The 51,081-nt window shown below is 39.7% G+C and carries 28 protein-coding genes and 4 pseudogenes; 17 read left to right on the top strand and 15 right to left on the bottom strand.

The window, feature by feature from the left end:
* The 6 genes from H6G48_RS08835 to H6G48_RS08820 form a co-directional block, all read right to left on the bottom strand.
* Nucleotides 1-587: transposase (locus H6G48_RS08835; protein WP_190721103.1), on the bottom strand; the 587-nt coding region annotated here is incomplete at its 3' end.
* A gap of 2 nt (nucleotides 588-589) precedes the next feature.
* Complete coding sequence (locus tag H6G48_RS08830) at nucleotides 590-1,165, bottom strand: IS607 family transposase (protein ID WP_423202538.1); 576 nt, start codon at nucleotides 1,163-1,165, stop codon at nucleotides 590-592.
* Nucleotides 1,166-1,698: 533 nt separating this feature from the next.
* Nucleotides 1,699-2,022 carry a transposase gene (locus tag H6G48_RS26235; protein ID WP_287738709.1) on the bottom strand — a complete coding sequence of 108 codons (324 nt, stop codon included), beginning with the start codon at nucleotides 2,020-2,022 and terminating at the stop codon, nucleotides 1,699-1,701.
* 48 nt (nucleotides 2,023-2,070) lie between these two features.
* The gene (locus H6G48_RS26230) at nucleotides 2,071-2,289 is read right to left on the bottom strand and encodes a hypothetical protein (RefSeq protein WP_242034590.1); all 219 of its coding nucleotides are present in this window, start codon (nucleotides 2,287-2,289) and stop codon (nucleotides 2,071-2,073) included.
* Between the two features lie 50 nt (nucleotides 2,290-2,339).
* Nucleotides 2,340-2,495 (bottom strand): helix-turn-helix domain-containing protein, encoded by a 156-nt coding sequence (locus H6G48_RS26225; protein WP_287738708.1) that lies wholly within the window; start codon nucleotides 2,493-2,495, stop codon nucleotides 2,340-2,342.
* Between the two features lie 389 nt (nucleotides 2,496-2,884).
* Nucleotides 2,885-5,983, bottom strand: a complete 3,099-nt coding sequence (locus H6G48_RS08820) for an efflux RND transporter permease subunit (protein ID WP_190721097.1) — start codon at nucleotides 5,981-5,983, stop codon at nucleotides 2,885-2,887.
* A 59-nt stretch (nucleotides 5,984-6,042) separates the two neighbouring features.
* Here H6G48_RS08820 and H6G48_RS27440 point away from each other — a divergent pair.
* Nucleotides 6,043-6,222: pseudogene (locus H6G48_RS27440) on the top strand (hypothetical protein).
* Between the two features lie 154 nt (nucleotides 6,223-6,376).
* Here H6G48_RS27440 and H6G48_RS08815 read toward each other — a convergent pair.
* From H6G48_RS08815 to H6G48_RS08805, 3 genes are all read right to left on the bottom strand, one after another.
* Entirely contained in the window at nucleotides 6,377-7,903 is a 1,527-nt protein-coding gene (locus H6G48_RS08815; protein ID WP_242034588.1) for an efflux RND transporter periplasmic adaptor subunit, read from the bottom strand.
* Between the two features lie 68 nt (nucleotides 7,904-7,971).
* Complete coding sequence (locus H6G48_RS08810; protein ID WP_190721091.1) at nucleotides 7,972-8,946, bottom strand: PEP-CTERM sorting domain-containing protein; 975 nt, start codon at nucleotides 8,944-8,946, stop codon at nucleotides 7,972-7,974.
* Nucleotides 8,947-9,311: 365 nt separating this feature from the next.
* A complete protein-coding gene (locus tag H6G48_RS08805; RefSeq protein WP_190721088.1) occupies nucleotides 9,312-9,596 on the bottom strand; it encodes a transposase in 285 nt (94 codons plus the stop codon).
* 1,016 nt (nucleotides 9,597-10,612) lie between these two features.
* Between H6G48_RS08805 and H6G48_RS08800 the strand changes: the two genes are divergently transcribed.
* Nucleotides 10,613-11,515, top strand: a complete 903-nt coding sequence (locus tag H6G48_RS08800) for a helix-turn-helix domain-containing protein (protein ID WP_190721085.1) — start codon at nucleotides 10,613-10,615, stop codon at nucleotides 11,513-11,515.
* Between the two features lie 100 nt (nucleotides 11,516-11,615).
* Here H6G48_RS08800 and H6G48_RS08795 read toward each other — a convergent pair whose 3' ends face one another.
* A complete protein-coding gene (locus H6G48_RS08795; RefSeq protein ID WP_190721081.1) occupies nucleotides 11,616-12,134 on the bottom strand; it encodes a hypothetical protein in 519 nt (172 codons plus the stop codon).
* A 285-nt stretch (nucleotides 12,135-12,419) separates the two neighbouring features.
* On the opposite strand from H6G48_RS08795, the gene H6G48_RS08790 reads away from it, so the two are divergent.
* From H6G48_RS08790 to H6G48_RS08725, 14 genes and pseudogenes are all read left to right on the top strand, one after another.
* On the top strand, nucleotides 12,420-12,683 hold the full coding sequence (locus H6G48_RS08790; RefSeq protein ID WP_002761907.1) for an acyl carrier protein: 264 nt from the start codon (nucleotides 12,420-12,422) through the stop codon (nucleotides 12,681-12,683).
* Between the two features lie 62 nt (nucleotides 12,684-12,745).
* Nucleotides 12,746-14,545: pseudogene (locus tag H6G48_RS08785) on the top strand (NAD(P)/FAD-dependent oxidoreductase).
* Nucleotides 14,546-14,682: 137 nt separating this feature from the next.
* A complete protein-coding gene (locus H6G48_RS08780; RefSeq protein WP_190721077.1) occupies nucleotides 14,683-19,416 on the top strand; it encodes a type I polyketide synthase in 4,734 nt (1,577 codons plus the stop codon).
* Nucleotides 19,417-19,613: 197 nt separating this feature from the next.
* Entirely contained in the window at nucleotides 19,614-24,437 is a 4,824-nt protein-coding gene (locus tag H6G48_RS08775) for a type I polyketide synthase (RefSeq protein ID WP_190721072.1), read from the top strand.
* Nucleotides 24,438-24,655: 218 nt separating this feature from the next.
* On the top strand, nucleotides 24,656-27,589 hold the full coding sequence (locus tag H6G48_RS08770) for an amino acid adenylation domain-containing protein (RefSeq protein ID WP_190721070.1): 2,934 nt from the start codon (nucleotides 24,656-24,658) through the stop codon (nucleotides 27,587-27,589).
* A 395-nt stretch (nucleotides 27,590-27,984) separates the two neighbouring features.
* On the top strand, nucleotides 27,985-31,806 hold the full coding sequence (locus tag H6G48_RS08765; RefSeq protein WP_190721067.1) for a type I polyketide synthase: 3,822 nt from the start codon (nucleotides 27,985-27,987) through the stop codon (nucleotides 31,804-31,806).
* Between the two features lie 56 nt (nucleotides 31,807-31,862).
* On the top strand, nucleotides 31,863-32,582 hold the full coding sequence (locus tag H6G48_RS08760) for a Rossmann-fold NAD(P)-binding domain-containing protein (RefSeq protein ID WP_190721064.1): 720 nt from the start codon (nucleotides 31,863-31,865) through the stop codon (nucleotides 32,580-32,582).
* Nucleotides 32,583-32,752: 170 nt separating this feature from the next.
* Entirely contained in the window at nucleotides 32,753-34,510 is a 1,758-nt protein-coding gene (locus H6G48_RS08755; RefSeq protein ID WP_190721061.1) for an SDR family NAD(P)-dependent oxidoreductase, read from the top strand.
* A 45-nt stretch (nucleotides 34,511-34,555) separates the two neighbouring features.
* Complete coding sequence (locus H6G48_RS08750) at nucleotides 34,556-39,559, top strand: short-chain dehydrogenase (protein ID WP_190721058.1); 5,004 nt, start codon at nucleotides 34,556-34,558, stop codon at nucleotides 39,557-39,559.
* 138 nt (nucleotides 39,560-39,697) lie between these two features.
* Nucleotides 39,698-41,272: a PfaD family polyunsaturated fatty acid/polyketide biosynthesis protein gene (locus tag H6G48_RS08745; RefSeq protein WP_190721054.1), complete on the top strand. Its 1,575-nt coding sequence runs from the start codon at nucleotides 39,698-39,700 to the stop codon at nucleotides 41,270-41,272.
* Nucleotides 41,273-41,307: 35 nt separating this feature from the next.
* A complete protein-coding gene (locus H6G48_RS08740) occupies nucleotides 41,308-42,480 on the top strand; it encodes an MFS transporter (RefSeq protein WP_190721051.1) in 1,173 nt (390 codons plus the stop codon).
* Nucleotides 42,481-42,544: 64 nt separating this feature from the next.
* Entirely contained in the window at nucleotides 42,545-43,822 is a 1,278-nt protein-coding gene (locus H6G48_RS08735) for an NAD(P)/FAD-dependent oxidoreductase (RefSeq protein ID WP_190721048.1), read from the top strand.
* A 619-nt stretch (nucleotides 43,823-44,441) separates the two neighbouring features.
* Nucleotides 44,442-45,278 (top strand): PEP-CTERM sorting domain-containing protein, encoded by an 837-nt coding sequence (locus tag H6G48_RS08730; protein WP_190721045.1) that lies wholly within the window; start codon nucleotides 44,442-44,444, stop codon nucleotides 45,276-45,278.
* Between the two features lie 141 nt (nucleotides 45,279-45,419).
* A complete protein-coding gene (locus H6G48_RS08725; protein ID WP_190721042.1) occupies nucleotides 45,420-46,361 on the top strand; it encodes a PEP-CTERM sorting domain-containing protein in 942 nt (313 codons plus the stop codon).
* A gap of 506 nt (nucleotides 46,362-46,867) precedes the next feature.
* Here the strand turns inward: H6G48_RS08725 and H6G48_RS08720 are convergent.
* From H6G48_RS08720 to H6G48_RS08700, 5 genes and pseudogenes are all read right to left on the bottom strand, one after another.
* Nucleotides 46,868-47,048 (bottom strand): annotated as a pseudogene (locus H6G48_RS08720) (DUF4277 domain-containing protein); the annotation flags it as partial.
* A gap of 140 nt (nucleotides 47,049-47,188) precedes the next feature.
* Entirely contained in the window at nucleotides 47,189-48,082 is an 894-nt protein-coding gene (locus tag H6G48_RS08715; protein WP_002761936.1) for an ABC transporter ATP-binding protein, read from the bottom strand.
* Nucleotides 48,083-48,303: 221 nt separating this feature from the next.
* Nucleotides 48,304-49,077, bottom strand: coding sequence for an ABC transporter permease (locus tag H6G48_RS08710; protein WP_002761938.1), 774 nt, complete (start codon nucleotides 49,075-49,077; stop codon nucleotides 48,304-48,306).
* A 63-nt stretch (nucleotides 49,078-49,140) separates the two neighbouring features.
* Nucleotides 49,141-49,764 (bottom strand): HEAT repeat domain-containing protein, encoded by a 624-nt coding sequence (locus H6G48_RS08705; RefSeq protein ID WP_190721039.1) that lies wholly within the window; start codon nucleotides 49,762-49,764, stop codon nucleotides 49,141-49,143.
* A 183-nt stretch (nucleotides 49,765-49,947) separates the two neighbouring features.
* Nucleotides 49,948-50,211, bottom strand: a pseudogene (locus H6G48_RS08700) (DUF29 family protein); the annotation flags it as partial.
* Nucleotides 50,212-50,615: 404 nt separating this feature from the next.
* Between H6G48_RS08700 and H6G48_RS26220 the strand changes: the two are divergent.
* The gene (locus H6G48_RS26220) at nucleotides 50,616-51,023 is read left to right on the top strand and encodes a hypothetical protein (protein WP_242034587.1); all 408 of its coding nucleotides are present in this window, start codon (nucleotides 50,616-50,618) and stop codon (nucleotides 51,021-51,023) included.
* Nucleotides 51,024-51,081: the final 58 nt, after the last annotated feature.

The raw sequence follows: 51,081 nt of genomic DNA, 5'->3' as shown, positions 1-51,081 counted from the left end.
ACAGCCATCAAATTATCTATGCCTAAATCTATCGCAGCTATCTTTTCATTAGGAGCTAAGAACTGTTCGGTTTTCTCATAAATTACCTCGATTACATAACAATCACATTTAGGGACTATTCTAACTTCTGCTATGCGCTCCGCTACTCTCGTCGCCAACGCAATTGAAGTCCCTGATAGCTTGACTAATCCTTGCCTAAGACCTACTTTGCTTATAGCTTGAATCGTGTAAACTAAGAGATTTCTTCCTTTTTTTGGCTCCTTATAGCTAGGGATTTTGGGTTTGACCAGAAATTGATCGGGGTGACTTTTAAACTCCGATGAAGCGGCAAAAAATGATTTCCAGTTCCGGTCTAATCCTCTTAAAACTTGTTGGGAAACTTTAGCAGGTAAAGCTTTATACTGTTCTGTCCCTTTTATCAGAGAGGCCATCTGATTATAGGTCAAATAGCCATGACCATAAATGAAGTTTTGTCGGATTAAATAATTGGCTGAGTTGTAGAGATTTTTAGACTGCCAAGATAAATTATCTATCTCAGCCCAAAATCTATGTCCTTTCTTGATAATGTGTCTTTCTGCTACTAACATTATTATCCGTTGTCTTTTAACTCAGCTATAATCTTTTCTGTCTTTCTTTTCGACCTTCTTAATCCGTAAATTCGAGAACAAAAAGAGGTAATAATGGCTATTAAATCTGACATTAACTCATCTTGCTTATCCTCACTTTCATTGACAATCTCCAGTTTTTTATCTAGTTCTTTTAACAAGATTTCTAGATAATTAGTCCCAAATCTGGCTAGACGGTCTTTGTGTTCAACAATTAAAACATTATAATTGGGGTCAACTAGAATTTTGGCTAATTGTTGGCGATTATCGTTTAATCCACTGCCTACTTCTTTGACAACTTTGTAGATTTTGTAGCCTCTGGCAACAGCATAATCTTTTAATCGGTCAGCTTGTCTATCTAGATTGTCTTTATTTTCGGCACTGGAAACTCTTGCATAAATGCAAGCTATCAAGTCGGGTTTTGAATGGTTGTCATCCGTTATGATAATTGTACCAGAAGGCAATTGATAACCTGTTAAATTTCCTTGTTTCCACCATCTCCAAGCCGTTCGATAACTTATTCCTGCTTTTTTTGCATAGTCTGATAGTTTCATGTCTATATATTACCATGCCTGACTATATCTGACTATATTTGTATTGAAACTTTACAATACCAATTCTCTAAATGCCAACTACAGATAGAGCCTCCAGGATATAACCTGGGAGCATCTCACCTTTGTAACCCCTAAATCAGGTTTTTATGTCAAGCTATTTTGAAAGCCTTGCTAGAAACCAGTTTTATGGATAAGTATAATTACTCACTTGCATAAATGAGATGCTCCCTATAACCTCGTCCAACAATTGAAGCGATTACCTCTTTGTTCATTAGACATCTCCAAAAATTATAACCCAGTCACAGCTTACTTTTAGCCTATGTACTAATTAAGTAGTTCGATAACTGAAATGTATATCTATCGTTGCTAATTCAGTTTCACTGAAAAAATATGAGGCGATTAAAATAATTTTTATTCGGGTAGATTCCTTAACTAGAAAGACTTTTGGTCTTAAGATAATATTAGGTCGAGGTCTATTTCTTCGAGTCGTTGACCAATTAACAAACGTAATTCCTCTAAGTCTCTAGGTAGTTTCCATCTCAATCCTTTTTTAGATATTGCCAAATCTGTTCAATTGGATTAGATTCTGGGCAATGTGGTGGCTGAAACCTGAGAATAATGTTCTCAGGTATTTTTAGTTTTTTTGCCTTATGAAACCTGCCATTATCTAACTGTATTATCAAAATACCATCGGCAAAATATTCAGAAAATAATTCTAAAAATATTTGAAAACATTGACTGTTTAAATGAGTAAATTCATAAAAGAAATGCTCTCCTGTCTTCGGCTCTACCACCCCATAGATATACGTTGCTTGAAATTGACCCTGCACTTTCCCGTAAGGTTTTACCCCTTTTGCTGTTATTTTTCTCCCGCTGATTGTTTTTAGTCCCAGACGAGTTTCATTTTGACATCAAAAGCGAATTTTCCCTATATTACTCATAATTGTTATCGCTACAAAACTCAGTATTGCCAAATTTTCTAGGAGTTTTTTTAAAAAATCTTCTAACCTTTCTTCTGATTGTTCTAGGCTTTTTGTTCTAGCTATTTTTGAGACGCTTTTAGCCGATAATATACTAATTTGTGTACGGTTTTGTACTTGGCTTCTCTCCCTAATTTTTCCTCTAACCATTCACAAATCTCGACCTGAATATCAAACCCTTCCTTTTCTTTTAATCTTTTTTATAAGGCTTTTTCTGCCCACAGGGGAACTTTTCTTGGTCTTCCTGTACTGACTTTTTTAGACAATAATTTTTCCAGTCCCCCTTGACGATATTTTCCTAACCAATCTTGTACGGTGACTCTATTTCTTCCTAGCATTTCGGCGGCTTCTGTCACCGTTTTTGCCTTTTTTGTCTTTAATAAGTACAATACTTGTATTCTTTCTTTTCCTGAACCGGTTTTTTCTTGTCTAAGCAGTTCCTTGAGTTCTGCTTCACTTTCAGATATTTCTATCTTATAAACTCCTGCTATATTTTTCCTTTAACTCTACTAATATGATATTCTACCCTATCTGTAGTCAGATTTTGGAGAATTGGGATAACTTTACCTCATTATCTCTTGATTTTCCCCTCCCCCCGTAGTCCCCCTCTCAGTGGACTAGACTGTACGGTATGATTGGGGGGAGTTAGTCTAAACTCCCGTTATGGGTTGACAGGGATTTTCCGAGAGTGATAGAAGAGCGATACTCTTGATGGCAAGACAAAATGACTGCGATAATCATACCGTTACTGCGGTTTAGCACTCTGTGCAAGATTTTTACGACATAAGAGTACATATACGGAAGGAACAAAATATAACGCCATTAAAGTGGCGCCACCTAACCCACCGACAATACTAATCGCAAGAGGTGGCCAAAAACCACTGGGATCAAATAATAAAGGGATAAACCCGATAATCGTGGTTAAGGTGGTCGCTACCACATGACGAGTTGCACGAATCACCACATTTCGAGTTGCTCGACGTGAACCAAGGCTGGCTTGAGCATCATGACGCAAAGCGTCAAGAATTACGATTGAATCATTAACACAGATTCCTAACAGTCCAACGATCCCTAAAATCGCTGTAAACCCAAAAGGATAATTAAACAAGGCCAATGATCCTAAGCCTAGTCCTAAGGATAAAATCGCAACAAGAATAATAATACTTGCCATACGGAAAGAATTAAAAGTGAGGACTAAACTGGCCACCATAACGATCGCTAAAACCCCAAGAGTTGCAATCAAATTACTTAAAGCATCCTGACGTTCTCCTTGTTCTCCGCCAAAATCCCATGAATAACCATAGGGTAACTGAAAATTACTCATTTCTAATCGTTTTTCAAACTCAGAGAGTACCTGTTCCGGTAATACACCAGCCGGAATAAAACCCTGTATGGTATTCATCCGTTGGCCATTACGACGTGAAATAGCAACAATATCTGGCAAAATTTCCACCGTCCCCACAGTAGATAGGGGAACAATTGTCGATGAAGTTGCAGAATTTCCCGAAGATAAGAGGTTTAATGAGCTAATTTCAGCTAGATTGCTCCGTTGACTATTAGAAGTCCGAACTCTCACAGGTAGTTCTTTTGTTCCTTCTAAAATCGAGCCTCCGACTGTTCCCTCTAAACTGGTGTCTAATTGACGAGCAACGGCTCTTTTATCTAACCCTGCTAAACGTAGCTTTTCTTCATTAAGATTGACAGCTAATTTGGGCAAACTTTCGCTTAAAGTGGCGCGAGTATGGATGACATTGGGTGTTTTGGCTAACTCAGTGCGGATTTGATCGCCTAAAGCCTGTAATTGGGCTAAATCTGAGCCATATAAGCGTAATTCAATGGGTGCATCAAAAGGAGGACCCTGTTCTAATTGTCGGACAATAATTTGCCCATGGGGAAAGGCTTGATCTAATTCTTGCTGTAAGGTGCGAATTAACGCACCCGACTTGACGTTTTTCTGAAGTTGAACAATTCCTTGCGCGTAATTAGGAGATTGTTCTCGATTTTGTAAGACATTGTAGTAAAAAGAGGGCGCACTTTTCCCAATAAACCATTGAACGTCTTGAATTTCAGGATGCTGTAAGATTAACTTTCGGGCTTGCATCACTTGAGACTGGGTTTCGGGTAAAGACACACTGATGGGTAATTCAAAGGTTAAATGAAATTGTTCGCGATCGGTGGGGGGGAAAAACTGTTGTTGTAGGGTAGGAAAGCTAATAAAACCCCATAAGGGAAGAATAAGAATAAGGGCGATCGCTAATAAGGGACGTTGAAAAGTGCGATCTAAACTCCACTTATAAAGATAGGTTAAACGAGAATGGGTAAATCCGCTTTGCCACCAATATCCATTTGTGGGGGTTGGTTGCCAATGATGTAATCTTCCCGCTAAGGCGGGAATCACGGTGACAGATAGAATAAACGAGCTAATTAGGGCTAAAATTACGGTTACTCCAATCGTTCCGGTAAATTCTCCAGTTGCTCCTGAAGCGGTAGCAATGGGCAAAAAAGCGATAACACTGGTAAAGGTAGAAGCGAGTAAGGGAATAAAAATATGATGTACGGTAGTAGCAACGGCTTTGAGCGGTGATATACCTTCTTCTTCTTTTAAAGCCATTTGCACCTCATCAACCACAATAATCGCATTATCAATTAATAACCCCAAAGCAATGATTAGTCCTGTTACCGAAATTTGATGTAGGGGAATGCCTAACACCTTCATACTGCCAAAAACCATCAAAACTGATAAGGGAAGGGATGTTCCCACGATTAAAGATGACTTCCAGCCCATGATCACAAAGGTGATCCCAAAAACCAAGATAGCACCAATAATCAGGTTTGATAAAACCGAGTCCAGTTGTTGCTGCACATAACGACTTTGATTAAAGATAATGTGTAGGCCAATTCCTTGAGGAAGGTTTTTTTCAAATCTTTCTAACTTAGCCTTGGCGACTGTCATCCAAGAATCTAAGCGTCTATCAGATTCCACAAAAGCAGCAATTGCGATCGCCCGTTTTCCCTTAATCATCGAGACTTCTCTGGGGGGATCTTCAATTCCTTTACTAATATTTGCAATATCACCTAATCGCACTACTTGACTAGAAGCACCTGATTTAATTGATAAACGATTTAAACGGTCTAAAGAATCTAATTCTCCTTCAATTTCCAGCAATAAGTTACTTTGTTCGCTTCGTAATTGGCCGGCAGCAACTTTGGCATCACTTTCTAAGATTTGTTGAGAAAGGGACTGTATAGTTAACCCTAAATTGGTTAATTTTTGAGGATCAACTTCCACTCGAATTTCTTCCGTAGGATTGCCAAATAATTCAACTTTTTCTGTTCCTTCAATTGACCGTAAATCATCTTCTAATTCTTGCGCCCAACGGCTCAAAATGCCATAATTCGGAGGGCTTGATAATTGCCAAGTTAAAGCAACAATTAAGGCGTTGGCTTTGGGTTTTGATTCTTCAAATTCAGGGAGAGAAGTTCCCGATGGTAATTGAGAAACAGCATCATTGACTTTATCACGAATTTGTGACCAAACGGGATCAACATCGGTAATTTGGTCATTTAATTGAATGGTAATGCTGGAGAAGCCAAGCTGAGAGGTAGAATCAATATTTTGAATTTCTTCGACTTCTAGTAAAGCTTGTTCTAATTTATCAGTAACTAGCGTTTCTACTCGTTCAGGGGTTGCGCCAGGAAATTGGGTGTTAATGACCGCAAAACGAGGGGTTAACTCGGGATCTTCCATACGAGGTAAACTGAAAAAGGAAGATAGTCCCCAAACGGCGATCGCCAGAATGGTTAAAATTAATAATCGGACGTTTTTATAAAAGATAGAAGACATAGGAGAATGATGAATTAAGAACTGAGAATTATGAATTTCGGGGGAGAAAGTAATAAGTAATAAGTAGGGTTTGCGGCAAAAAGTTTTTCGGTGGGGGCAGGGTGTGGGGTGTAGGGTGTGGGGTGTAGGGTTTTACCCATTTTCAGGTGGTCAATTACCTAATTTTCAGGGAAAAAGTCCCGGAATTTTCTCCGCGATCACTCCCAGATCTGGTACTTTTTGATTTCCCAAAAGTCTAAAAGTCTTACCCAACAAGGTTTTTAGATTTATTCAGCAAACCCTAAGTAGGGAGGCACAATTATTTGTCGGATGGGTTAGCGGTAGCGTAACATAATCGGGCGTTGGGTTTCATGCTTCAACCCAACCTACGTTCTGCTGATAACTGCTCACTGTTTACTGTTTACTGATTTTTACCTTTTGCCCCGAAATAATGCGATTTGTGCCATTAGTAATCACTTTTTCGGTTCCGTCTAATGTTCCTCGCACGAGAACTCGCTCCCCATCGGTGTATAAAACCTCCACATCCCGACGTTCTACGACAAATCCTTGGGCTGCATTCCCATCTCCTAAGACATAAATTGACCATAATCCTCGAATTCCCTTAACAAGAGCGGTACTAGGTAGCCAATAACCTGAAGTATTAATGTTTTGTTGCCATTGCCAGGTGACAATTTGTCCAGTGGTTAGTAGGGGCGAGGTAACCTCGCCGCTACTTCCTGCTCCTTTAACTTGAAAAACCACCGTCACGGTACGACTAGCACCATCTAGTTCAGGTAAAATTGCCTTAACGGTCGCTGAATAAGATTTTTGGTCAATTTTTAGGGTTTGTGATTGTCCGATCTTAATCTCAGAAGTCAGGGACGTAGGAACACCAATATGGGCTTTAACGCCGTCTAATTGTACCAAACGCACCACCCCTTGACCTGCTTGTACCGCCGTTCCTTGATCGAGATAACGTTTTTGAATTTTGCCCGAAAAAGGGGCTTTAAGAACGGTCTTTTCTAAATCAAGTTCAATACCAGCTAAACGACTATCTAGCTGTTTAATAGCTGCTTTTTGGGCTTCAATCACTTCCCTGCGAGTCCCTGCTAACAACTCATCCAGTTGACTTTGAGCCTGTTTAACCCTTGCTTGCTGTTGAGTTAAGATTTCAGGGCGTGTTCCTGCTAATAGCTCATCTAATTGGCTCTGGGCTTCATTAACCCTTGCCTGTTGACTATCCATATCTGTGACCACTTCGTCAAACTGTTCAAGAGAAATAGCACCTTGCGTATAAAGATTCTGTCGTCGCTCCCGTTTACTACGAGCCAAAGCTAATTGTGCTTGGAGGGTTTTCAAACGCGCTTGGGCTGCCGCAATGGTTTCAGTGCGAGGTCCCACTTCCATCTCTTGTAGTTGAGCTTTTTCTTGAGCCAAATTTGCCTGGGCTGCGGCAATGGTTTCAGCACGAGAACCCGCCTCCATTTCTTTTAATTGTGCTAAAGCCTGTTGTTTTTGGGCTAATAAGTCTTGTGTTTGGGCGATTAATTGACGGTCATCTAAACGAGCAAGGGGCGTTCCTTGATTCACCCATTGTCCTTCTGTCACCAGCAGTTGAGTCATTGTTCCTCCTCGTTCAAACCCTAAATCACTGGTATTTTGAGCGACAATTTCCCCAGTGTAAGTTCGAGACTGTTGATAAGCATTGACCTGTACTAGCCGGTCAATTTCAACGGGGAGAAGATGTTCATTTTCGGCAACAGAAGGGGCGATTGGTTGAGTTGGTTGACTCATTGACCCAATCCCATAACCAACTCCTAACAATAAAAGTCCCCCAAGATACCATCGCCGAACCCCTTGGAAACGGCGTTTTGATTGTTTTTGAGGTTCAGAAGAGGTGGCAGTGATTTTTAGGGGATATTCCGACATAGGAGGTGACATAGGATGGTTATCTGACATAAGTTAACGTGAAGACTGGGATGGGTCTGAGCTTATCTACAACTGCTATCTTATTCTTTCCGAATTTTATTTTTCAAACGACACCCCACTGCCATAATGCCTAAACTCATTAAGCCAAGAGTAACAGAAGGTTCAGGAGTCGAAACAATTCTCAGTTGCAGGGGAAATTGAATAGAAACCACGGGATTTAATGGGCCAATTGAGGGCTCGATAAAAACGTCATCTGGAACAACGGCGGCATCTTCACTGACTAATTGTACTTTATTAGAACCCACATCGGCTAAGAAAGCATTGGCTAATCCGTCAAATTCTCCCAGCAGGCCAGCTACCTTAGAAACACTAAAGGGATCACTAATAATCGCTTCAGAGTCATCATCAGGAGCAGTGGTTGCGCCATATTCTAAGAATGAATAAATATCGCTATAACCAAAGCTAATAATTTTAGTGGTATCTAACAATAAAAAGCTTTCCACTTCCTTAGAATTAGCAGCATAAATGCGTTCTTCTAGAGAAGACGTAGGAGAGGAAAAATAGTTCTGTCCATTGATATCATCTCCTAAATTCCAACTCTTGGTAAAATCCCCGTTTTTAGGACCAAAACTAAACCCAATACGATCGACATCAATACTGTTATTGGTCAGGAAAGTAGAAAAGTTAGAGAATCCGGTGATATTATTTAACAAGGTGGCTGCCCGTGTTGCACCTAGAGGATTAACCAAGTTTTCGGGACTAAAATCAATCCCCGCAGCATAATAGGGGGCTGGATTTCCTGGTGAATTTAAACTGGTTTCAGTGTGACCGGCGCCATAGCCCACAAATCCTTGAGGAGTCGAGTCTGTTCGCTTTCCAAATAACCGCAAACAGTTATTAGAAGCAATGGGACGAGTTGCAAGAAATTGGATGGAACTAAAATCAAATAAATCACCTGTTTCACAACTAGCAGCACGAGTGGGAAGGGGAGCTAATAAAGTGGCTGTTCCAGTGGTGGTTAACCCAAGCAATAAAGCAAAATGACGCATAGACATGAGTTTTTTCCTAATTCAAAATAGAGAGATTCTGAAAAACCTTTTGTAGTTTTTGCTGATGAGCATATTTCTAAATTGCTGAAGATTAGAGATTTAGATAGATTAATTTTAGATTTGATGATTAAGTTTTTTTAAGTTCAATCTATCTAGACATCATCTAAGTAGGGAGGCACAATTATTTGTAGGATGGGTTAGCGGTAGCGTAACATGAGCAGGCGTTGGGTTTCATGCTTCAACCGTTCGGACCTCGGCGTGAGACTTCGGCGTGAGCTTTTGTCGAACGCTCGGTCGAACGCTGAGATCACGGCCGAAGCCCAACCTACGTTCATCTTATATTTAATTCCACCCACCCACTTATATCTAGTTTAAAATAGGAAAGTCCTCAGCAAAATGGAGAATCTTTGGCAGAAGACGACTTTGACTGCGATTAACAGCCCGAAAGTATCGACTAATGTGAATCTCTTTCTTCCTTTAATCCGCTTCCCCGCATCATAACCCACCTCTTGATTAATCATCGTGGCGGTTTTGACCGATTGGCTGTCTAAAACTCCCGCGCTCGCCGCCGTTAGATGACCTTCCATCGTCCTGACGTAATCCCGGAGACAGTCATGGATTTTCAGCCATGTTCCGTCTTGAGTCCACTTTCTCAAGTAGTAGTAAGCTAAGACGCATCTTAACCGCCTATCCTTAAATTAGCTAAATCTCCCCTAAGGGACTTGCGTGGGAATAATATCCCAGCCAGAAAATCGCTCTGTAGAAGAATCAGACCAGCCAGATGGCGTATGATCAAAGCGCCAGTCCCTTAGCTGCGGGGGCTCTCGAAGGCTCTCCTCCTACTTAGAGTGATCAGCAAACCTGAGCGAGCGGAGGGCGCAGGTTCCTGGCACCCCGACAGCAACGGATTTTGTCCAGAATGTAGGGGCGAACTGCGTTCGCCCAAAAGGTACATTATCAAAGCGCAAGTCCCTAATCCCTTTATTTTTGCCTCTTGCAAGAGTGCAAGAGTGCCTCATCTCAACAGGCAATTTAAATGCGCGGGCAGCTTATACTGTCTCGTCAGGCGGGTAGTCCTGGGGCAGCCGCCGCCACACGCATTGCCTACAGAGGACGTAAAATAGGGCGTTGATGACACCGATGCAAAAGTTAGTTCGGGTCTAGGTTTTAAGAAATTCCGCCAAAGAAGATTGGCTCTCCTCTTATTTGTGTGATAAGTTTAACTGAGTATAGGAGCGATCAATCTTTGTGTCTTTGTGATTCGTTCCACTCACTCGCCAGGAGGATTGTATCTTAGAATACATTTTACCCACCAAACCTAAGAGAGCCGAAGATTCATATCTCAAATCAGCAACGCCTTGCATGACTACTTACTATAATTTGAAGTGCGGAATGTGGGTTTTAAAAATTTGCGGAAAGACGCATCTCCGCTTGTAGAGGAAAGACAAGCTCAATACAGCGCTTTCCGAGACGGAACATCCCATGCAATCACCGAAAGGCTTACTGTATAAGGACTTCAACCCTAGTAGTTGTACTTGAGCGATCAGCCAAGTGCTGTAATTTCCTGATCAAGAATTAAGAAGATCCGGAAATCAGTTTTGTTTGTGATGGAGTGAAAACTATCTTTTGGGGTCAAAAAATTATCTATTTTGAAAATTATAGGAACAGTCTCATGCTTTTAACTCCAAACTGTAACCCTCTTAACTCCCTTAACTTCTCTCATTCTACGGCTAACTTTCTTAATGCCGTCCCTCAGCAAGAAATAGCTGAATCCATATCTGTTATTCAATATTTAATCAATCAAATCCCTGAATCTGTATTGTGGATCGATTCCCAAGGACGGATTAAGCATTACAATGATGCGGCTTGTGCTTTATTGGGATATTCCAGAGAACAGTTATCTAATTTGACTATAGAAGAAGCTGCTCAAGATTTTTTAAACTCAGATTGGTCTAGATACTGGAAATTAATTCAACGTCGAGGTTTTGGACGTTTGATCACACAACATCCTTATTATGAGGATCATCAATCCCTCGATATTACGGTTAACCTTCTCAAATATGGAGATCAAGATTATATAAGCATAGTAGCTCGTTCCTTAAATTTTCTAGAACCTGAAAAAGATGGCTATGCTTGCAGAATTCATCCTTCTGTTAACTCAAAACAAGCTCCTCAATCGTTGATACAGCGTTCTTCTACCCCGCAACCGAATTTCTTTGATTCTTTGGCTTCTTTCTACCCTAATAGTTCTCAATTAAAACCAGTTTTTGAGTTTATTGAGGCAAATTATAGTCAACCCATTACCCTCAATGATGTGGCTGGAGCGGCTGGTTATTCTCCTGCTTATTTAACCAATTTAGTTAAGCGTCGCACCGGCAAAACGATTATTCATTGGATTGTGGAACGAAGAATGCTAGAAGCCCAATCCTTGTTACTGAAAACCCATGAGTCAATTACCAAAATTGCCGCCACCGTTGGGTTTACTGACCCCTATTATTTTTCCCGTCGCTTTAGTCAGTTACATAAAGTATCTCCTAAACGTTGGCGAGAAAAATATCAAACTCAAGTAGCTTAAATGATGGCTGAGTTTTAGGTTTTAGGTTCTAAGTATTTAAACTTTACACCTTACATAATCATGATTGAGGTGGGCAATGCCCACCTTAGTAGTGCTTAAATTATCCCTGTTTGATGGCAGGAAGAGACGGAGATTGACGAGAGAGTGAAAGGGTAATACCTAGTTGGGATAAATCAACCGTTTTATAGTTTAGGATAAACCCTAAGCCATATTTTTCTACCACAGGAATCGGTAATTTGGCGGCATGACTATAAACCACTCTAACGGTATCTTGGCTTCCTTTATTGGGTGAGTTATTAGGTTTTTGTTCAACAAATTGACCCAAAAACTGTAGAGAACTATAGGTTTTATTTGCTTGTTGGGCAATTTGGAGAAATTCAGAAACTGCTTGTTCTAATTCCTGCGTCAAGCTATTAATATTCTCCCCAATTTTTAACAATTGATACTCCTGTTTAGATAGCAGTTTTTCTAGCTTATCTTGCAATTCTGTTTCAAGCTGTACAACGGCTGAAGTTAATAATTCTTGCAGCATTTGCGAAGATTTATGAGCGGTTTCAATCGGTTGAGTAGTAGAAGAAATCTCTGTAACAGATGGGTTAAGAACATGAGTATCTATCATAATTTTTACCTAGTAACTAGCAACTTAATTTTGTTACCTTTTATTGTAATAAAAAAGGAGTTGAAATTTAATGGATAATATTTTGTATTGTCTGCTAGGTTTTTCGATTATATTTATATGGTAAAAATGTACTAAATTTGACCATAAAAAATAGGAATAAAAAAAATCCAGTTTTGGCGAAAAATAAAACATGGCTGATCAATGGGTAGAGGAATAAACTAGGAATATAAGTTAAGCAATCTTAGTTTGCTAAAACACTTTTTTCACCTTAAAGGAACTTAACCCATGATGACAACTGTTCAATCTCCTTCTACCGTTGAAGACATTCAAAACTGGCTCGTTGATCAGTTTGCTCAACAACTCGATGTTGACCTTGATGACATTGATATTGAAGAACCTTTTGATAATTATGAACTCGACTCACGAAAAGCGTTAGTTTTATTAGGACGCTTAGAAAAATGGCTCGGAAAGGAATTAAATCCTGTGGTCATTTTTAACTATCCCACCATTGCTGAATTAGCAACCCGACTAGGAGAATTATATCTTTAACTTTTTCTTGTATTCTTTCTTATTCACTCTCTTCCTCATCACATTTTAGGAGAATTTCACCAATGGTTACGACTGACACAAAAGTTTATGATGTTGTGATTATGGGAGCAGGTTTCGCCGGGGTCTGTCAAGCAAGACACTTGCTTCTAAATGTTCCCAACATTAGAATTGCACTGATCGATCCTCGTCCCGAAGAAAGAACTAATAAAGACCTCAAAATTGGCGAATCAATGGTGGAAATTGCCACCCTATTTGTCTGCAAAGAATTGGGTTTATACGAATATATGATCGAAAATCATCCCCCTAAATATGCTCTTAATTTTCATTGGGCAAAAGATGCAGATAAAACTGACACCATTGATGATTATTATCATATTTGGGCGAATCGACAATTTCCCCTTGGCACGTTTCAAATGAACCGGGCAAAATTTGAACGGGATTTGCTCAAAATGAATAAGAAAATGGGAGCAAGTTTCTATCAAGGCCGTGTGGTTGATGTGGACATTACTCCTACTGATGAGATGCACACCGTCAAAGTTAAAATGATTGACGGAAATTATCACGAACTGAGAGCAAAACACCTTGTTGATGCAGCAGGACGTAAGTTTATTATTGGCCATAAAACTGATAACGTTATTGTAGGTGCAGATAATTTATTTGGAGTTGATACGGGATCGGCTTGGGTACGGGTTAAAAATATAGATCGCACCATTTTTCATGATGGTTATGACCCTTATGGAGCAACTTGTAGCCATTATTAGGCTACCAATCATTGGTTTGGTCATGGTCATTGGTTATGGATGATTCCCACAGAAAAAGACTCCCAAGAAATCTCTATTGGAATTGCTCAACATCGCAGTGTTATTGCCAACGGTCAAATTAACACTCAAGAGAAGTTTTATGCTTTCCTAAAAGCCAATCACAATCTACTTTATCGCTTAGTTACCTCTGGAGAAAATGTCGATTTTCATTATCTTCCTAGAGTTTCCCATACTAGCAAAACGATGTTTTCTCAAGATAATTGGTATGTAGTTGGAGATGCTGCTTGTATTTTTGATCCCTTTTACTCTTTGGGAACAAGTATGATTGCTTTTGCGATTGAAAGTATCACGGAAATTATTCGTTCTCAACTTGCAGGAGAAGCGGATACAGAAGAAAAACGGGCTGCTTACAATGACTTTAACCTTACCTATACTCGACTCAATAATCATCTCATTGAACACCATGATAAACAATTAGGTCATGCTAGTATCATGAGTTGGCGTATTTATGCCGAATATATGTGGTGGTTTGGGATTCAAATTCCCCTTTATGTCGGCAAATGGCATTTAGATACCGGCTTTATTTCCCGTTATGTGCCAAAAGTTCAAGCGGATATTAAAGGATATTGGCATCATCTCTATGAACAGTTTAATCAATTAGTTGAGCAGAATAAAAACATTGGTTTTATGGATGCTCATCGCACTGATCAATTAATCTGGGGTTATCATACCCTCAAACACTTCGATGACTTTATCGAAAACACTAAATTTGAACCACGACGGTGCAATGTTTTCGCTGGAATTAAAGCGACCAGTTTTTATACAGCAGTTTGGTATGCAAAGTTCCTCTGGAAAGGATTTGGTTTTTCAGCTTTTCTCAATCGCAAAAATCTGTCCTATCTGTTTGGACATCTTAATGGTGCCCTTCAATCTGCCATTACGGAAATGGTTTATAAGTATTTGACTTGTAAGCTTCCTGATAATAGTCAAATTGAACAAACTCGCCAAGAATTTACCAACTATCGTTATCGCCCTCAACTAAATACTTGGCTAACAGAAACTGCCACAAACTCACCTAAGAAAGTTCCTGTCAATGTTTAATCAAAATAGAGGAAAGGGTGGGTTCTCATTAAATCATCGCCAGGGGGTAACATCGAGCTATCCTATCCATTTGAGGGAATTAATTTTATTTCTCTAGTTAAGTAAATTGCTGTCTATTAATTAAGGATATCTCAACCATGAAACCTATTGCAATTATTGGGATTGGCTGTCGTTTTCCTCAAGCCAATAATCCTCAGGAATTCTGGCAATTATTATCAAAGGGAATTGACGGCATCACCGAAATTCCTAAGGAGCGCTGGAATATTGATGAATATTATGATGAGAATCCCGAAACACAGGGGAAAATGAATTCTCGTCATGGGGGATTTTTATCGCAAGTTGATGGGTTTGATCCTAATTTTTTCGGGATTTCTCCTAGAGAAGCCTTATTAATGGACCCTCAGCAACGCTTACTCTTAGAAGTAGCTTGGGAAACCATTGAAGATGCAGGAATAACACGGGAACAATTGGCAGGATCGAAAACAGGTGTATTTGTGGGAATTGCCACAAACGATTATAGTCGCATTCATGCAGGATATAGCCACCAACCTCAAGGCTATGATTTAACAGGAAACTGCACAAATATCGCAGCCGGTCGTCTTTCCTATCTTTTTAACTTAAAAGGTCCTAGTTTAGCGGTAGATACGGCTTGTTCTTCCTCTTTGGTTGCAGTGCATCTCGCTTGTCAAAGTTTATGGAATGATGAGTCTTCAATGGCGATCGCAGCAGGGGTTAACCTGATTTTATCTCCTATTGGTCATATTGCGTTAAGCAAATTGAAAGCCTTGTCTCCTGATGGACGTTGCAAAACCTTTGATGAAAGCGCCAATGGATATGTGCGAAGTGAGGGAGTCGGTTGTATTATTCTTAAACCGTTGGCTCAAGCGATCGCAGACAATGATTCCATTTATGCGTTAATTAGAGGAACTGCTATTAATCATGACGGACGCAGCAAGGGGTTAACGGTTCCCTATGGACCGGCACAAGAAAGCTTGATTCGATCAGCCTTGAAAAATGCCGAAATTGAGCCAAAAGAGCTTAATTATGTGGAATTGCACGGGACGGGAACATCTTTAGGCGATCCCATCGAAGCGATAGCCTTGGGATCTGTGTTAGAAGAAGGACGAGACAAGGATAATCCTTGTTTGGTGGGCTCGGTAAAAAGTAATATAGGACATCTCGAAGCAGCGGCAGGAATTGCCAGTGTGATTAAGATGGCACTTTCCCTGAAAAACAAGCAAATTCCGCCCAGTCTGCATTTTAACAAGCCGAATCCTTATATTCCCTTTGATAAGTTACCCCTTAAGCTTCAATCATCTTTAATTACCTGGCCACAACAGGAAACAACCGCCAAGGTGGGAATTAGTTCTTTTGGATTTTCGGGAACAAACGCTCATCTTATCTTGGAAGAAGCTAATTTATCTCACCAAGAACCAATTTCCTTAACTTTCCCTCATTTACTTCCTTTATCTGCCCATAGTCAAGAAGCGGTTAGAGATTTAGCTCAAAATTATGAAGATTTCCTGAAAGATCAAGCTTTAACCGCTGAATTTGTCCAGAATCTTTGCTATAGTGCTGGTTTAAGACGGACTCATCATGCTCATCGTCAGGCAGTTCTGGTTCATTCTCCTGAAGAATTATTGAAGGGTTTAAAAGAGTTAGAAACGATTGATTTATCGACTCAATCTAAGCCTTCAAAACGTAAAACAAACATTGCTTTTGTCTTTTCTGGCCAAGGACCTCAATGGTGGGCAATGGGACGGGAATTATTAGCAACAGAACCCGTTTTTCGCTCTGTTATTAAACAATGTGATACTTTGATTCAAAAGTATGCTAACTGGTCATTATTAGCGGAATTTAATGCGTCTGAAGCTCAATCTCGTTTACAAGAAACAGAAGTTTCTCAACCTGCTTTATTCGCTTTACAAGTTGGATTAGCTAAATTATGGCAATCTTGGGGGATTAATCCTAAATCTGTGGTTGGTCACAGCTTGGGAGAAGTTGCAGCCGCCCATTTTGCGGGAATTCTCACTCTTGAGGAAGCCATTCATTTGATTTGTCAGCGCGGACAATTGATGCAGCAAGCAACAGGAAATGGAAAAATGCTTGCGATTGAATTACCTGTTAATGAGGTAGAAAATTTAATAGCTGCTTGGGAAAATAAATTAGAAATTGCTGCCATTAATAGTCCCTATTCAACGGTTGTATCTGGGGAGTCTCAATCGATTGATCAATTAATTGCTGAATTGTCCCAAAACCGTCCCGATATTTTCTCCAAAGAACTACCTGTTAATTATGCTTTTCATAGTCAACAAATGACTACTTTTGCGGATAATTTAGTTAAAAAATTAGGAGAGCTTCAGCCTCAAAAAAGCACCATATCAATTTTCTCAACCGTAACAGGTGATCAACAAGAGGGGACATTATTTAATGCCGCTTATTGGGGACAAAATATGCGTCAGACGGTACGTTTTAACCCTGCGATTGAAGCAATGATTAAATCTCGTCATACTATCTTTGTTGAAATCAGCCCCCATCCTGTTTTATTGGGATATATTAAAAGTACCTTACGAGAACAAGATACTGAGGGATTTGTTTTACCCTCTCTAAGACGAGAACATTCTGAACGGGGAACGCTATTAAATTCTTTAGGAAAGCTCTACACTTGGGGACATTCGATTAATTGGGAAAAATTATATCCCGAAAATTGTCAGTTTGTTAAGTTACCGCTTTATCCTTGGCAACATGAATCTTATTGGGTAAGTGATGCTAAACCTCAATTTAAGTCTGTTTCGTCTGCTTCTAGTTTACTTAATTTATTAGTTGAAGGCAAAACTGAACAACTAACGGAACAGTTAAATAAAAGTGATCAATTATCACCTGAGGTCAAGCAGTTTTTACCCCAATTATTACAGTTATTGGTTGGGGAAGATGCAATAATAGCAGGCCAGATGCCTATCCTACAGGATGTGAGTAAAAACTGTTACAAAGTGGAATGGCAACTCAGTCCTTTAAACTTAAAAAATAAGCCTTCTCAAGGAGAACGGTGGTTAATTTTTAATGATAATCAAGTAGTCGGTAAAGCCTTAGCAACAACCCTAAATGATGCTTATGTTTTGGTGTCTTCTGGTCAAACTTATCAGAAGTTGGTGTCAGGTCATTATCAAATTAATCCTAATAATGTTAAGGATTTTCAACGGTTGTTACAAGATCTAACTGAACCGATCACCAAAGTGGTCTATTTATGGGGGTTAGACAGCGATATTAACTCCCAACCCTGTCAAACTCGTTCTTATGCCAGTTTATTGTATCTAACACAAGCTTTAGCTCAATGTAAAACTAAAGAACCCCCTAAACTTTGGGTCATAACACAACAAGCACAACCGGTGAATGATGCTGTTAAACCGCTTAAAATAGCGCAAACGTCCTTATGGGGAATGGGTCAAGTCATTGCCCTTGAATATCCCAATTTATGGGGAGGATTGATTGATTTAGAAGAAAAACAACCGTCGTCTCAAGCAATTATTGCTGAAATAACAGAAAATCTAGGAGAAGATCGCATCGCTTTTCGGGATCATCAACGATATGTTGCCCGTTTAGTACCTAATAAAGCAATAAAAAGCTCAAACATCAATTTTAAAAAGACAGAAGCCAGTTATCTCATTACTGGTGGCTTAGGCTCTTTAGGATTAAGTTTAGCAGATTGGTTAATTGAAAAAGGTGCAAATCATTTAATCTTAACCAGTCGGCGAGCCTTAGCTGACCATTCAACGGATAAACAGGTAAAAATCAAAGCTTTAGAGGATAAAGGGGCTACTATTCAAGTAATTGCCGCTGATGTCAGTGATCATCAACAAACCCGTCAACTTTTTCACCAAATTCAAGAAAATTGTCCTCCCTTACAGGGTATTATTCACGCGGCAGGGGTTTTAAGCGATCGCACCATTGACAAGATGGATTTCCATTGTTTTGAGAGCGTATTTAATCCTAAAGCAGCAGGGGCGTGGAATTTACACCAACTTTCTCAAGATTTATCCTTAGATTTCTTTGTTTGTTTCTCTTCCATGTCTGCTTTAATCGGATCACGAGGTCAAATTCACTATGCCGCTGCCAACCATTTCTTAGATGGTTTAATGCACTACCGTCGAGAGTCTGGACTCACAGGGTTAAGCATTAACTGGGGACCTTGGGCTAAAGGGGGAATGGCCACGCAAGGCTATGAAGAAGGCTTAAAACGCCTGGGAATCAATCCATTACAACCTAATTTAGCCTTGGATACTTTAGATGCTCTAATCAATGGTAATGTTACTCAAACAATGGTAGCAGAGATTGATTGGTCTAAGTTTAAAACGATTGTTGCAGCAAAAGGACGGGTGGCTTTCTTAGAAGCGTTATTCAAGCAAGATCAGGATAATTTTGGGCAAACGGTCGAGAATTTCCCTCAAACTATCCAAAAAAACCCTCCTCACCGACGAGTCACCCTCTTAACCACTCGTTTACAGCAAGAAGTAGCGCAAGTCTTAGGAATTCACGGAGATACTTTACCAGATACTGATAAAGGGTTCTTTGAGATGGGAATGGATTCTTTAATGTCCGTAGAACTGAAACATCGTCTAGAAGGCTTATTTTCTGTCTCTTTACCTTCTACCTTTGCTTTTGAGTATCCCACTATTGGTGATGTGGTGCAGTATTTTGTCCAAGAAGTATTTGCTTGGCAAGATAATTCAGAAAATTCTCATATTTCTTCGGAAACCGAGTCAACGGATGTTGTAGTACTCCACCAAGCCCTTGCTGAATTGGAGTTGCTGTCAGAAGTAGAAACAGAAGCCCTAGTGGAGCGAGAATTGGCGGAATTAGAGGCATTACTTTAACAGTGAACAGCTATCAGTTAAGTAGGTGGGTGGAATTAAATATAAAATGAACGTAGGTTGGGTTGAAGCATGAAACCCAACGCCCGCATGGGTTACGCTACCGCTAACCCATCCTACAAATAATTGTGCCTACCTACTTATCAGTTATCCGAATAACTAACACCTCACACCTAATATCTAAGGAGCATTTTAATATCATGGATTCTCATCATCAGAAAACAGAATTAACGCCGTTACAAAAAGCAGTTATTGCGCTTAAAGAAGCTCGTAACAAGATTGAAGCCTTAGAACGGCAAAAAAATGAACCGATCGCTATTATTGGCATGGGCTGTCGTTTTCCGGGGGGTGCAAATAGTCCAGAGGCGTTTTGGGAGCTATTATCAAGGGGAAAAGAAGTAATTGTCCCTGTTCCTAGCCAAAGATGGGATGCGGAGGCTTATTATGACGAAAATCCCGATCTTCCTAACAAAACTTATGCTCGTTATGGCGGGTTTATTGACGCAGTAGATCAATTTGATCCGCAATTTTTCGGGATGACTCCCCGGGAGGCGATCGCACTAGACCCTCAACAACGATTATTATTAGAGGTAAGTTGGGAAGCGTTAGAAAATGCCGGAATTGCACCTCAGAAGCTGACAGGGACGCAAACAGGCGTATTTGTGGGCATTGGCTTGGATGATTACGCAAAACGGCAAATTAAGCAACAAATTCCCATTGATGCTTATACGGGATCAGGAAATGCGTTTTGTTTCGCTTCAGGTCGCTTATCCTATTTTTTAGGGCTACAAGGACCCAGTTTAGCCATTGATACCGCCTGTTCTACCTCTTTAGTCACGGTACATCTGGCTTGTCAAAGCTTACGCAACAGAGAGTCAAATTTAGCTTTAGCAGGGGGAGTTAGTTTAATGCTATCCCCGGAGGTGACGTTATATCTTTCTAAAACCCGCGCTTTGTCCCCTGATGGTCGTTGTAAAACCTTTGATAAAGATGCAAATGGCTATGTGAGAGGGGAAGGCTGTGGAATGGTGGTCTTAAAACGCTTTTCTGATGCTATAAGCGATGGAGACAACATTTTAGGGGTAATTAGAGGCTCGGCGGTCAATCAAGATGGCCCCAGTAGTGGTTTAACGGTTCCCAATGGAGCGGCGCAAATGGCAGTTATTCGTCAAGCATTGGAGAATGCAAAAGTAAAACCCGAACAAATTAGCTATTTAGAAGCACACGGGACAGGAACAGCCTTAGGCGACCCTATTGAAGTACGGGGGATTAACAATGTACTATGCAAAGATCGTTCCACTGATAACCCCTTAATGGTAGGTTCAGTAAAAACGAATATCGGCCACCTAGAAATTGCAGCAGGGATGGCCAGCCTATTAAAAGTCATTTTATCCCTAAAAAATCAAGAAATTCCCCCCCATCTTCATTTTAAAGAACTTAATCCTGATTTAGCGGCTGCTGCAACCGCTCTCAAAATTCCTACCGCTTCTCTGCCTTGGCAGCGAACAGAAGAACCTAGAAGGGCCGGAATTAGTGCATTTGGATTAAGTGGCACAAATGCCCACATTATCATCGAAGAACCGCCTCAATTAAGCTTTAATCCTTCTGAAGTGGATCGTCCTGCTCATTTACTCACTCTATCGGCGAAAAGCGACGATGCTTTAGATGATTTAGCGCAAAAATGGGTCAACTATTTAGAGAAAAATCCTCAATTAAACCTAGCAGACTTAGCTTTTAGTGCCAACACGGGACGAGGACAATTTAACCATCGTCTGGCAATTTTGGCAAAATCAACCCTTGAAGCCAAGGACTCTTTCACAGCATTTACGCAAAAACAACCTTGTTTGAATGTTTTCAGCCAAGCAGTTGCAAAAAGTCGTCAAAATAAGATTGCTTTCTTGTTTACAGGACAAGGTTCTCAGTATGCAGACATGGGACGACAACTGTATGAAACTCAACCCACCTTTCGTCATGCCTTAGAGGAATGCGATCGCTTATTGCAACCTTACCTAGAAAAGTCCTTATTAGAGGTTTTATACAGTGATTCTAGCTTATTAGACCAAACTGCTTATACTCAACCCGCCCTATTCGCCATTGAATACGCATTATATAAATTATGGCAGTCTTGGGGCATTAAACCTGATGGGGTTTTAGGTCATAGTGTGGGGGAATATGTGTCCGCTTGTGTTGCAGGGGTTTATTCTCTCGAAGAGGGAATCAAGTTAATTGCCGAAAGAGGACGCTTAATGCAGTCTTTACCCCAAAAAGGCGCAATGGCGGCCATATTTGCCCCTATTGAAACAGTAAAATCTGTTATTTCTCCTTATGGGGATCAAGTTGAGATTGCCACTATCAATAGTTCGGAAAATATCGTTATTTCGGGTGACAAGGAAGCGATTAATCGGATTAAAGCGGATTTAGAATCACAAAGCATTGAAGTGCGTCTGCTTCAGGTATCTCATGCTTTTCATTCCGGGATGATGCAACCGATATTAGCAGAATTTAAAGTGATCGCTGCTAAAATTAGCTATAAAACACCCCAATTAGATTGGATTTCCACCGTCACAGGTGAAGAAATCAGCCAAGCAGTAACAGAGGACTATTGGTGTCAACAAGTGCGTCAATGCGTCCAATTTGCCCCAGCAATAGAAACCTTAGCCAGCCAAGGTTATAATCTATTTATTGAAATCGGCTCTCATCCGATTTTAACGAGATTGGGTCAAAAAACCTTAGCAAACCCTGATTATCTGTGGTTATCTTCCCTACAACGAGGACAGGATGATTGGCAAATTTTATTACAAAGTGTGGCAAAATTAGCCGTTTCTGGGGTTAATATTGATTGGAATGGCTTTGATAAAGATTATGCTCGTCTTCGTCTTCCTTTACCTACTTATGCTTTCCAAAAACAACCCTACTGGTTAACCGTAGGGGAGCCTGGTTTGCGCCCAACCCAAGAGACAGAAACCGTAGAAGAACAAGACTTACACCAAAGCCAAGAAAGAGAAACTGTAGGGGTACCAGACTTGCGCCCAACCCAAAAACAAGACGAAACCAAGGCTGAAAGCTTAGAAAGTCAATTAATTGCCTTAATAAGTAAAATTACGGGTTTAAATCCTCAGCAATTGAGTTTGAATGTTTCCTTGGAAGCAGATTTAGGGTTAGATTCTATTATGATGACCCAATTAATGAACGGGTTACTATCATTAATTCCTGAAGAACAACGTAGTCAATTTAGTGAAACCTTTTCCCTACGCCATTTAATGCAAGTCTCCAATCTTCAGGAATTATTAACCATTCTTCAATCTCATACTTCATCCCCCAAATCTCAAATCTCTAACCCCAAACCACAAACCAAAAACCTCCAACTACAATCCTCGAATCTGGTTCCTATTCTCCATAGTCAAATTCCCTTGTTAATGAGTTATTGGAGTCTCAATTCTAATAGTTTATTTACTAAGGTTAAAATTGCAGGAGAATTTGACTTAAATATTGCTCAACAAGCATGGAAACTGTTAATTAATCGACATCCCATGTTACGGGCGCAATTTCAGATTCGAGAAGATGCCACCTGCTTTGCAGACTATCAATTAGAAGTGCTAGAAAACCCCATTCCTCCTGAAATTATTGTTAAAGATTTCACCACTTTAACTCCCGATGAACAAGGGGAGAAAATTGAAGAAGAAATCTATCATTGGTTAAACTATAACTGGTCTTTAACGCAATGGCCACTGCATGGATTTTCTGTTCTTAAATTATCTGATCAAATTCATCAATTATTTTTAGGGAATGAACACTTAATTTCGGATGGTTTAAGTAACCATGTCATAATTCGGGAATTCTTGGAAATTTACCGGGCTATAGTTGCTAAAGAAACGCCAAATCTTCCCCCTACATTGACTGTAGAAGATTATCGAAAACAGGTTCAATTAATGAACGATTGGCAAGATATTGAGGAAGATCGAGCCTTAGCAGAATACAATAATGCTGTGTCTGGAATGTCCTATCGTTGGCAACCTAAACAGCAGAAAAATGCTCAAAAATCTCCTCTCTTTTACAATCAAAAGTATCTACTTTCAGCAGAAACTACCTCTCAATTAATCGACAAAACCCGTCAATGGCGAGTCCCGATGAATGCACTATTATTAGGTGCATTTCTAAAAACTATGTCACAAATAGATTCAAAAGCTGAAAATATCGGAATTTCGATTCCCACCAGTGGACGAATTTACCCCGAAGTAGATGCAACAGGTGTGGTTAGTAGTTTTGCTCAAAATCTGGCATTAAGTTTTACTAAACCTCAATCTGAGCAAGATTGGCCGACCTTTTTAAGCCAAATTCAGCAAACTGTACAACAACATATTGGCACAGGTTTAGATCGGGCGCAAACTCGTCAAATGGGAACAATTTTTCGAGACAATATTACCCTAGAAAAGGGTAAAATTCCCCCTCATAGTCTTTCTTTAATACAGGAGGCTTTAAAGTCTAATTTATACCTTCCTTATACGGGACAAACTCACCTTCAACCTCAGTATGATGCTTTATCAATTACTGACTATCAAGCAGGAGGAATGAACGCAACTGGAACAATTGATATTTTGCAAGAAATATTTAATAATCGTCTTCATTTATTTGCAAGTTACGATTACCATCACTTTGACTTATTGCTAATAGATCAATTAATGACAGCCTATGTCAGCCAAATTGAAGAACTAGCCAATTTACCCGTCCAAGATCAAGTTATTATTTCTCATTCTTCGTCTATTTCTCTTAATACAGAGATTGAAGAAATGCTACGACAAATAACTTCCAAAATTTGTCATTGGACAATTGAAGAAGAAGAAATGAGTGATGATTTGGAGGCAGATTTAGGACTAGATTCTTTAGAACGCATTCGCCTTGTTACCAAGCTAGAAGGGATTTATGGCAAACAATATCGCCAAGACCTTTTAAATTGTCGAACTTTACAAGAAATGGCTGCTATTTTAGCCCCATCTCAACCTTCAATCGTCAACAGCTATTCGTAAAATATAGCCCGACAAATTAATGTTAGGACGAAGAAAAATATGTCATTCCTGCGGTAGGTAGGAATCCACAAATATTTATGATATCCTGAACTTTTTTTGTCCGGCTATACCTCAATCAGCGAAGGTTCGTTATCAGTCCTTAATGGCTACCTTTTAAAAGACCAATGGGCGCAAGCCTTGCGCCCCTACCACCTAACATCTAATAGAGGATTATTCTTATGGCTTTTTCCCCCGAAATTCCCTACTATAAAATTATTAAACAAGCACAATTAACCCCTGATGCGATCGCTGTTTTAGATGAGACTTGTCCCCTAACTTATCAACAATTAGACCATCTTTCTAATCAAGTTGCTGCTTATTTACAGACTCAAGGTGTTAACCCCAATACCAGAGTAGGAATTATGACGGAACGAAATCCAGGCATGATTATTGGTATTTTGGGAATTCTTAAAGCCGGTGGCTGTTATGTACCCTTAGATCCCGATTATCCCGTCGAAAGATTGCGTTATATTCTTCATCATGCCACTATCGAGATTTTACTTACCGAACATCAGGTAAGTGAACAGTTAATTTCCTGTGTGACAGAACCTTTACCCTTGCAAACCGTCCTCTTTTTAGATGAAGGAGAAAGATTAAACAAAATTAATGATTTAACTCAGATTACCACTTCTATCTGGCAAAAACACAGTAAAGAATCCATAAATCTTTGTAATCGTCCTGAGGATTTAATGGTAATTCTTTATACGTCTGGATCAACAGGACGGCCAAAAGGGGTAATGTTAAACCATCGCGGTTATATGAATCGTCTAGAATGGATGCAAAAGACATTTTCCCTGCAAACAGGCGATCGCATCGCACAACGCACCTCTTTTTGCTTCGATATTTCCGTATGGGAAATTTTCTGGACGTTAATGGAAGGTGCAACAATATGTCCCGTCAAACGCGAAGTAGTCTTAAATCCTTGGGAATTTGCTGCATGGATTAAAAAGACTAAAATTAATGTAATGCACTTTGTTCCCTCCCTTTTTGGGGAATTTATCAGTGCGATTGAAAACGAATCTTGGACATTTCCTGATCTACGCTGGTTAATCTTTAGTGGGGAAGCTTTACCCATGTCTTTTATCCAAAAATGGCTTGATTGTTATGGATTAAAGACAGGTTTAGCCAATCTTTATGGACCGACAGAAGCCTCAATTGATGTGACTTACCATATTATTACAGAACGTCCTGACGAACGCACCAGCAGCCAAATTCCCATCGGAAAAGCGATCGATAATGTCTATCTCAAAGTGTTGGATGATCAGATGCAACCGGTTAAACAAGGGGAAATGGGAGAACTTTGGCTTGGTGGCGTACAATTAGCGTTAGGATACCTCAAAGATCCTGAAAAAACCGCTAAAGCGTTCTGTTCTAATCCTTTTTCTGATGTCTCTGGTGACTATATTTATCGGACAGGTGATCTAGTCAAGGAATTACCCGATGGTACGCTGGAATATCATGGACGTATCGATAATATGGTCAAAATTCGGGGTTTTCGCATTGAATTAGGGGAAATTGAGAGCATCTTAACCACTCATCCCAATGTCCGCGAGGCCGCCGTTTTAGCTATTGATTACGGCGAAGGACAAAAACGATTAATTGCTTGTTTATCGGGGGATAAAATCAAAAACCGAGTTCTCAAAGCACATTTAGAGCAGAAACTCCCCCATTATATGATTCCTCAACGATTCGCTTGGTTTCCACAACTTGCTAAGAATCATAACGGAAAGTTAGACCGTAAAGCATTAGCCGCCGAATTACTTCCTGCTCCCGCTGCTCCCTCGGCTCCCCCTACTCCTTCTCTTATCCCCCTTGGACCGGCACAAAGTTGGTTAGTCAACTATTTTGAACCTCCCTATCAATGGTTGGGTTATACTCGTTTTCTCTATCATCAGTCTTTGAATCTTGATATTTTCAATCAAGCTGCTAATCTTTTGGTGCAACGTCATGAAGCTTTTCGGACGGTTTGCCTACAAAATCAAGGTAAATGGCAGCAATACTTGATCAATGATCCTCAACCTATCCTGGCAGAGTATTGGGATGGAAGCCACTTAACAGAAGCAGAACGTAATGCTAAAATTCAAGCTCAAATGTCAGATTTAGCTAAAAAAATCCAGATTGACCGTTGGCCACTTACTGCCACTCTTGTTGTTAAAGTTAGTCCCTATTGCTACGATATTACGATGGTCGCTCACCACATCATTGCCGATATGTTAAGTGCAACCATCTTGTTTAAGGAACTTTGGAGTGCCTATCATCAATTATTGGTAGGAAGTGATCCGACTTTTCCTAACCCTAATCCTCAGTCTTACTTAGATTTTGTGCAAGTCTTGAGGGATGAGGAGAAAAAAGGAACAATGAACGAACACTTGAATTATTGGAAGGAACAATTTCCCGATGCAGAGAGTCGCTTTGAAGTCCCCGTCGATCATGTCAAAGGCCCAAATATTGAAGCTTCTGCCGAAAGTGAGCGATTTGTCCTAAGTAAAGCGCAAACTAAACAGTTATTAAGCCAAGGCAAGGCTTATTATCAGTCTAACTTTTATCCTATTCTCCTTGCTCCTTTATACCGTTTATTAGGTGATTGGAGTCAACGCCAACAGGTGGTTATCAGTCATCGTAGTCATGGGCGAGATTTAGGCGAAGGTCAGTCTTTTATGGAAAGTATGGGCAATTATGCTGTAAATTTTCCCATAGGCATTAATTTATCCACTTCTACGACTTGGCAAAAAACTATCAGTACCATCAATGAGCAGTTTGAAAGCTTACCAATGAATGGCGTAACTTATGATTGGATAGGTGAGTCTTTACCTGAATATCTCTATCCTGATAGTAATTTAACCCCAGTAAGGGCTAATTATCTGGGAAATCGTTCGGTTCCTCTCTCTGACTTGTTTGAGTTTGTTTATGGCGAGCGCGATTGTCGTTTATCGCCACTGGATCAAAAACGTACCACATTGATTGAATTCTTTTTCCTAATCATAGATGGTCAGTTAGAGATAAGAATTGAATATTCTCGTAATTTCCATCTTCCTACGACCATTGAAAAAATCGGACAAGATTACCTCATTCTTCTTGAGGAATTAGAGCCTATTGGCGTTGCTGATTTCTAACCTTTCAGGGGGGGTCAAGCAGCCCGTGCCATTGACTCCTATTAAATCCGTTTGATTAAGTCAGGAGAATATTTTGGCAAAAATACTACCTCGAAAATGTCTTGACTATCGTACTCCGAATGAGGTATTCCTCAAAGGTGGATCAGACAGTGATGCAATTCAGACTTGAATTGGCGTTACAAAGAGCGTGATGGACTGCTCTAGTTACCAGATTTTTCCCCCCCCGAACGCTTACTAAAAATCATCCATTTGTGAGAGTAGATCATCCATTGTATAAACGGGGAACTCTGCCTAAACTGAAGCTAAAGGGAATCAAACAATTCTTTGTTCATTCTTTAAGAACTATTCGTTGTCTCTACAGACTGCTATATTATTGATTGGAGAACACACCTACAATGTCTGCTCAATCCTCAACCTCTAGCCTAACTGCTTTACAAAAAACACCGATCGCTATTATTGGAATGTCGGCCTTATTTGCTAAAGCCAAAAATTTACAGGAATATTGGGAAAATATTCTCGGTAAAGTGAATGGAATCACTGAAGTTCCAGAAAGCGCCTGGAATTTAGAAGATTACTATGATCCAGACCCGAAAGCACCAGATAAGACCTATGCTAAATGGGGGGGCTTTTTGCCTAAAATTGATTTTGACCCCTTAGAATTTGGTCTGCCACCTGATACGTTAGAAGCTTTAGATTCGGCTCATTTACTTGGTTTAGTGATGGCTAAACAAGCTTTAGAAGATGCGGGTTATAACCAAGGAAAAGAGTTTAATCGAGAAACAACAGGGGTTATTTTAGGAGGAAGCGGACTCTGGAAAAGCATTACTCCCTTAACCAGTCGTCTGCAATATCCTCTCTGGAAGAAAATTTGCCAAAAAAGTGGTTTATCTCAAGAACAAACCGACAAAATTATCGAAAATATGAAGGCTGCCTATGTGCCTTGGCAAGAAAATTCTTTCCCCGGTATGTTACCAAACGTCGTAGCAGGTCGTATTACTAATCGCTTTGATTTAGGAGGAACTAATTGTGTGGTGGATGCAGCCTGTGCGAGTTCCTTAAGTGCTTTAAAAATGGCGATCAGTGAATTAATTGAAGGCCGTTGTGACATGATGCTTACAGGGGGCTTTGACACGGATAATTCCATCCTTAACTATATGTGTTTTAGCAAAACTCCAGCTTTTTCTAAGAAAGATTGTCTCAATCCCTTTGATGCTACCTCCGATGGCATGATGGTAGGGGAAGGATTGGGAATGCTGGTGATTAAACGGCTTGAGGATGCAGAACGAGACGGAGATCGCATCTATGCAGTGATTAAAGGCATCGGGACTGCTAGTGATGGTCGTTTTAAAAGTATCTATGCACCGCGTCCTGAAGGTCAAGTTAGATCCTTACGGCGCGCCTATCAAGAGGCGGGATTTTCTCCCGCTACCTTGGGGTTAGTTGAAGCCCATGGTACTGGAACACCAGCAGGAGATTTTTGTGAATTTACAGCCCTGAATGAGGTTTTTAGCGAAAATAACGCAGAAAAGCAAACGATTGCTCTGGGTAGTGTCAAATCTCAAATTGGTCATACCAAGGCGGCGGCGGGTGCTGCAAGTTTAATTAAAACGACTTTGGCCTTACATCATAAAATTCTTCCTGCTACCATTAACATTACCGAACCCAACCCTAAATTTAAGATTGAAGACTCGCCTTTTTATCTCAACACCGAAACCCGTCCTTGGTTGCCCAAAGGAAAGACACCGAGACGGGCCGGGGTTAGTTCCTTTGGCTTTGGGGGAACAGATTATCATGTGGTGTTAGAAGAATATACGCCCAAATTACCCCAAGGAGAAAATCGAATTCATCACCGTCCCCAATCAATTTTACTCTGGGGTCAAAATCCTGAAGAATTAAGGCAAATTTGTCAAAAAGCTCTAGAACAGTTGCAATCTCCCCAAGGGTCACAAGTTTATATTGAACTACAAAATCAAAGCAAATCGGCTCAACTTCCCTTAAAGGTTGCTAGAGTGGGCTTTGTCGCGACTTCCTTGGCGGAAGCTATTAAATTACTGCAAGCAGCCGTTAAACAGTTGCAAAAACAGCCTCAAGCAGAGGCATGGGAACATCCCCAAGGTATTTATTACCGTAAGACGGGGTTATTACTGGAGGGAAAAGTCGTAGCATTGTTCCCCGGCCAAGGTTCTCAATACCTGAATATGGGTCGAGAAATTGCCCTAAATTTGCCAGAAATCCAAACCGCTTATCAAAAATTGGACATATTGAGAGCTAAAGCGGGTTTAACGCCCCTTTCAGCAGGAGTATTTCCGATTCCTACCTTTAACGAGGTGGACGAAAAACGGCAAACCTCTTTACTGCAACGGACGGAAAATGCTCAACCTGCGATCGGGGCTTTCAGTGTAGGACTGTATAAAACGTTGCAAAAGACGGGATTTAAGCCAAATTTTGTGGCCGGTCACAGTTTTGGGGAATTAACCGCACTCTGGGCCGCAGGCGTTTTCACCGACGACGATTATTATTACTTGATCCAAGCTAGAGGCCAGGCTATGGCCGCACCGAAAGGAGCAACCCCTCAAGGGGCGATGTTAGCGGTGACGGGGAAAGTATCTCAGATAGCGCAATGGGTTGAAGGAATGGCCAATGTGCAGATTGCTAACTATAATGCACCTGAACAGGTGGTATTATCGGGATTAGCCTCAGAAATTGCCACTATTGAGAAGATTTTAAGCTCTCAAGGCTATCAGGTTACGCCTTTACCCGTGTCTGCTGCTTTTCATACTTCTCTAGTACGTCATGCTAGTCAACCCTTTGGGAAAGCGTTGGATCAAGTGACGTTTCATGCGCCCCAACTTCCAGTTTACGCTAATGTGACGGCAGCCCCTTATCCCAAAGATTTATCGGGGATGCGTCAGCTTTTAGAAGCTCAGTTGTTGAATTCGGTTCAGTTTGTCCAACAAATTGAAAATATTTATGCTCAAGGCGGATATTGCTTTGTGGAAATTGGACCGCGCCAAATTCTCACTAACTTAGTTAAACAGATCTTAGGCGATCGCCCTCATCTGGCCATTGCACTCAACCCCAGTCGGCAAAAGGACAGTGATGTTCAACTCTCACAAGGAGTAATGCAGCTTCGAGTTTTAGGTTTACCGTTAAACGATCCGGAAAATGCAGCTTTGACGGTGAAGACTCCTTCAAGCAAACGCAAAGGTATGACCCTTAAGCTGAATGCAACCAACTACATCAGCGATAAAACCAAAGCTTTGATCGGAGCTGCATTACAACCTGATTCACCTGCGGAAATAGAACCTTCAGTTGATTTCCAAACGGTTGAATCTAAGTGTGAGGAAGTGAAAGGGTCGGAAAACGAGGAAATTTTAGCCTCTATTCCTTCCGTCAACCCTTATCCTTCTGATTCTCAGCCTCTTTCAGAGGAAATTCCAACACTCAATTTATCTATTGTTTCTCGAGATCAAACTGTAACCATGACTATGAACAACGCTATTTCTAACAACATCAACCCTCTTTTACAAGCATTCAACCAATATCAACAGAGTCTTGCCAAGGTTCACGAAGAGTATATTAAACATCAATCCCAGAGTTTTCAGTCAGTGTTGCAGTTATTCAAACAAAAAGAGATGACAGCAGTTGCTCAAATTGACGAGCTCTCTGCGGCGGCTGCTGCTTCGGAGAATTCAAAATTTGATCGGCCAAATTCAGAGGTTTCCTCTGTTAGCTTTCCTGATCCTACCCCTTTTAAGTCTGAACCTCAGCCCTTACGAACTCTAGAACCTCAACCTTTAAACACTGCACCTCAACCCTTACCGACTCCCGAACCTGAACCCGTTCACATTTCCCCCATTGTCAACTATTTAGAACCTCGTCAACCCATTGCACCCATCTCTACACCTGAACCTGTGTCAGAAGTGAGCGAACCTTCTTTAGACTCCATTCAAGATGATGCGCTGAGTCAAGCCTTATTAGAGGTTGTCAGTGAAAAAACAGGCTATCCTACGGAAATGTTGGCATTAGAAATGGATTTAGAGGCAGATTTAGGCATTGACTCGATCAAACGGGTAGAAATCATGGGAAGTCTGCAAGAAGCTTTCTCTGGGTTGCCCAAACTTAGCCCTGAAGCGTTAGCAGAAAAACGTACCCTAGCCCACATTGTTCAGTACTTGAGGGAGAAAATGATGGTGACAGAAAAAAAAATAGCTTAGTTGTTACCTCTACCCAGTCTAACCATCGAAAACACGGTGATATTGGACGTTATCAAATGAAACTGAAGCCCCTTGCTGCACCAGATTATTGGGATTTTCCCTCAACCCCTGATCAAACCTGTTTGGTGACCGATGATGGTTCATCTACTACTGCCCAAGTTGCTCAAAGTTTGCTAAACCAAGGCTGGCAAGTTGTGGTTCTCAGTTTCCCTCAATTCCTTATTCCTGTGCGTTCTTCTCTTCCTGCGGGGGTTCGACATTTTGTTCTCAATCATTTAAGTGAAGAACATTTACAAGCACAATTGGGAGATATATTTAAAACTTGTGGACTGATCGGCACATTTATTCATTTACATCCTCTCTCTCAGGGGTTTAATCAAGATCAAGAGACTTCAATTAATCCTGATCAAGCGATTGTTAAACAAGTGTTTTTACTAGCCAAAAATCTTAAATCTTCTCTGACGCAAGCGGCCAGTCAAGGACGCAGTTGTTTTCTCAGCTTAACCCGTTTAGATGGAGAATTTGGTCTCAGTGGAAAACGAGAATTTAGCCCTATTAGTGGCGGTTTATTTGGCTTAACGAAAACCTTAAATCTAGAGTGGGAATCGGTCTTCTGTCGCGCTCTAGATATTAGTCCCGACTTAGATGAAATGACAACGGCTCAAATTGTTTTAGCTGAATTGCATGATCCTAATAGCTTAATTCAAGAGGTGGGTTATACCCCAAAAGGTCGAATGACTTTGACTTGTGAATTAGTTTCTTTGAGCAGTAAATAGGGAAAAGTTAATAGTTAGAATAAAATTAGCTGGGCGCGAGCCTTGCGCCCCTACAGAATTATATTTATTTAAATAAATTACGGTATAAATTCTGATTTTTAGCTAATCTATACTAACTATTAACTATCAACTATCAACTATTAACTATCAACTAACACGGTATGTTACCCATGATTAATGATACTCAACTTAATTCATCTTCGGTGGTTATTGTCAGTGGTGGTGGCCGAGGAATTACGGCTCAATGCGTTATCTATTTGGCGCAACAATATCATTGTAAATTTATTTTATTAGGTCGTTCGCAAATTTTAGATACTGAACCTGAATGGAGTCTTTCTTGTCAAGATGAGTCTGAGTTAAAGAAGCAAATTATGCTACATTTAACAACTCAAAATGAAAAACCAACTCCGAAAAAAGTTCAATCACTCTATCAACAACTCTGTCAAAGTCGTGAAATTAAGCAAACCTTATCAGAGATTGAAAAAGTAGGAGGAAAAGCCGAGTATTGCAGTGTTAATGTTACCGATTCACAGCAACTAAAAGCAACTTTAAGACCGATTATTCAACGTTGGGGAGAGATTACGGGCATTATTCATGGTGCGGGAACGTTAGCAGATAAATTAATTGAAAACAAAACTGAACAGGATTTCGATAAGGTTTATAGTGTCAAAATTGATGGGTTAAATAGTTTATTAGGTTCCCTAGAAGTTAACCGATTAAAATTTATTGCCTTATTTTCTTCTTTTGTTTCATTTTATGGCAATATCGGTCAATCTGACTATTCTTTAGCTAACGAAATTTTGAACAAGTATGCTTATTTACTTCAACAAAAATATCCTAACTGTCATGTTGTTTCTATTGGGTGGGGTCCTTGGGATGGAGGAATGGTGACACCACAGCTTAAACAGTTGTTTGAGCAGCAAAATATTAAGGTTATTCCTCAACAAACAGGGGCGCAAATGTTAGCGGAAGAATTAACCCAAACTCAAGCTAAAACCCCTCAGATTATTGTCATGAGCAACCCTATTTCTCCTTCTCCTAAACTGGTTACACCGCAAAAGCATAGTTACCGTTTATATCGTCGGTTGACGTTACGAGGAAACCCTTTCGTTTATGATCATGTCATTGGGGGAAATGCAGTTTTACCCGCGATGTGTGCGTTAGCATGGATCACTAATAGTTGCGAACAACTTTATCAAGGATATCGTTTTTTAAGTTGTCATAACTATCAGGTGCTTAAAGGAGTTGTCTTTGATAAAAGTTTAGCTAATTTGTATTGTTTGGATCTGACTGAAGTTGATAAAACAGAAGATGAAATTAAATTTGAAGCCTTAATTTGGAGTGAAACCGCTAAAGGAATTCCCCTTTATCATTATCGGGGGATTATTAATATTACTAAACAAGTAATAGCTGAGAGAAAACTTGAGGAAAGTATTCAGACTGTTACGGAATCTTTCCTTAATTTACAACCCTATCAAGCAGGAGTTCTTTTTCATCAGCCCAGATTTCAAGGAATTAAGAAAATCTTAGAAATTAATAAAAACGAACTTGTTTTTAACTGTTACTTACCTCGAATTTCTGCACAAGATCAAGGACAGTTTAGTGTTCAATCCTTTAATTCTTATACGGCTGATCTCTTGTTTCAATGTCTTTTAGTTTGGGTCAGAAAACACTACAATTCTGGTAGTTTACCCCTAAAACTAAATGAGCTTGAGCAGTTTAGTTCCCTCCCTTTTAATCAAGAATTTTGGATCAAATTATCCATTAATGAACATAGTGATACTAAGGTAATTGCTAATGCACTTGCTTATAATTCTCAAGGGAAAATTTATTTAGAAGCAACTAATATGGAGGTTACTTTGAGTTCTTGTCTTAATGTTTTGTTTCTTAACAATACGGTGAATTCATCGAATACTGTTTGCTTGTAATTTTTTCTCAATTGATACCCTATTTACATTTTCACAGGAGATATTATGAAACCTTCCAAATTAGCGATCGCTGGACTAAGTGGCTTCTTTAATCAACTGTTAACCAGTCAACAACTATCAGCTTTAATTTATCAAGGAAACTCCCTTGATTATTCTAAAAAACCGATCAGTGATCATTCTTGGTCTATCCTATCAAAGATGTCTGATCAAGGGTTAAAAGATTGTACTTGTAAGATAGGAAAAAAAGTCGCTTTAATTACTGCTAATAATATTAGCAACAATCAAGAAACTGAGCTTAAAAATATTAGTTATCAATTGGAAAGATTATGGAATTGTTCCATTGTTCCCTTTCAATTAACCCAAGGATCTGATTCTTTATTAAAGTCTCTTGAATTAGCCCAAATTCTCTTAACCGCCAAAGAAGTTGATACAGTTATTATTAGTGCGCTTAATAGGAATTCTGAGTCTATTATTGGCGGAGCTTTAATCCTCAAAGATTATGAAACAATCCCAAACAATAATAGTACGCTTTTTTACGGAATTATTGATAGCTTTAGTAAAATAGTTGACCCCTTATCTTCTCCATCAGTTGCGATTAAACAAAGTTGTCAGCAAGCATTTGAAAATGCTAAGATTCACCCCTCAGATATTGGTTATTTAGCTGTTTCCTCAACAGAGATAGATCAAGGGTTATTAGAAGCTTATTATGCTAATCATAATAAGCTAACTTGTGCAGTCGGAACAGTCCAAGAGAATAATAATAACTTAGGGATAACTGAAGATTTAATTAGCTTAATTAAAACAGCACTTTGCTTAAAAAATCGTTATCTTCCTGTTTCCGCTCAACTGTTAACTTCTAATCTTACTCAAGAATGGCAAAATAGTCCTTTTTATGTACCTGATGTATCGCTTCCTTGGTTTCTTGAAAAAGGACAAGAAAAACGCTATGCTGCGCTTAATTTAGCAACTCAAAACAATACTTATAGTCATTTAATTTTATCGGAAGCAACTCCTCAAAGTACACCCGATAATGGCTATTTACCCTATGGGTCATTTTATCTATTTCCCCTCGCTGGAAATGATAGTTCATCTTTACAAAGTCAGCTTGATAACTTAACCCAGAGTATTGAAAACAGTTTCTCCTTACCCCATCTGGCCAAAGAGAATTTTATTCAGTTTCAACAGAATTCTCAATCTCCTTATGTTGTAGCAATTGTTGGGAATAACAAAGAAGCTTTACAAAAGGAAATTAAACAGGCTAAAAAAGGAATTGATAAAGCCTTTCATACAGGAAAGCCTTGGAAAAGTCCCCAAGGAAGTTATTTTACCCCTAAACGGTTAGGAAAAGTGGGTAAAGTCGCTTTTGTTTATCCGGGTGCTTTTAGCTCCTATTTAGGAATGGGAAGAAATCTTTTTCAATTATTCCCTAGATTATGGGAGAGAGCAGAGAGTTTAATTAGTGATCCTGCTACCTTTTTTCAAGCAAACTCTCTTTATCCTCGCCGTCAATCTCCCCTTTCTAAACAAGACTTAGAAACCCTAGAAACTCAATTCATTGCTAACCCTTTATCTCTCTTAGAAACGGGAACAGGTTTTGCGGTTTTATTCACCGAAATTATGCAGAAATATTTCAAGATTAAACCTGATGCTGCCTTCGGTTATAGCATGGGAGAAAGTACCATGATGTATTCATTAGGAGTGTGGCCAAATGCGGATCAAGGAAGTCAATTTGTTCATTCTTCTCCCCTATTTCATACCCGTTTAATGGGAGCTAAACAAGCCGTTGCAGAATCTTGGGGTCAACCGATAGATGAAAATTCATGGAGTAGTTATGTTTTAATGGCTACAGCTGAAGCAGTTCAAGAATGTTTAAAAACAGAAAGTAAGGTTTATTTAACCCATATTAATACCCCTCAAGAAGTTGCGATCGCAGGAGATTCTCAAGGTTGTTTACGGGTGATTGAAAAATTACAATGTGATCGGTTTCGTTCGCCTTCTGATATGGTTTTACATTGTGAAGTTATGCAATCAGAATACAATGAGTTTCTTAAGCTAAATACGGTGACAATGGGAACAGCACCTGATACTATTTTTTATTCCTCTTCTCATTATGATTCTCTGACCTTAGAACAAGAGAAAATTGGTGATCATTTAAGTCAAGGAATGTGTAAAATGTTAGATTTTCCTCGCTTAATTGAACGCACTTATCAAGACGGAGTGAAAATCTTTCTAGAATTAGGATCAGGAGGAAGTTGTTCTCGTTGGATATCAGAAACTCTTGGTCAAAAAGAGCATCTTGCATTGTGTATTAATCGTCGAGGTGCTGATGATTTAGCGACCATTATTAAGATGTTAGCACAATTAGTCAGTCATGGGGTAGAACTAGACTTATCCCCTCTTTATTTAACAGATGAAGCAGAAACCTTAGAGGCGATTTTTAAGACAGTGTTAACCACAGCACCCAAAGCTAATATCGAACCCCAAACCGAGCAACAAAATTCAATTATTCGAGAAAATACTGCTTCTCAAAAAGTCGCTGCTTTAGTTGCGTCTTCTCCTCAACTTCTTTCCCAAGTTCAAACCATTTCTACAGTTGATCATTTAAGAACAAGCGTTATTTCTTCTCATCCTAAAACCGTTAAACCTTGTTTATTTGATCAACCTGAGATTCTCGAATTTATTGAAGGTAAAGTCTGCAAGGTTTTTGGTCAAGAATATGAACCCATTGATCATTATACCCAACGAGTCAGAATGCCGTCTCCTCCCTTTTTGTTCGTCAGTCGGGTGACTCAATTAGAAGGAAAATTAGGTGATTATAAATCAGGTTTTATCGAAACAGAATATGATGTACCAGAAGATGCTTGGTATGCAGTTGATGGTCAATTAACGGTAGGAATTTGTAAAGAAGCTGGCCACGGACTCCTGATGCTATTAAGTTATATCGGGACAGATTTTGAAAATCAAGGAAAACGCTCTTTCCGTTTATTAGATTTATCTGCAACCTTCTTATTTGAACAACCTGAAAATGTTAAGTTGTTACGGTGTCGAGTTAAGATCACCTCTTCGGTTAAAACTGATGATAGCTTATTAATTTTCTTCCAAGGAGAGGTGTTAATTGGGGATCAAGTTTGGATGAAACTTCATGACGGTTGTGCTGGACTCTTTTCTGATGAAGAATTAGAAAAAGGACAGGGAATTGTGCTAAAAGAGGCTGAAGAAAAAGAAAGAAACTTGATTAAAAGACAACAGTTTACTCCTCTTTTAACTTGTTCTAAGTCATTCTTTAAAAAAGAAGAACTTCTTAATCTAAGTCAAGGAAATATTGAGGCTTGTTTAGGGAAAAACTATCAACAAAATGGCTTAAATTCTTCCCTCAGATTACCCCCAGAAAAACTCTTAATGTTAGAGAAAGTGATAATGGTAAATCCTCAAGGAGGAATAGCTGGACTAGGGTTAGCAGTGGGATCAAAACAGATCACCCCTGAGGACTGGTATTATTCTTGTCATTTTAAAAATGACCCCACTTTACCGGGGAATTTAATGATTGAAGGAAGTATCCAACTGGTGCAATTTTACTGTTTATGGTTAGGGTTACAAACTCACAGGAAAGATGCTCGTTTTCAGGTGATTCCTAATCAAACCCAAGCAGCCCGTTTTCGGGGACAAGTGACTCCCCAACATGGAACTTTAATATATCAAATGGAGGTGTTAGAAATTGGACTTTCTCCTCAACCTTATCTTCTGGCTAATGTGGATGTTATTTTTGGCGGAAAAACCATTGCTACTATTAAAAATATTGGTGTTCAACTGGTAGAAAAAACAGCTACTATTCCCAGTATTTTTCAACCCATTGAGTCAGGAACATTCCCCCAGATTTCCCAATTATCAAAACAGTCATCAGTTTTATTTAATGAAAACCAATTAAAAACCTTTGCTAAAGGATCAGTGGCTGCTTGTTTGGGATCAGAATTCGATATTTATGAAAATCGTCAATCGGTTCGTTTACCTAATGGGGAGTTTCAGTTAGTAAGTCGGGTATTAGACATCGAAGGTAAACGTCATGAATTGCAAAAACCATCGGAAATTATTACCGAATTTGATGTCAAAGAAAATGCTTGGTTTTATAACCATAATGCCTATCCCACTTTGCCCTACTGTACTTATATTGAAATTGCCGGTCAACCTTGTATTTTCTTAGGGGTTTATATGGGAGCAACTTTATTATTCCCAGAAGATGATCTTCATTTTCGTAATTTAGATGGACAGGGGACAATTCTCAAAGAAATTGACCTCCGTAATAAAACCATTACGGATAAAGTTCGTCTCCTTTCTACCACCGCTATTCAAGGGGCAATTATTCAAAAGTTTGAGTTTGAGTTATCTTGTGAAGGTGAGCCTTTTTATCGGGGAAATATGGTCTTTGGAGACTTTAGCACAGCCGTGTTAGCGAATCAAGTGGGACTTGATGGTGGAAAACGTCTTAAACCTTGGTATCAACTGAATAATTTATCCGATTTAACCCTACAGGAAATTAATTTACAAGATTCCTTAACTCACCAAACCTTCTATTCAGTAAATCCTGAAAAACCCCATTATCGTCTTTCTCAAAATTATCTTGATTTTATCGAAAAAGTTTTCCTAATTCAAGATGGGGGTAAGTATCAAAAAGGATATATTTATGCCAGCCAATCAATTACTCCCGAAGATTGGTATTTTCCCTTCCATTTCTATCAAGATTCCGTGATGCCTGGTGCATTAGGCGTTGAGTCTATTCTTCAAGCTATGCAAACTTATGCGCTGCAATTAGACTTAGGCAAATCTTTCAAAAATCCGCGTTTTGGTCAAGCCATTAATCATCAAATTACCTGGAAATATCGAGGACAAATTACACCCGAAAATCGTTTAATGTCTTTAGAAGTGCATATTTCCGATATTCGAGTCGAAGATGATGTAATCACAATTATCGGAGATGCCAGTCTTTGGAAAGAAGACTTAAGAATTTACGAAATTAAAGACATCGCCCTGTGTCTATTAGACAGTGAACAGTGAACAGAGACCAGTGTATCTCGACTACTCGGTTAGTGCATTAACCATCGAACTGCGATCACCCCAGTTACCAGTGAATAGTAAACACCCATCTTTCTTTTCCGTCAGTTTAAAGTCAACAACAATGGAGAAATAAACCCCATGTTAACTAGCCATAACCCTCTTACTAGCTCCCCTAAACCATCTATCTCCTTTGATAGTGAAGGAATTCGAGAAAAATTAGCCAATTTAGAGCAGCCTTGTTATGTATATGTCAAAAATAACCAGATAGGACTTTCTCACGAACCTAATGCTGATATACTGCCCCGTAGCATGATTAATGCCCTATCACCCCAACAATTAGGCGATCGCGCTTTTTGTGACTTTCATGGGTTAGACTATGCTTATGCAGCCGGTGCAATGGCCGGGGGTATCGCTTCCGAAGATTTGGTGATTTCTTTGGGAAAAGCTGGATTTTTAGCCAGTTTTGGGGCAGCCGGGTTAGTTCCCCAACGGGTTGAAAAAGCCATTCACACCATTCAAGAAGCTTTACCCAATGGACGATATGCCTTCAATTTAATCCATAGCCCCTCAGAGGAAGCCCTAGAACGGGGTTCAGTCGAACTTTACCTCAAATATGGGGTAAGAACTGTTGAAGCCTCTGCTTACCTGGATTTAACCCCCCATATTGTCCGTTACCGAGCATCAGGATTACATCTAAATTCTCAAGGCGATATTGAAACCCAAAATAAGATCATTGCCAAAATTTCTCGGACCGAAGTTGCTCAGAAATTCTTAAAACCTGCTCCCCCTAAACTGCTGAAAGCTTTAGTTGAACAGGGACAAATTACAGCCTTACAAGCAACTTTAGCTGAAAAAGTTCCTTTAGCCGATGATATAACCGTTGAAGCTGACTCTGGTGGTCACACAGATAATCGTTCTTTGGTTTGCCTTCTCCCTTCTATTATTGCCTTACGCAATGAGATTCAACAACAATATCAGTATGAGCGTTCTATTAGAGTGGGGGCGGCCGGTGGCATTAGTACCCCAGAATCAGCTTTAGCAGCCTTTATGATGGGAGCGAGTTACATTGTGACGGGTTCGGTGAATCATGCTTGTATTGAAGCGGGAACATCTGAACATACCAAACAATTATTAGCCCAAGCAGCAATGGCCGATGTGGTAATGGCCCCTTGTGCTGATATGTTTGAAATGGGGGTGAAAGTTCAACTCTTAAAACGGGGAAGTTTATTCCCCATGCGCGCGCAAAAATTATATGATTTGTATCAAACTTATGAGGGAATTGATGCCATTCCGACCGAGGTTCGTCAAACCATAGAAAAGCAAATTTTCCAAAAACCATTAGAGGCAGTTTGGCAAGAAACCCTTGCTTATTTTCAAGAGCGAGATCCCGAACAAATTGAACGAGCGAATAATAATCCTAAACGGAAAATGGCTTTAATTTTTCGCTGGTATTTAGGGCTTTCTTCTCGTTGGGCAACCAGTGGACAGCCACAACGAACAATGGATTATCAAATTTGGTGTGGTCCGGCGATGGGTTCATTTAACGATTGGGTTCGAGGAACTTATTTAGAATTTTCCGAAAATCGTCAAGTGGTGGATGTAGCAACTCATATTATGCGCGGTGCAGCTTATCTCTATCGTCTGCAAAGTCTGAAGTTACAGGGGGTTAATCTTCCGTCTCCCTATCATTTTTATCGTCCCACACCTCTTTAAAAACCCGCTTATAAACCTTGTGCTGGAATTTTCCCATGATGACTAAAAATGCCAATTCTCCCTTTTCTGTTGGACTTCCCGCCCTTTATTTAGTGGCCTTTTTATCGGGAATTTCCCTAGGGTTATTTAATCCCTTTGTTTCTACCCTTATGAAAGAAAAGGGTTACGACAATATTGTTATTGGAGCAAATTCTACTCTTTACTTTTTTGTCATTGCCGCAGGAACACCGATTGTGGCTAGCATTCTTCGCCAAATTGGATTAAGAAAAACCATGATGTTAGGATTCCTTTTAATGGGAATAACTGCACCTCTATTTGCCTTTACTACTCAATTATCTCTTTGGTTTATCATTCGTGGCGTTATGGGTTTGGCCTGTTGTTTATATCTGATTTCTGGACAAACCGCTATTAACTATTTTTGTAATGATCAAAATCGAGCCATGGTTAATGGTTTAGATGCTTTAGCTTTTAGCTTAGGTTTTGGTATCGGTCCGATTATGGGAGCAGTCGCCTATAATCTTTCTCCTAAGATAACTTTTTTATTAGGAAGTGGCTTGATTTTAAGTGGAATTGTTGTTGTCTTTTTTGGATTACCAGAGAAAACGGTTAAGTTTCAAAAGCCCAACTTTAGCATTATTCAAAAGCTCAAACTTCCCCTACAAGGAGCTTTTGCTTATGGCTTCAGTGTTGCCACCTTAGTTTCTCTTTATCCACTTTTTTTACTCGAACAAAACTATGGTATTGAGCGCATGGGTTTAATCTTTGGCTTGTTTATTTTAGGCGGATTAATTTCAACCGTTCCTATTACTCATTTAGCCGATAAGATGGGGAAAGTTAAGGTTTTAGTCGGTAGTGTAATTATTGTAATTGTTTCAGTTTTTGGCTTATCTTTAATCGAAAATCCCATGATTACCCCCTTTTTAGCTTTTGTCTCTGGGGTAGGAATGAGTCCCATTTTTCCCTTATCGTTAGCCCTGATTGGTTCTACCGTTACCCTTAATGAATTATCCTCCGGGAGTGCTGTCTTTACCTTAATTTATAGTGCAGGTTGTACCGCCGGTCCCATTCTATCAGCTATTGTCATGACCATGATGGGAACTCGGTATATCTTCTCATTAATGTTAGTCATTTTTGTCTTATTTTTGCTGAGTTTAAGTCAGTCCCAAAAGTCCCATCCTGACTATCAACATTCTTCGGAGAATAGTTAGGAAAGTTTCTTGAATTTTAACTACACTAATTAACCACCTTCACAATTTATTCAAGGACAAAATCATGGAAAAATTAGCAATCATTGGTTCGGGTATTTCTGGCTCTCCCATCGCCTATTATCTTCAAGATCAATATGAGGTTGATGTCTATGAAAAAAGTAGTCGTGTCGGCGGTCATGCTCACACCTTAGATTTGGATGAAGATGGTCAACGCATTTCTTTTGATACGGCTTTTGTGGTTTGTAATAAACCTAATTATCCCAACTTGATGAAATTTTTTGCTGATTTAGGAGCAGAGACTCAAGATCATTTAGGCGGATTTAATTTTTATAATTTGGATACTGGAATGCAGTTTAATTCCCTAGATTTAGAACTGCCGATGGAAGAATTTGCTCGTCAGCAATCCTCTGAATTAGTCGCTTGTTATCAAGAAGCTAAACGTTTTTTTTCAGAAGCACGGGCTGATTTTTGGGAAGGAAAAACGAGAATTTCTATGCAAGAATATCTAGATAAAAATAACTATAGCCAAGCCTTTCGAGATAACTTTGTCATGCTAATGGGGTCAGCCGTTTGGTCAATTCCTACTGATTTATTAATGGAGTTTCCCGCTTCAACTTTTATCAGCTTTTTTATGACTCATGACCAAGGAGGGTTGGGGGGAAAAACGGTCGAATGGCAAACCGTTAAAGGGGGAAGCAGTCGTTATGTTGAAAGGGTCAAAGATGCTTTAAAGAAACCCATTCGCACTGAACAAGAAGTGGTTTTTATTCAAAAAAGGGAAGACGGAAAAGTAACCGTTAAAACCACCACTGATGAAGAGGTTTATGATAAAGTTGTCATCGCTACTCATGCCGATCAAGCCTTAGAAATACTGGCTGAACCAACCCCGTTAGAAAAACAAATATTAGGCTGTTTTAAATACAATGAAACCGCCGTCACTGTTCACACTGATCCCGTTATTATGAACCCCGATCGCAGTAAATGGCAATCCTGGAATTATGGGCAAGTAACTAAAGAAGGAAAGCTTTATACTTATGTGACTTATTATGCTAACAAAGTCCATAATTTTACCGCCAAGAAAGATTATTTTGTTTCCTTAGATACCCCACCTATCGCCATTGATGAAGACAAAATTATCCGCATTCTTAAGTATCGACATCCAGCTTATGACATGAATACTCTAGAGGCCCAAAAACAAATTTATCAACTCAATGAAACCGGCCCTATTTACTTCTCAGGGACTTATTTTCACATCAAAAAACGAGGCATTGATTCCTATGGCTTTCATGAAAGTGGCATCGGTTGTGCGGTTGAATTAGTTGAACATTTGAAAAAAGGGTAATGTTTTGCAAAAGGGAAAAAGTGCAAACTTCAGATAATGTAACATATCAAAAACCCTGCACTTTATCCTCTGTGCTACTAAATGGGACTTTGACAAAAAAATAATCGCAAAAAGGGGTGAAAGCCTTATTTATCAATAGTTTTCCTTTTTTAGCCTGTAAAAATGTCAAAGTCCCATTAAGAAAGTCCCCTCACCTCTTCCCCTCTTTTACTGGAGAAGGGTGAAATGTTCTAAGCTTAATACCTAAGGCTATAAAACCAAAATTTTTCGGAAAAAATCTGGAACTTTATGGTTCTCCCTTGTATTGTTCTCTTAGGTAATTGAATCAATCAGGGTAAGCGCATCTTAACAATCCTTGACAAAATGAACTTTATGTAAGTTGCTTACCCAGAAGACGATTCAGGTATATTTGAGGAGAATTGGCCATCTCAATTGTTAAGCAAAAATCGACCAAATGGGTCGATTTCGTCACTATTCAGATTGACTGGTATCACTTGAAATGCCCACACAGCAAGCGGATCACAAAATTAGCCAATTGTCAATAGCGTTTGAGATGCTCTCACCCTGATTGAGTCAATTAAGTTACAAAAATCCGCAGGAATTATCTTGGAGTTAAAACATGAATCAAGTAACAACAAGTGTACTTTTTAGCGTTAACCAACAACAAAGGTTATTAAAGCATCAAAAACTCAAAGTTAGTGTTTTCTCCCTACTGAGTTCATTAATAGCTGGGATAACAACCCTTACTGTATCTTCATCTCCTGCAAAAGCCGAATTTCTGCCCTATCGCTTTGTCTCTGGGAAAGAAAGTATTCGACTTGATGCTACTACTTTGATATCTTTAGAAGCAATTGGTTTAACCTTATCAAACATAGACGAATTAGTACCCCCTGCTACTGGCTATGAGTTTGCTTGGCCAGTTGTTCCACCCTCTACTATTTTAGGTAATCGCGGAACTACCTTTGAGTTTCTTTTTGATCAAGAAACCGATACCTTTTTGCCAACATCAGGAACAATTGAATTTAGTGGGGGTTTTTCCTTTGCAGTTGATCCCACGAGATATAGTTTGATCTCACCCTTAGAATTAGGGGAATTATCGGTATTTTTTACGGATTATTTCTCATTTTTTGCCATCGATACTGTGACAACCAATGTGCCAATCTTGAGTGTTAATACGTTTAGTGCGCCAACGGTTGATGTTGAAGCGGGAACTTGGTTTCTTGAACCCATTGAATTAATTTTCACCCAAAAATTTAGTGATTTCCTTGTTAATGCAGCTTTGACTCAAGAAACGGCTGATCAAGTGGCCAGTGTAATCCCCGGTTTAAAATTCGGAGAAGCCAGAGGAGATCGAGGTTTTGTTCCCTTAAAAACTACTTCTGTACCTGAACCTAGTAGTTTACTTGGACTTTTAATGGCTGTTGGAACGGCTTGTATTCTTAGAAAGAAACATTAGACATCTCCAGAAAATATTCCTATAGGCTCGCTGTGAGGGTTTGAGCCTCTGTTCTAAGAATTATTGGAGATGTCTATTCACTAATCCCCTTTTTTGTTCCCCAACCTCTACTCAAGTTATAGATAGGATTGTTTAAAGCTCATGAGTAATTCTCTAATGAAATGGTTAAGTTTGGCTACTGCGACTACAACAGTTTTGATGATACCCACAACTGTACAAGCTCAAATATTTGATTATGATCGATTAGAATTTTTGGAAACTCGTCCTCTTTCCGTCAATGGAACACTGTTCTTTTTCGGAGATCAAAATCAAAATGAAGGATATGTCGGTTACTCTAATTTAGATCGAAATGCCCCAGATGCTGGACATATTGGTTTTCGTGGTGACCTGAACAGTCGCTATTATGCAACAGGCCGAGAACATAGTCCAGATCCCACAGGTGCAACCCGTTCAGCAACCCTTAAAAGTCTAACCAGTTTTCCCAACTTAATGAATTACTTAAATAACAATAATATCCCTTTAGGTAATATTGGTTATGGTTTTGGGCAGAAAGAAGGTTTTTCAGTAACTCAAGCTCTTAATTTAGGGGGAGATATTTTAGGACAAGATTGGTTTGGTCGTCAGGGTTCTCGCGTTGAAGAATTTATTTATGGTGCTAATCCAGAGGCAGTGGAGTATTATTTGCTCTATCAAAACACAAAAATCATTAATTTAGGATATTCCGATATCTTTTTTGGTGCTGATGATAATCCTGGTAGTATTTTTGGAAATCCTAATGTCTTTTTTACTAATCCTACTGTCCCTTCTAAATTCGCTGGTTTAGATGAAATAACTTCTGGAATAGCTGATGCTTTTTTACAAGATGTAGCGGCCGGTGGAGGCAAAATTCAACAAGTTTCTGAAGATATTCTTGATCCGGAGGATTTTAGTGTATCCATAAATCAAGGATTTGAAATCTTTAATTTTTCTTTTCCGATAGAAATCCGCATTGTCAGTACCCCTGAACCTTCATTAACCGTTGCCCTTATTCTTATAGGAAGCAGCGGTATTATTGGCGGAATTAGACAAAATCAAAAAAAATAAGTAGTTAATTTTATTGACTGAAAATCAGTTGAGGGAATTTTTGCTTAATCTAGTCCTCAGTAAGAAACAAATAATCTACAAATTCTACCCAAAATTCTCCATCTTGCTGAGGACTTTCCCATTTTAAACTAGATATAGATGATGTCTAGATAGGGTTGGCTGAATAAATCTAAAAACCTTGTTGGATAATATTTTTAGGCTTTTTTGAAATCAAAAAGTGCCAGCCATTGGAGGGATCGGGGGGGAAATTTAGGCTCTTCTCGACTTTCTGTGATAATTTTTGCTTATGGAATCGTGAAATGTTTACTGAGAAAGACTTTTGGGACTATTTTTCTGAAGAAACTATCATTATAGACCTCGTTTCCACACAGAAACCAGAAGAGCCAACTTTAGGCACTTTTTCCCTGAAAATTAGGTAATTGACCCCCTGAAAATCGGTAAAACCCTACACCCTATCCCCCACACCCTACACCCTACCCCCACCGAAAAACTTTTTCAGCAGACCCTAAATGCAAGGATCGGGAGACAAATCCCAATCCGTTCAGGATAATCGCTTTCACGACTTGCCCAGCTGTGACAATTTCTCCTGGAACCCATTGATACTTGTTCGTTAATAATTTCAACGATTCCTATTTCATCTATAATTCCAGCTACTAATCCTAGATGGTCTAGATTTTTAACTTGAATTTCTGTTGATTAAGTCATGGTCGAACAGCCCACTCGCCTCAGTTTTCCAAGAATATGACGGTTAAAAACGGCGATTTAACTCAATTGAGGTAAATTACCGAAAAAATGCCGATCATCAACCTTAATTCTCAAAAACTGGTTCAAAATTGATTCATAATTTCCATATAAATATGTTCTAACTGTACGGTCTGACGGGCGATAGAATCAATATTAATGCCGTCGAATGCCCGAATAATCTCGCTTAATTCTAGGTGTTCATCTAACCAAAAAGCTAAATCTTTGCCGTAAAATTTGGGAGTAAATCCTAATTGTTTACCTCGATTTATTGCAGCTTCTTGATCCTGGGTATCCATGATAATAATTTCTTTCGCAGGAATATGCTGACGCAGCTGATTTAAATTACCTTCGGCAATAATACGACCTTGTTTTAAAATTCCTATACGTTGACAGAGACGCTGTGCTTCATCGAGGAGATGGGTAGTTAATAAAATTGTCATTCCCTGTCGCCGTAATTCTCCGATTAAATCCCAAATTTCATAGCGAGATTCGATGTCTAAACCGGTAGTTGGTTCATCAAGAATTAATAATTTTGGCTGATGAACAATAGCCACGGCAATATTCATTCGGCGCTGCATTCCACCGCTTAAAGTTTCCACCGGACTACGGGCGCGATCAAGCAAATTTACTGCGGATAAACTGGTTTTGATCCGATGACGACGCTGGGGGCGATCGAGTCCATAAATCTGAGCAAAAAAGTTGAGATTTTCCTCACAAGTAAGGGATTTGTACAACAAATTTTCCTGCGGGGCAACCCCAATTAATTCTTTAGTAACTCTCGAAATTGGCAAATAATTAAAGGTAATTTCTCCCGATGAGGGTTTTAATAAATTACAAATTAAGTTAATAGTGGTGGTTTTTCCCGCACCATTGGGACCGAGTAAACCGTAAATTTCCCCCGCTTCAATATGAAAGTTTAATTGATCTAATACTAAGCGTCTTCCGTAATTTTTTTTGACATTATTAATAGTCAGCATTTTTAATAAAGTAATAAGGATAGTCAGGCTTTTTTAGGCCATCAGCCGTCAGCTAGGTAATAGTACGAATAACAGGGAAATTGGCTAATTACACTGAAAAACTAAGAAGCTGAATAACTGATGGTGGGTTACGGCGAATAGATAAATTAATGATTAAGTCTGATAATTTGTCTCCGCCTAACCCACCCTACCTAACTGATAACCGATCACTGATCACTGATTTACAGTCGGCGTTCAAGGTTTAACATTTGTCGATAGGTAAGCCAACCACCTGCTACCATAGCTAAAGCAAAGAGACAGAGAAAGCGAAAATGAGAGCTAATATCTTGCAGATTTTCGCCCTTTGCCCAAACAGCAATTAAAGCTTCATTCATGTGGTAGATCGGGTTATATTTAGCCAGAGATAGAATATTGTCGGGGAATAAAGCAGTGGGGAGAAAAACGCCGCCTAAAATTAATAAAGGAACCCCAAAAGTTCCCACCAAAGCATTAACATCTTCGGTTCTTTTCGCCAGTTGAGTACCGAGGATAAATCCTAAACCCACATAGGCGGTAATACTAAGGAAAATAATTAATAATTCTAGAGGAATTGAGCCTTTAAAAGTGGCTCCATACTGTTTAGCAATAGAATAAACTAAAACTGTCTGACAGGCGGCAATCGCACAATGGGCGAGAAAAATGCCGATAAAATAGGAAACACCGCTTAAAGGCGATAAAAATAACCGTTTAATCGTTTGTTGTTCCCTTTCTGCTACTACCGTTGCCACGGTTCCCCCCAAACAACTAAAGAAAAGTGCCGCCCCGACGAGGGTGGGAGGAGTAGCCAGAGCCATTGCCTCAGCAAGCTCAATTTTGCCTTTTTCTGCCATAATATAGCCATTTAAGAGCAGGACAAGGATCGGGAAAATGCCCCAGAGGATTAAGCTACGCCCGCGCCGGATTAATTCCACTAAAATTCGTTGAGCGATCGCTAAAATTTCCTGCCAATATTTCATAGAATGTTAGTGTAATTGTTTCTCCCTGTAGAGAAATAAGTTTTTCTACTTTGTGACTTAGGGTTATTGTAAGTGTTCCAGAGCTTGATCGGCGCGCAATCTTACCACTATTTCCGCTTCTGTCTCCCGAATCTGTCCTAAAAGTTCCCGAATCGCCCCGCGAAATGCCGCCGCCGCAGTTCCTAATCCCTGCAATCCGACGATCGCCGCATATCTAACCACCCACTCTGGATCCCCTTGCAAAAGTTTCTCCAGTGCTGCAAAAACCGCATTCTGAGCCTCAGAAACCCGACTTTCCTCCAAATCAGACCAAATTATATTTCCTAAGCCTCTAGCCGCCCCTCGCCGCACGCTAAAGGAAAAATCACTCACCGCCGCATCAAGCAATAAGTCCAATCCTCGCACATCGCCAATTCCCGCTAGGGCGCGGGTTGCCCAAGCTCTCGCCCCATAATTATAACCGTCTAGGTTGGCTAGTAAATAGGGAACCGCCGCTTTGCCGATGGCGATTAAACCGTCCACGGCTGCCACGGAGGCACCGGGGTTATTATATCTCAGGACATCGGTAAGGGTGGGTATTGCCGCCTCACTTTTGGCGGCGGCTAAATTTTCCACGGCGGTTAGTAACTCATTAGCTGAGTCGGCTTTTTCGACGGCAATAATTAAAGTCTCAACGGTAGGGAGCATTGGTTATCAGTAGAAGGGATGAGGGGTTAGGGAGTGGGAATTAGGAATTAGGAATTAGGAATTAGGAATTAGGAATTAGGAATTATAAATTATGAATTATGAAGTGGGAAGAATAAATAAAAATAATCTCCTGACGACTGATTCTTATGTCCTAACCCCACTGACAAACTTTTAAAGATAATTTTATTGCCAAACTTTTTTCTGTAAAATCTGACTAATTTCTGGGGGAAAAGGACAATCATCGGTAAAGTTAAAGGATTGATAATCGGGGTTATCTCGCCAGCTTTTTAAAGCCGTGGCATAGCAATCTAAAAATACTTGCTCCCAGTAGGGTTTTAAACTAGGAGAATCGCTCAAAAGTTCTTCTAGTTCCCGTTGACTGCGCCTCATAGTTTCTTGCCAACCTCGATAATCTTCAACGTAGTCAGCATAGCAGAGTTTGAGGCAGTGTGTTGACTTCTGCCCAAACTTTCTATCGTTCCAGATCAGCAGCAGCGAGTAACCTTCGCCATTGTACCAAAGACTCCATACCGTCCGCTACACTAGGGGTGTCAAGCTGTTTACTAAGGTAGCATCCAGCCTACCCAGGATTAGAAATAAAAGCATGGTTCCCATTAGCTACTGAAATAACAGCCCGTTTCAAAGATAGTCAAAATCATTTTCAGTTTGATCAAACCTACGTTTCTCTAATAGCTTGGCTGCCCGAAGCGGTAATTTATGGCAAACCCAAGATTCTAGATGTATGCGTTGTCTCTGGCTTTTCAGTGGCTAAAGCGAGAGATGATCATTATCATAATCCTCCTGATTACCTTGTTCTAGAACCCGAAGATACAAGCCAAAGGAGAGCAAATTTGCAACAAACAAATACGAATAGATACAAATTTCAAGGAACGGACGAAGAACTATTTCAAGCTGAAGAAATAGTTAATTCTTGGGGAAATGATGGCAGGCTTTATAAGCCGACACCAGAGTATCAAATGCTCTTGCGGGAACTGATCACTCGCTTCAAATATAGATTAGACAATAATTTTGCCAAAATGGACAGGATTTTACATCCAGGAATTGAGGATTTTAAAAAGCGTGTTTATCGAACACAGTTCTCTGGAATGAAAGTTGGACAGTGGAACAGGCTTTTAGCTAGTCGTCGAGAGGAGTTAATTAAATCTGCTTTCAGAGAACACCTTGGCATTAAAGAAGGGAACATTGTTGACATCCTCGCCGCCCTAAAAGTGCGGCGATTCCTAAACCTCACGATTTAAGTTTCTGCTTCCACCACCGTCGCATACCACAGTTAAAAAACCATGTACTGTCTTACAC

The organism is Microcystis flos-aquae FACHB-1344 (assembly GCF_014698375.1).
GTDB classification, from domain to species: Bacteria; Cyanobacteriota; Cyanobacteriia; order Cyanobacteriales; family Microcystaceae; genus Microcystis; species Microcystis aeruginosa.
This window is presented reverse-complemented; position numbering and strand designations above follow the sequence as displayed.

Excerpts from the sequence above, each read along its gene's own strand:
- H6G48_RS08795 (WP_190721081.1), bottom strand. The coding sequence starts at position 12,134 with ATGATAGATACTCATGTTCTTAACCCATCTGTTACAGAGATTTCTTCT.
- H6G48_RS08710 (WP_002761938.1), bottom strand. The coding sequence starts at position 49,077 with ATGAAATATTGGCAGGAAATTTTAGCGATCGCTCAACGAATTTTAGTG.
- H6G48_RS08755 (WP_190721061.1), top strand. The coding sequence starts at position 32,753 with ATGATTAATGATACTCAACTTAATTCATCTTCGGTGGTTATTGTCAGT.
- H6G48_RS08715 (WP_002761936.1), bottom strand. The coding sequence starts at position 48,082 with ATGCTGACTATTAATAATGTCAAAAAAAATTACGGAAGACGCTTAGTA.
- H6G48_RS08770 (WP_190721070.1), top strand. The coding sequence starts at position 24,656 with ATGGCTTTTTCCCCCGAAATTCCCTACTATAAAATTATTAAACAAGCA.
- H6G48_RS08735 (WP_190721048.1), top strand. The coding sequence starts at position 42,545 with ATGGAAAAATTAGCAATCATTGGTTCGGGTATTTCTGGCTCTCCCATC.
- H6G48_RS08815 (WP_242034588.1), bottom strand. The coding sequence starts at position 7,903 with ATGTCACCTCCTATGTCGGAATATCCCCTAAAAATCACTGCCACCTCT.
- H6G48_RS08820 (WP_190721097.1), bottom strand. The coding sequence starts at position 5,983 with ATGTCTTCTATCTTTTATAAAAACGTCCGATTATTAATTTTAACCATT.
- H6G48_RS08750 (WP_190721058.1), top strand. The coding sequence starts at position 34,556 with ATGAAACCTTCCAAATTAGCGATCGCTGGACTAAGTGGCTTCTTTAAT.
- H6G48_RS08730 (WP_190721045.1), top strand. The coding sequence starts at position 44,442 with ATGAATCAAGTAACAACAAGTGTACTTTTTAGCGTTAACCAACAACAA.
- H6G48_RS08725 (WP_190721042.1), top strand. The coding sequence starts at position 45,420 with ATGAGTAATTCTCTAATGAAATGGTTAAGTTTGGCTACTGCGACTACA.
- H6G48_RS08740 (WP_190721051.1), top strand. The coding sequence starts at position 41,308 with ATGATGACTAAAAATGCCAATTCTCCCTTTTCTGTTGGACTTCCCGCC.
- H6G48_RS08760 (WP_190721064.1), top strand. The coding sequence starts at position 31,863 with ATGAAACTGAAGCCCCTTGCTGCACCAGATTATTGGGATTTTCCCTCA.
- H6G48_RS08780 (WP_190721077.1), top strand. The coding sequence starts at position 14,683 with ATGAAACCTATTGCAATTATTGGGATTGGCTGTCGTTTTCCTCAAGCC.
- H6G48_RS08810 (WP_190721091.1), bottom strand. The coding sequence starts at position 8,946 with ATGTCTATGCGTCATTTTGCTTTATTGCTTGGGTTAACCACCACTGGA.
- H6G48_RS08790 (WP_002761907.1), top strand. The coding sequence starts at position 12,420 with ATGATGACAACTGTTCAATCTCCTTCTACCGTTGAAGACATTCAAAAC.
- H6G48_RS26230 (WP_242034590.1), bottom strand. The coding sequence starts at position 2,289 with ATGGTTAGAGGAAAAATTAGGGAGAGAAGCCAAGTACAAAACCGTACA.
- H6G48_RS08775 (WP_190721072.1), top strand. The coding sequence starts at position 19,614 with ATGGATTCTCATCATCAGAAAACAGAATTAACGCCGTTACAAAAAGCA.
- H6G48_RS08765 (WP_190721067.1), top strand. The coding sequence starts at position 27,985 with ATGTCTGCTCAATCCTCAACCTCTAGCCTAACTGCTTTACAAAAAACA.
- H6G48_RS08745 (WP_190721054.1), top strand. The coding sequence starts at position 39,698 with ATGTTAACTAGCCATAACCCTCTTACTAGCTCCCCTAAACCATCTATC.
- H6G48_RS08800 (WP_190721085.1), top strand. The coding sequence starts at position 10,613 with ATGCTTTTAACTCCAAACTGTAACCCTCTTAACTCCCTTAACTTCTCT.
- H6G48_RS08705 (WP_190721039.1), bottom strand. The coding sequence starts at position 49,764 with ATGCTCCCTACCGTTGAGACTTTAATTATTGCCGTCGAAAAAGCCGAC.